Origin of the sequence: Proteus sp. G2673 (genome assembly GCF_009915125.1) — a bacterium.
Taxonomy (GTDB): Bacteria; Pseudomonadota; Gammaproteobacteria; order Enterobacterales; family Enterobacteriaceae; genus Proteus; species Proteus penneri.
Map to the genome: position 1 here is coordinate 1 of NZ_JAABLT010000024.1, position 56,980 is coordinate 56,980.

61 protein-coding genes (1 of these 61 cut by a window edge) are annotated in these 56,980 nt (G+C 39.9%); 28 read left to right on the forward strand and 33 right to left on the reverse strand.

What is annotated here, in order from left to right; translation table 11 throughout:
• The 5 genes from ftsY to GWI59_RS15090 all read left to right on the forward strand — a co-directional run.
• On the forward strand, window positions 1-1,087 hold a 1,087-nt coding region (gene ftsY, locus GWI59_RS15070), incomplete at its 5' end, for a signal recognition particle-docking protein FtsY (RefSeq protein WP_161725043.1).
• A 5-nt stretch (window positions 1,088-1,092) separates the two neighbouring features.
• Window positions 1,093-1,758, forward strand: coding sequence for a cell division ATP-binding protein FtsE (ftsE, locus tag GWI59_RS15075; protein ID WP_023583735.1), 666 nt, complete (start codon window positions 1,093-1,095; stop codon window positions 1,756-1,758).
• Window positions 1,751-2,728 carry a permease-like cell division protein FtsX gene (ftsX, locus tag GWI59_RS15080; protein ID WP_006535409.1) on the forward strand — a complete coding sequence of 326 codons (978 nt, stop codon included), beginning with the start codon at window positions 1,751-1,753 and terminating at the stop codon, window positions 2,726-2,728. The genes ftsE and ftsX overlap by 8 nt, the downstream gene beginning before the upstream one ends.
• Before the next feature lie 340 nt (window positions 2,729-3,068).
• Window positions 3,069-3,923, forward strand: a complete 855-nt coding sequence (rpoH, locus tag GWI59_RS15085; protein ID WP_072063808.1) for an RNA polymerase sigma factor RpoH — start codon at window positions 3,069-3,071, stop codon at window positions 3,921-3,923.
• Between the two features lie 94 nt (window positions 3,924-4,017).
• Window positions 4,018-5,163, forward strand: coding sequence for a glycerate kinase (locus GWI59_RS15090; protein WP_161725045.1), 1,146 nt, complete (start codon window positions 4,018-4,020; stop codon window positions 5,161-5,163).
• Here GWI59_RS15090 and panM read toward each other — a convergent pair.
• Window positions 5,145-5,552, reverse strand: a complete 408-nt coding sequence (panM, locus tag GWI59_RS15095; protein ID WP_109399378.1) for an aspartate 1-decarboxylase autocleavage activator PanM — start codon at window positions 5,550-5,552, stop codon at window positions 5,145-5,147. The genes GWI59_RS15090 and panM overlap by 19 nt on opposite strands.
• An 11-nt stretch (window positions 5,553-5,563) precedes the next feature.
• The gene (locus GWI59_RS15100) at window positions 5,564-6,751 is read right to left on the reverse strand and encodes an MFS transporter (protein WP_109399377.1); all 1,188 of its coding nucleotides are present in this window, start codon (window positions 6,749-6,751) and stop codon (window positions 5,564-5,566) included.
• A gap of 119 nt (window positions 6,752-6,870) precedes the next feature.
• On the opposite strand from GWI59_RS15100, the gene GWI59_RS15105 reads away from it, so the two are divergent.
• Window positions 6,871-7,338, forward strand: coding sequence for a MarR family winged helix-turn-helix transcriptional regulator (locus GWI59_RS15105; protein WP_109848399.1), 468 nt, complete (start codon window positions 6,871-6,873; stop codon window positions 7,336-7,338).
• A 53-nt stretch (window positions 7,339-7,391) separates the two neighbouring features.
• Here GWI59_RS15105 and GWI59_RS15110 read toward each other — a convergent pair whose 3' ends face one another.
• The 5 genes from GWI59_RS15110 to ugpB all read right to left on the reverse strand — a co-directional run bounded on the left by GWI59_RS15110 (window position 7,392) and on the right by ugpB (window position 12,842).
• On the reverse strand, window positions 7,392-8,144 hold the full coding sequence (locus GWI59_RS15110; protein ID WP_006535402.1) for a M48 family metallopeptidase: 753 nt from the start codon (window positions 8,142-8,144) through the stop codon (window positions 7,392-7,394).
• Window positions 8,145-8,638: 494 nt separating this feature from the next.
• The gene (locus GWI59_RS15115; protein ID WP_006535401.1) at window positions 8,639-9,739 is read right to left on the reverse strand and encodes a sn-glycerol-3-phosphate import ATP-binding protein UgpC; all 1,101 of its coding nucleotides are present in this window, start codon (window positions 9,737-9,739) and stop codon (window positions 8,639-8,641) included.
• 1 nt (window position 9,740) lies between these two features.
• Window positions 9,741-10,589: a sn-glycerol-3-phosphate ABC transporter permease UgpE gene (ugpE, locus tag GWI59_RS15120; protein ID WP_109848400.1), complete on the reverse strand. Its 849-nt coding sequence runs from the start codon at window positions 10,587-10,589 to the stop codon at window positions 9,741-9,743.
• Window positions 10,589-11,473, reverse strand: coding sequence for a sn-glycerol-3-phosphate ABC transporter permease UgpA (gene ugpA, locus GWI59_RS15125; RefSeq protein ID WP_006535398.1), 885 nt, complete (start codon window positions 11,471-11,473; stop codon window positions 10,589-10,591). Before ugpA ends, ugpE begins: the two co-directional genes overlap by 1 nt.
• A gap of 61 nt (window positions 11,474-11,534) precedes the next feature.
• Window positions 11,535-12,842, reverse strand: coding sequence for a sn-glycerol-3-phosphate ABC transporter substrate-binding protein UgpB (gene ugpB, locus GWI59_RS15130; RefSeq protein ID WP_161669211.1), 1,308 nt, complete (start codon window positions 12,840-12,842; stop codon window positions 11,535-11,537).
• A 174-nt stretch (window positions 12,843-13,016) separates the two neighbouring features.
• Between ugpB and GWI59_RS15135 the strand changes: the two genes are divergently transcribed.
• The gene (locus GWI59_RS15135) at window positions 13,017-13,751 is read left to right on the forward strand and encodes a glycerophosphoryl diester phosphodiesterase (RefSeq protein WP_161725047.1); all 735 of its coding nucleotides are present in this window, start codon (window positions 13,017-13,019) and stop codon (window positions 13,749-13,751) included.
• A 304-nt stretch (window positions 13,752-14,055) separates the two neighbouring features.
• The gene (locus GWI59_RS15140; RefSeq protein WP_161725049.1) at window positions 14,056-15,003 is read left to right on the forward strand and encodes a carbamate kinase family protein; all 948 of its coding nucleotides are present in this window, start codon (window positions 14,056-14,058) and stop codon (window positions 15,001-15,003) included.
• Between the two features lie 94 nt (window positions 15,004-15,097).
• Here the strand turns inward: GWI59_RS15140 and GWI59_RS15145 are convergent, their stop codons facing one another.
• Together GWI59_RS15145 and GWI59_RS15150 are read right to left on the reverse strand one after the other, a co-directional pair.
• On the reverse strand, window positions 15,098-16,288 hold the full coding sequence (locus tag GWI59_RS15145) for a cyanate transporter (RefSeq protein ID WP_109848402.1): 1,191 nt from the start codon (window positions 16,286-16,288) through the stop codon (window positions 15,098-15,100).
• Between the two features lie 118 nt (window positions 16,289-16,406).
• On the reverse strand, window positions 16,407-17,153 hold the full coding sequence (locus tag GWI59_RS15150) for a hypothetical protein (RefSeq protein ID WP_161725051.1): 747 nt from the start codon (window positions 17,151-17,153) through the stop codon (window positions 16,407-16,409).
• Between the two features lie 140 nt (window positions 17,154-17,293).
• Here GWI59_RS15150 and GWI59_RS15155 point away from each other — a divergent pair, with 140 nt between their 5' ends.
• Entirely contained in the window at window positions 17,294-17,800 is a 507-nt protein-coding gene (locus tag GWI59_RS15155; RefSeq protein WP_202608856.1) for an SMI1/KNR4 family protein, read from the forward strand.
• A gap of 94 nt (window positions 17,801-17,894) precedes the next feature.
• Here the strand turns inward: GWI59_RS15155 and GWI59_RS17730 are convergent, their stop codons facing one another.
• The 11 genes from GWI59_RS17730 to acuI all read right to left on the reverse strand — a co-directional run bounded on the left by GWI59_RS17730 (window position 17,895) and on the right by acuI (window position 27,238).
• Window positions 17,895-18,215, reverse strand: coding sequence for a DUF3307 domain-containing protein (locus GWI59_RS17730; RefSeq protein WP_161670775.1), 321 nt, complete (start codon window positions 18,213-18,215; stop codon window positions 17,895-17,897).
• Window position 18,216: 1 nt separating this feature from the next.
• Window positions 18,217-18,849, reverse strand: coding sequence for a hypothetical protein (locus GWI59_RS15165; RefSeq protein WP_109399368.1), 633 nt, complete (start codon window positions 18,847-18,849; stop codon window positions 18,217-18,219).
• Between the two features lie 236 nt (window positions 18,850-19,085).
• Window positions 19,086-19,382 (reverse strand): DNA-binding transcriptional regulator Fis, encoded by a 297-nt coding sequence (gene fis, locus GWI59_RS15170; protein ID WP_004245342.1) that lies wholly within the window; start codon window positions 19,380-19,382, stop codon window positions 19,086-19,088.
• 20 nt (window positions 19,383-19,402) lie between these two features.
• Window positions 19,403-20,374: a tRNA dihydrouridine synthase DusB gene (dusB, locus tag GWI59_RS15175; protein ID WP_072063792.1), complete on the reverse strand. Its 972-nt coding sequence runs from the start codon at window positions 20,372-20,374 to the stop codon at window positions 19,403-19,405.
• 321 nt (window positions 20,375-20,695) lie between these two features.
• Entirely contained in the window at window positions 20,696-21,577 is an 882-nt protein-coding gene (gene prmA / locus GWI59_RS15180; protein WP_006535384.1) for a 50S ribosomal protein L11 methyltransferase, read from the reverse strand.
• Between the two features lie 23 nt (window positions 21,578-21,600).
• Window positions 21,601-23,046 carry a sodium/pantothenate symporter gene (panF, locus tag GWI59_RS15185; protein WP_072063863.1) on the reverse strand — a complete coding sequence of 482 codons (1,446 nt, stop codon included), beginning with the start codon at window positions 23,044-23,046 and terminating at the stop codon, window positions 21,601-21,603.
• Entirely contained in the window at window positions 23,036-23,284 is a 249-nt protein-coding gene (locus GWI59_RS15190) for a YhdT family protein (protein WP_072063791.1), read from the reverse strand. The genes panF and GWI59_RS15190 overlap by 11 nt, the downstream gene beginning before the upstream one ends.
• Window positions 23,285-23,522: 238 nt before the next feature.
• On the reverse strand, window positions 23,523-24,872 hold the full coding sequence (gene accC, locus GWI59_RS15195; RefSeq protein ID WP_006535380.1) for an acetyl-CoA carboxylase biotin carboxylase subunit: 1,350 nt from the start codon (window positions 24,870-24,872) through the stop codon (window positions 23,523-23,525).
• A 12-nt stretch (window positions 24,873-24,884) separates the two neighbouring features.
• Entirely contained in the window at window positions 24,885-25,355 is a 471-nt protein-coding gene (accB, locus tag GWI59_RS15200; RefSeq protein ID WP_072063790.1) for an acetyl-CoA carboxylase biotin carboxyl carrier protein, read from the reverse strand.
• Window positions 25,356-25,388: 33 nt separating this feature from the next.
• Window positions 25,389-25,832: a type II 3-dehydroquinate dehydratase gene (gene aroQ / locus GWI59_RS15205; protein ID WP_006535378.1), complete on the reverse strand. Its 444-nt coding sequence runs from the start codon at window positions 25,830-25,832 to the stop codon at window positions 25,389-25,391.
• 431 nt (window positions 25,833-26,263) lie between these two features.
• Window positions 26,264-27,238, reverse strand: a complete 975-nt coding sequence (acuI, locus tag GWI59_RS15210) for an acrylyl-CoA reductase (NADPH) (RefSeq protein ID WP_115065067.1) — start codon at window positions 27,236-27,238, stop codon at window positions 26,264-26,266.
• 688 nt (window positions 27,239-27,926) lie between these two features.
• Between acuI and mreB the strand changes: the two genes are divergently transcribed.
• The 10 genes from mreB (at window position 27,927) to GWI59_RS15260 (ending at window position 39,717) form a co-directional block, all read left to right on the forward strand.
• Complete coding sequence (gene mreB / locus GWI59_RS15215) at window positions 27,927-28,970, forward strand: rod shape-determining protein MreB (protein ID WP_023582893.1); 1,044 nt, start codon at window positions 27,927-27,929, stop codon at window positions 28,968-28,970.
• Between the two features lie 91 nt (window positions 28,971-29,061).
• Window positions 29,062-30,105, forward strand: a complete 1,044-nt coding sequence (gene mreC / locus GWI59_RS15220; protein WP_006535375.1) for a rod shape-determining protein MreC — start codon at window positions 29,062-29,064, stop codon at window positions 30,103-30,105.
• A 5-nt stretch (window positions 30,106-30,110) separates the two neighbouring features.
• The gene (gene mreD, locus GWI59_RS15225) at window positions 30,111-30,599 is read left to right on the forward strand and encodes a rod shape-determining protein MreD (protein ID WP_006535374.1); all 489 of its coding nucleotides are present in this window, start codon (window positions 30,111-30,113) and stop codon (window positions 30,597-30,599) included.
• Window positions 30,600-30,651: 52 nt separating this feature from the next.
• On the forward strand, window positions 30,652-31,239 hold the full coding sequence (locus tag GWI59_RS15230) for a Maf family protein (RefSeq protein WP_072063788.1): 588 nt from the start codon (window positions 30,652-30,654) through the stop codon (window positions 31,237-31,239).
• Window positions 31,236-32,705 carry a ribonuclease G gene (rng, locus tag GWI59_RS15235; protein ID WP_072063787.1) on the forward strand — a complete coding sequence of 490 codons (1,470 nt, stop codon included), beginning with the start codon at window positions 31,236-31,238 and terminating at the stop codon, window positions 32,703-32,705. The genes GWI59_RS15230 and rng overlap by 4 nt, the downstream gene beginning before the upstream one ends.
• Before the next feature lie 45 nt (window positions 32,706-32,750).
• Window positions 32,751-36,551 (forward strand): AsmA2 domain-containing protein YhdP, encoded by a 3,801-nt coding sequence (gene yhdP, locus GWI59_RS15240; RefSeq protein WP_161725055.1) that lies wholly within the window; start codon window positions 32,751-32,753, stop codon window positions 36,549-36,551.
• Complete coding sequence (gene nit1, locus GWI59_RS15245) at window positions 36,548-37,408, forward strand: deaminated glutathione amidase (RefSeq protein ID WP_109399364.1); 861 nt, start codon at window positions 36,548-36,550, stop codon at window positions 37,406-37,408. The genes yhdP and nit1 overlap by 4 nt, the downstream gene beginning before the upstream one ends.
• Window positions 37,405-38,850 carry a metalloprotease TldD gene (tldD, locus tag GWI59_RS15250; RefSeq protein WP_161725057.1) on the forward strand — a complete coding sequence of 482 codons (1,446 nt, stop codon included), beginning with the start codon at window positions 37,405-37,407 and terminating at the stop codon, window positions 38,848-38,850. The genes nit1 and tldD overlap by 4 nt, the downstream gene beginning before the upstream one ends.
• Window positions 38,851-38,935: 85 nt before the next feature.
• Window positions 38,936-39,436 (forward strand): ribonuclease domain-containing protein, encoded by a 501-nt coding sequence (locus GWI59_RS15255; RefSeq protein WP_006535365.1) that lies wholly within the window; start codon window positions 38,936-38,938, stop codon window positions 39,434-39,436.
• Window positions 39,436-39,717, forward strand: coding sequence for a barstar family protein (locus tag GWI59_RS15260; protein ID WP_072063782.1), 282 nt, complete (start codon window positions 39,436-39,438; stop codon window positions 39,715-39,717). Before GWI59_RS15255 ends, GWI59_RS15260 begins: the two co-directional genes overlap by 1 nt.
• 72 nt (window positions 39,718-39,789) lie before the next feature.
• Here GWI59_RS15260 and yjgA read toward each other — a convergent pair whose 3' ends face one another.
• Window positions 39,790-40,350 carry a ribosome biogenesis factor YjgA gene (gene yjgA / locus GWI59_RS15265; RefSeq protein ID WP_072063781.1) on the reverse strand — a complete coding sequence of 187 codons (561 nt, stop codon included), beginning with the start codon at window positions 40,348-40,350 and terminating at the stop codon, window positions 39,790-39,792.
• A 186-nt stretch (window positions 40,351-40,536) separates the two neighbouring features.
• Here yjgA and pmbA point away from each other — a divergent pair, with 186 nt between their 5' ends.
• Complete coding sequence (gene pmbA / locus GWI59_RS15270) at window positions 40,537-41,865, forward strand: metalloprotease PmbA (protein ID WP_072063780.1); 1,329 nt, start codon at window positions 40,537-40,539, stop codon at window positions 41,863-41,865.
• A gap of 117 nt (window positions 41,866-41,982) precedes the next feature.
• On the opposite strand, the gene rnk is transcribed toward pmbA, so the two are convergent.
• The 12 genes from rnk to GWI59_RS15330 form a co-directional block, all read right to left on the reverse strand.
• Complete coding sequence (gene rnk / locus GWI59_RS15275) at window positions 41,983-42,393, reverse strand: nucleoside diphosphate kinase regulator (RefSeq protein ID WP_006535360.1); 411 nt, start codon at window positions 42,391-42,393, stop codon at window positions 41,983-41,985.
• 175 nt (window positions 42,394-42,568) lie between these two features.
• Window positions 42,569-42,841, reverse strand: a complete 273-nt coding sequence (npr, locus tag GWI59_RS15280; RefSeq protein ID WP_006535359.1) for a PTS phosphocarrier protein NPr — start codon at window positions 42,839-42,841, stop codon at window positions 42,569-42,571.
• Window positions 42,838-43,692: an RNase adapter RapZ gene (gene rapZ, locus GWI59_RS15285; protein WP_023582880.1), complete on the reverse strand. Its 855-nt coding sequence runs from the start codon at window positions 43,690-43,692 to the stop codon at window positions 42,838-42,840. The genes npr and rapZ overlap by 4 nt, the downstream gene beginning before the upstream one ends.
• A gap of 79 nt (window positions 43,693-43,771) precedes the next feature.
• The gene (gene ptsN, locus GWI59_RS15290) at window positions 43,772-44,239 is read right to left on the reverse strand and encodes a PTS IIA-like nitrogen regulatory protein PtsN (protein WP_072063779.1); all 468 of its coding nucleotides are present in this window, start codon (window positions 44,237-44,239) and stop codon (window positions 43,772-43,774) included.
• A 149-nt stretch (window positions 44,240-44,388) separates the two neighbouring features.
• Window positions 44,389-44,676 carry a ribosome hibernation promoting factor gene (hpf, locus tag GWI59_RS15295; protein WP_036913954.1) on the reverse strand — a complete coding sequence of 96 codons (288 nt, stop codon included), beginning with the start codon at window positions 44,674-44,676 and terminating at the stop codon, window positions 44,389-44,391.
• 23 nt (window positions 44,677-44,699) lie between these two features.
• On the reverse strand, window positions 44,700-46,181 hold the full coding sequence (gene rpoN, locus GWI59_RS15300; protein WP_161725059.1) for an RNA polymerase factor sigma-54: 1,482 nt from the start codon (window positions 46,179-46,181) through the stop codon (window positions 44,700-44,702).
• 59 nt (window positions 46,182-46,240) lie between these two features.
• Window positions 46,241-46,966, reverse strand: a complete 726-nt coding sequence (gene lptB / locus GWI59_RS15305; protein ID WP_006535352.1) for an LPS export ABC transporter ATP-binding protein — start codon at window positions 46,964-46,966, stop codon at window positions 46,241-46,243.
• A 6-nt stretch (window positions 46,967-46,972) separates the two neighbouring features.
• Entirely contained in the window at window positions 46,973-47,506 is a 534-nt protein-coding gene (gene lptA / locus GWI59_RS15310; protein WP_006535351.1) for a lipopolysaccharide ABC transporter substrate-binding protein LptA, read from the reverse strand.
• Window positions 47,487-48,065 carry an LPS export ABC transporter periplasmic protein LptC gene (gene lptC, locus GWI59_RS15315; RefSeq protein WP_006535350.1) on the reverse strand — a complete coding sequence of 193 codons (579 nt, stop codon included), beginning with the start codon at window positions 48,063-48,065 and terminating at the stop codon, window positions 47,487-47,489. Before lptC ends, lptA begins: the two co-directional genes overlap by 20 nt.
• 16 nt (window positions 48,066-48,081) lie before the next feature.
• Window positions 48,082-48,639, reverse strand: a complete 558-nt coding sequence (gene kdsC / locus GWI59_RS15320; RefSeq protein ID WP_109848406.1) for a 3-deoxy-manno-octulosonate-8-phosphatase KdsC — start codon at window positions 48,637-48,639, stop codon at window positions 48,082-48,084.
• A gap of 27 nt (window positions 48,640-48,666) precedes the next feature.
• Window positions 48,667-49,641, reverse strand: coding sequence for an arabinose-5-phosphate isomerase KdsD (gene kdsD, locus GWI59_RS15325; RefSeq protein ID WP_072063775.1), 975 nt, complete (start codon window positions 49,639-49,641; stop codon window positions 48,667-48,669).
• A gap of 18 nt (window positions 49,642-49,659) precedes the next feature.
• Window positions 49,660-50,640, reverse strand: a complete 981-nt coding sequence (locus tag GWI59_RS15330; protein ID WP_072063862.1) for a calcium/sodium antiporter — start codon at window positions 50,638-50,640, stop codon at window positions 49,660-49,662.
• Window positions 50,641-50,878: 238 nt separating this feature from the next.
• Between GWI59_RS15330 and mlaF the strand changes: the two genes are divergently transcribed.
• The 8 genes from mlaF to GWI59_RS15370 form a co-directional block, all read left to right on the forward strand.
• Window positions 50,879-51,691, forward strand: a complete 813-nt coding sequence (gene mlaF, locus GWI59_RS15335) for a phospholipid ABC transporter ATP-binding protein MlaF (RefSeq protein ID WP_006535345.1) — start codon at window positions 50,879-50,881, stop codon at window positions 51,689-51,691.
• Window positions 51,692-51,694: 3 nt separating this feature from the next.
• Window positions 51,695-52,474: a lipid asymmetry maintenance ABC transporter permease subunit MlaE gene (gene mlaE, locus GWI59_RS15340; protein ID WP_072063773.1), complete on the forward strand. Its 780-nt coding sequence runs from the start codon at window positions 51,695-51,697 to the stop codon at window positions 52,472-52,474.
• 3 nt (window positions 52,475-52,477) lie between these two features.
• The gene (gene mlaD / locus GWI59_RS15345; RefSeq protein WP_006535342.1) at window positions 52,478-53,014 is read left to right on the forward strand and encodes an outer membrane lipid asymmetry maintenance protein MlaD; all 537 of its coding nucleotides are present in this window, start codon (window positions 52,478-52,480) and stop codon (window positions 53,012-53,014) included.
• Between the two features lie 96 nt (window positions 53,015-53,110).
• Window positions 53,111-53,740 carry a phospholipid-binding protein MlaC gene (mlaC, locus tag GWI59_RS15350; protein WP_072063771.1) on the forward strand — a complete coding sequence of 210 codons (630 nt, stop codon included), beginning with the start codon at window positions 53,111-53,113 and terminating at the stop codon, window positions 53,738-53,740.
• A gap of 1 nt (window position 53,741) precedes the next feature.
• Complete coding sequence (gene mlaB / locus GWI59_RS15355) at window positions 53,742-54,035, forward strand: lipid asymmetry maintenance protein MlaB (RefSeq protein ID WP_072063770.1); 294 nt, start codon at window positions 53,742-53,744, stop codon at window positions 54,033-54,035.
• A 140-nt stretch (window positions 54,036-54,175) separates the two neighbouring features.
• Window positions 54,176-54,430: a BolA family iron metabolism protein IbaG gene (gene ibaG, locus GWI59_RS15360; RefSeq protein WP_006535338.1), complete on the forward strand. Its 255-nt coding sequence runs from the start codon at window positions 54,176-54,178 to the stop codon at window positions 54,428-54,430.
• A 48-nt stretch (window positions 54,431-54,478) separates the two neighbouring features.
• Window positions 54,479-55,741 (forward strand): UDP-N-acetylglucosamine 1-carboxyvinyltransferase, encoded by a 1,263-nt coding sequence (gene murA / locus GWI59_RS15365; protein WP_072063769.1) that lies wholly within the window; start codon window positions 54,479-54,481, stop codon window positions 55,739-55,741.
• A 182-nt stretch (window positions 55,742-55,923) separates the two neighbouring features.
• A protein-coding gene (locus tag GWI59_RS15370) for a DUF2157 domain-containing protein (protein WP_161669215.1) crosses the window boundary here: on the forward strand, window positions 55,924-56,980 show its 5' portion. It continues 5 nt past the right edge of the window; the window shows 1,057 of its 1,062 coding nt (coding positions 1-1,057); its start codon is at window positions 55,924-55,926; its stop codon lies beyond the right edge, outside the window.

A 56,980-nucleotide genomic window follows, 5' to 3' on the forward strand; every position in this document is an offset into this window, starting at 1 on the left:
GGAACGCGCAGAGCAGGAACGTCTGGCACAAGAAGCTGAAGCCCAACGCCTTGCGCAAGAAGAGGAAAACGAACGTCTCGCTATTGCGCAAGCAGAAGCTGAAGATATTGAAGCTTTACGTGAAGAAGTGCTAGCAGATAAAGTTGTTGAACAAGAAAAACCTAAGAAAGAAGGTTTCTTTAGTCGACTGAAAAAAGGTTTACTGAAAACTCGCCAGAATTTAGGTTTAGGATTTCTTGGCCTATTTCGTGGTAAGAAAATTGATGATGAGCTTTTTGAAGAGTTAGAAGAGCAACTCTTAATTGCTGATGTGGGAATGGAAACCACGACTAAAATCATCACCAGCCTGACCAAACACGCAACACATAAAGATCTTAAAGATGCTGAAGCCCTTTACGGCAAATTACGTGAAGAGATGGCCGAGATCTTAACGAAAGTTGATAAGCCATTAAATATTGAAGGTAAAAAACCTTTTGTTATTTTGATGGTCGGAGTTAATGGTGTGGGTAAAACAACTACAATCGGAAAATTAGCGCGACAATACCAAGCTGAGGGTAAATCTGTCATGTTAGCGGCAGGTGATACCTTCCGTGCTGCTGCTGTTGAACAGTTACAAGTTTGGGGAGAGCGCAATAATATTCCTGTTGTCGCACAACATACAGGCGCTGATCCTGCATCTGTGATTTTTGATGCAATTCAATCAGCACAGGCAAAAGGTGTCGATGTTCTTATTGCTGATACCGCAGGACGATTGCAGAATAAATCCCATTTAATGGAAGAGCTGAAAAAAATCGTTCGTGTTATGAAGAAATTAGACGAAGAAGCACCACATGAAGTGATGCTGACGTTAGATGCAAGTACCGGACAAAATGCAGTGAGCCAGGCTAAACTCTTTAATGAAACAGTTGGGCTAACTGGATTAACATTGACTAAACTCGATGGTACAGCAAAAGGAGGCGTTATCTTCTCCATTGCTGATCAGTTTAGTATTCCTATCCGCTATATCGGGGTAGGTGAAGGAATTGAAGATCTACGTCCGTTTAAGGCCGACGATTTTATTGAGGCTCTGTTTGCCCGCGAGGAGTAGTTTTAATGATCCGCTTCGAACACGTCAGCAAGGCTTATTTAGGTGGAAGACAAGCATTGCAGGGAGTTGATTTTCATCTTCGCCCTGGTGAAATGGCTTTTTTAACAGGTCACTCTGGTGCCGGTAAAAGTACATTGCTTAAATTAATTTGTGGAATAGAACGACCCAGTGATGGTGCTATTTGGTTTGCTGGTCATGATATCAGTAGACTAAAAAATAGTGAGATCCCTTTTCTGCGTCGTCAAATTGGGATGATCTTTCAAGATCACCACTTATTGATGGACAGAACGGTTTATGACAACGTTTCTCTTCCCCTGATTATTGCTGGCGCAAGTGAAGAAGATATTCGGCGCAGAGTTTCAGCTGCTTTAGATAAAGTAGGGCTTTTGGATAAAGCCAAAAATTATCCTATTCAACTCTCTGGTGGTGAACAACAACGTGTCGGTATTGCGCGCGCGGTTGTGAATAAACCGACTGTTTTACTCGCAGATGAACCAACAGGTAACCTTGATGGTGAGCTTTCAGAAGGCATTATGCGTCTTTTTGAAGAGTTCAATCGTGTTGGCGTAACCGTGTTAATGGCGACACACGATATGTCGCTGATAGAACGCAGAAATTATCGCATTCTTACATTAGGGCAAGGCAGAATGGTGGGAGGACAAAATGGCTAAAGCAAAAAGTTCCCGTAAATCAAAGCCAACGCCAAGTGCAAAAACCAAGGCGCTAAAAGGGGGAAGACGCGAACAGTGGCGTTATGCATGGCGTAACACGATGGCAGATTTTTTACGTCAGCCGCTCTCCTCTTTTTTAACGGTAATGGTTGTTGCTATTTCTCTCACCTTGCCTAGCATCTTTTATATTGTGTGGAAGAATGTTTCAACTGCGGCAGAACAATGGTATCCAACACCGCAGTTAACCGTTTATCTTGATAAATCTCTTGATGATTCATTAGCTGAAGCCACAATCAAGAAGATAGAAGCTTTAGATAAAGTTGAGAATGTTAACTATCTTTCACGACAAGATTCGCTAGTGGAATTTCGTTCTTGGTCTGGTTTTAGTAGTGCGTTAGATATGTTAGAAGAGAATCCATTACCTGCGGTTGCGATTGTGACACCAGTTATGGAGCCTAGTGATCAACAATTGATGGTGAATTTGCGTGATACAGTAGCGAAAATACCCGGTGTTGATGAAGTAAGAATGGATGATAGTTGGTTTACTCGGCTTTCAACGTTAACTTCATTAGTTGGGCAAATCGCTTTGGTCATTGGTACATTGATGGTTGTTGCCCTGTTGCTGGTAATTGGTAACAGTGTGCGCCTCAATATTTTCAGTCGACGCGATACCATTAATGTGATGAAGCTAATTGGTGCAACTGACGGTTTTATTATGCGTCCTTTCCTTAATTGGGGATTGATCCTTGGTTTTATTGGCGCCGTATTCGCCCTAATTTTTTCAGCTTTACTGGTATGGAAACTCTCAGATGTGGTGACTCAAGCCGCGACCGTGTTTGGAACGTCATTTTCCATCTCAGGATTAGGCTTTGATGAATCTATCATTCTTATTCTTGTTGCTATGATAATTGGCTGGCTGGCTGCATGGTTGACGACAATGCAACATTTGCGTCAATTCACACCCGAATAATATTTTAGCACCTTTTTCCCTTTTTATTACGGCAGGTTGCATTATTATCGCAACCTTGCCATGTTATCACACCACTATCTTTGGCATAATAATGTTCTACACTTAATCTATACTAATTAAGTTCTGTTTTTAATAGATGAATTTGTGGTTTGCTTGGTAAAGTACAAAGATATGTAAACATAGATGCGATATGAACCTTTAGTCTTTATGCTGGTCAAATTACGTTGTAAAACATAATATCTACCTCCGACTATGACCTGTTAAGTGCTATTATAAGGTTCTTCCTACTCGCCATACAGTATTAATATTAATTATCTATTTGATTTTCATGAGGATTTGAATGACAAAAGAAATGCAATCCTTAGCATTGGTTCCGCAAGGCAGCATTGAAGCGTATATACGTGCAGCCAATTCCTATCCGATGTTAACGGCAGAGGAAGAAAAGGAACTCGCTGAACGGCTGCATTACGAGGGTGATTTGGATGCAGCAAGAACGCTTATCCTTTCACATCTGCGCTTCGTTATTCATGTTGCTCGCAGCTATTCTGGCTATGGCCTACCCCAAGCCGATCTTATCCAAGAAGGTAATATTGGTCTGATGAAAGCGGTTCGCCGTTTTAACCCAGAAGTGGGTGTTCGACTAGTCTCTTTTGCCGTACATTGGATCAAAGCAGAAATTCATGAATATGTGCTACGTAACTGGCGTATCGTGAAAGTCGCGACCACTAAATCTCAACGTAAACTGTTTTTTAATCTGCGAAAAAATAAAAAGCGTTTAGGTTGGTTTAATCAAGATGAAGTGGAATTAGTCGCAAGAGAATTGGGCGTGTCAGAAAGTGATGTCCGAGAAATGGAATCACGAATGTCAGCACAAGATATGGCATTTGATATGACTGCTGATGATAGTGATGACTCACATCCTATTGCTCCAGTACTTTTCTTAGAAGATAAGTCTTCAGACTTTGCCGACGGCATTGAGGAAGATAACTGGGATAATCATGCAGCAGATAAACTGACGTCAGCAATTGAAACTCTTGATGAACGTAGCCAAGATATTATTCGTGCTCGTTGGCTAGATGATGATAACAAATCGACATTGCAAGATTTGGCGACAAAATATGGTGTATCTGCTGAGCGTGTTCGCCAATTAGAAAAAAATGCGATGAAAAAATTGCGTTTAGCGATTGAAGATTAATCACATTTCAGACCATGTACACGCTCTCATAAAGTAGAGTATGTTATAAAAGCGATATGAAAATATCGCTTTTTTATTGCCCGGAGAATATAACGTGAAAATAGTTATCGCCCCTGATTCATTTAAAGAAAGCTTAAGTGCGAAAGAAGTTGCAACAGCGATAAAACAGGGGTTTTCACGCTATTTACCAGATGCGCAATACTATTGCATTCCTATGGCTGATGGAGGAGAAGGTACAGTCACTTCATTGATTGATGCAACTCAAGGGCGATTATTTACTACGCCAGTTTGCTCACCTTTAGGTAAGCAAGTGACAGCAACGTGGGGCATCTTAGGCGATAACACCACTGCCGTGATTGAAATGGCACAAGCGTCTGGTCTTCATCTTATTCCGGTCTCTCAACGTGATCCCAATTTAACAACCAGCTATGGTACGGGTGAATTAATTAATGCCGCACTTGAGATGGGTGTTAAAAAAATCATTTTAGGATTAGGGGGAAGTGCCACCAATGACGCTGGTGCTGGCATGATGCAAGCACTTGGTCTTGGACTTAAAGATAAATTAGGCTCCTCTTTGCCTTTTGGTGGACAGGCATTAACACAGCTCCATTCTATTGATATCACAACGCTTAACCCTAAACTTAAGCAAGTTGAGATCGAAATTGCTTGTGATGTAACAAATCCGTTGTGTGGAGAAAAAGGGGCATCAGCTATTTTTGGTCCTCAAAAAGGCGCGACCAAAGATGATATTGCGCAACTTGATAAAGCCTTACGTCATTTTGGTACCTATCTGGAGAAAATGACGCAACGCAATCTTATTAATATTGCAGGAAGTGGTGCAGCGGGCGGGTTGGCACTACCGTTACTTGCCTTTACGCAAGCAACGCTTTCGCCGGGGGTTGAACTGGTTGCTAAAGCGGTTCAACTAGAAAAATATTTTATTGATGCTGATTTAGTTATCACTGGAGAAGGTCGAATGGATAGCCAATCGGCGCAAGGTAAAACACCGACAGGCGTTGCTAAATTGGCAAAAAAATACCACCTTCCTGTTATTGCGTTGGTCGGTGGTTATTTACCTGACTATGATGTGGTTCATCAGCAGGGTATTGATGCCGTTTTCTCTATTGTACCGGGCGTTTCTACACTGGATGATGCACTTCATAATGCGCAAAAGAATCTTAGTGAAACGGCTTACAACGTGGCTAGACTTTATACTACTTGTCAAATATTGAGAACATAGAGATCAGATTGTGGCGATGGGCTAAATTGATGGTGTACTAAAAAAGCGTGTGCAACATCATATCCATTTTCTTCTGCGGATAAGCTTATTGCCTGCCAATGGCAAATATCAGGATAGGCAGATAAACATTGTGTCAGTAAATAATGCCCAACACCGCGACGACGAGTTACTTCTCTGACCATAAAATCAGTAATAACCGCTTTTTTATCTGATAATTTAACCCAGCAAGCCGCTAATAATCGCTCATTAAATCTCGCCACAAAGAGTACATTCTCGTTGTTTATCTCATTTGTTAGAGCTGATTGATAACGTGGATCTTGCCAAATTTTGCCTAAATCAATACGGTCTTGTTCAGAGAGCTGTGCCAGTTTTTCAATGGTTAATTTCATTAGATATCCTGTTAGTTTGCAGTTTGTTTTTTTTCTTTTAATGAAGACATTAAGGTCTTAATGGTGAAACACAATGCCAAACTCGTTAAGATCACACAAGAATAAAAGACATGCTCATAGTTATTGTCAGTCACAAAATAGACCGAAATTATAGGGCCAGCCGCCATTCCACAATAACGAATAAAGTTATAAATCCCCATTGCAGTTGCCCTCATTGAGCCAAACTGACTTGCTAATAATGTAGTGTGCGTTGGCATGGTTAAGCCTAAAGAAAGCCCGTATAACACAGTTAAGCCAAGCATGACAGGTAATGAGATTTGCCAAAAGAGTGCAAATAACGTCAACATAGTCAGGTTGATACAAGAGGTAATAATCACACCATATTCAGCGCTAAATAGATGGCAAATTCTACGGTAAAGATAGCTACCTAAGACAAGTGCTATCGACATAGGCATATATAATCCACCTATTTCAGTGCTGTTAAGTTGATAGAGATGAAAGGCAATTAAGGGTAAGAAAACCAGTAGACAAAAATAGTTATAAAACACCATAAAACTCATGACAAATACAGATTTACCCTCAGGCGCTATAAGCACTTGTTGCATCGCTGATAAGCTTTTAAAGGTTTCCTTTTGCTCCGGACGTGTTTCAGGTAAATAAAAGAGATGTGTGATCAGTAATAGGATACCGATAACAGCCAAAAAAATAAAAATACCTTGATATTGATAATGTTGCGCTAAATATCCACCTAACAAAGGGCCACAAGCTGGTGCTAGTGCTAATAGCATTTGGTACGATCCCATTGCTTTTGCGCGATCGTTTCCTTGGTAAAGATCGCCAAGAATAGTTGCTGCAACTACGGGAATGGCTGCAATACCGATAGCTTGGATCACACGCCAAAAAATCAATAAGCCAATAGAGTCAGACCAAACACAACCCAATGCACCCACAATAGAAATGGCTAATCCACTGAGTAAAATTGGCTTTCTTCCCCATTTATCAATCAATGAACCATAAAATAGTTGCATAACAGCCATAGCAAAAGTAAATGCAGATACCGTCAGATTAACCAGTGATAACGTGGTATTAAATTGCTGCTGTATCAAGGGAAGTACAGGGGTATAAATATTTTGTGCTAAAGAGCCTAATAGTGCGCTAAAGCAAATGAGATAAAACAAACTGCGGATTGATAATTTCATTATATAGTCTCTCTTTATCTATTTTGTTTCCATGGAAACAAAATAGATAATAGCGACATTTTGATTGTTGTAAATACTTTTGGTACTATTTTTTAAAATATTTTTTCCAAGGAAACAAAATGACAAAAGAGAATGTAACAACACAAGACTTGTTAAAAGGGTTAAGTGATTTCTTGCATCTTAAAGATGAACATGTCAATGAGGAGCATAAAAAAGTATTAGAAGAGAAGGGGTTAGAGAATTATTCACTCACAGAATTGCATGTTATTCATTGTATTGGTGAGGAGAGCATGAGAAATCTAACGACTATCAGTGAATATATGGCAATGACTCGAGGAGCGGTCTCAAAAATTTGTAGTCGATTACAAAAAAAAGGTGCGATTGAAAAAATAAAATTGGCAGACAATCAAAAAGAGATCTTTTTTATTTTAACCGATCAAGGAGAGCTGCTTTTTCATGCACATGGGGTACTACATCAACAATCTCAAGCAAAATGGTCTGCATTGTTTGAACAATATGATCAGCAGGAAAGGCAAGCAATTAAACGTTTTTTTGCCGATGTTGTGGATCGTTTTCGTCATTCATAACCGATAAGCCTGAAAAGAAAACCCCCATATCATGAGATATAGGGGCGAGGTCATTATTTTTTATCTGCAGCGATGCGATTACGGATATTATCAGCACGCTCTTTTGATGGTGGGTGAGAATCAAACATACTTGAATCACCACCACCTAATTTAGCGAGCTTCTCAAAGCCTGTAACCAACCCTGCTGTATTAACGCCACGTTTTGTTAGCAGATCATAAGAGAAATTATCTGCTTCAGTTTCTTGATGTTGTGAGAATTGAGCATTAATTAATTTCTGACCCATTTCAGCTAATTGTGAGCTACTTAATTGTGCTGCAACGCCACCCGCTGATGCTGCTGCCGTACGTGCAGCAACTGTTGCGTGAGCAACTTGAATTGCTTTACGGGTATGGCCTAAAGCAACATGACCCATTTCATGACCTAAAACGCCCTCAACTTCGTTATCTGTCATCATGTCCATTAAACCACTATAAACACGAACACAACCGTTAGCCATAGCCCATGCGTTCACATCTTTAGTCATGTAAACTTTGTAATTTACCGGAGTGCCATTAACTTCATTACCTAACGCTTTAGCGATATTATTTAAACGTTTGGTGTAAGTGCTATTGGCTGGAGCGACTTTATTTTGCGCATCCATTTCTTTACATGCATCATTTGTTAGTGCTTTGATATCATCATCGCTTAATGTTGCAGCTTGGAAAAGTTGGGTTCCTGATTTAGTCAGCATATCGGTATTGAGGTTTTGACAACCTGAGAGTAGTGCTGCTGATACCATCACTGTAGCAAGTAATTTAATTTTCATTTTTTAATTAAGTCCTTTTCTGCTTGGCAGTTTATATAAGTGCAGATCAAATTCGAGCAGAAGAATAACAGTGCTTATCTATTGGCGCAATATAGGTATTTTATGAAAAAATATATCTCCATATATGTTTTTTTCTTTCCTTAGCAAAAATGTATTATTATTTCTTTCCTTAACATGAGTAAAAAATGGATTAATAAATTTAACTTGTTTAAAATTAAGATAATTAATTGGTAGGCTAAGTTTAAAAAGATAAGCTTTGTTGGTTAAATATTATATAAAACATTTAATTATACTTATTTTAAGTGTAAGTGATGTTGTTTTTTATTTATTTGGAATAATATCAAAAGAACACGGTATTTAGTACGGGTTTTTATTTGTTTAATTCTGACAAAGTTTATATTTTTGATATTTATTGCTTTGTTTTAAATAAATAGCGATGCTCAACACATCGCTATTCAGATTAAACTGAAAATGAAAAAAACGATATCAATATTTTATGAAACCATTAATTCACTGATGATCATAAAAGGGCGATTAATACGTTTTCCTGTTTGCTCATCAAAGAAATGTAGGTTTTCCGGATGAATAGTAAGACCTATTTTGTGACCAATATTCACACCATGATCGTTCGGCGCGCGAATAACAACAGGTTGTTTTTGTTTATCACAGGTTGTGGCATAAATTAAAACATCAGCACCTAATGCTTCAATAAATTCAACATCAACATGGAACATAGGATGCTGGTGGCTAATGAGTAAATGCTCAGGGCGTAAACCTAATTTAATCGCTTGATAAGGAAGGTGCTGAGATGAAACAGCAATGTGCCCATCAGCGACTTCAATTACACCATGATTAATGGAAGTTTCTAAAATATTCATTGCAGGAGAACCCATAAAGGTAGCCACAAACACCGAAGCTGGGCTTTCATAAATATCTAACGGTGTGCCTACTTGTTCTATATTTCCTTGATTTAGCACCACCAACTTATCGGCTAATGTCATAGCTTCAACTTGATCGTGTGTAACGTAGATCGACGTTGTGGAGAGTTTTCGTTGTAGCTTTTTTATCTCAAGGCGCATTTGTACACGTAATTTTGCATCAAGATTAGAGAGTGGCTCATCAAATAAAAAGACTTTAGGTTTACGGACAATGGCTCTGCCCATTGCCACACGTTGTCGTTGCCCACCTGATAGCTCTTTAGGTTTTCTATCAAGTAAATGGCTGATTTCCAGCATTTGAGCTGCATTTGTGACAAGTTCTTCAATCTTTGCTTTTGGTGTTTTTCGATTACGCAAGCCATATGCCATGTTGTTATAAACCGACATATGGGGATAAAGAGCGTAGTTTTGAAAAACCATGGCGATATCACGCTCACTGGGTTCGTGTTCATTAACACGCAAATTATCAATAAGTAAATCACCTTGTGTAATGGTTTCTAATCCCGCAATCATTCGCAGTAATGTCGATTTACCACAACCGCTAGGGCCGACTAATACCACCATTTCGCCTTGCTCAATAGAAAGATTTAATTTTGAAATGGCTTGATGACCATTTGGGTAACGCTTTTCTAAATCAGTGAGAGTGACGGTTGTCATGTTATTTCTCCGTATCAATAAAGCCTTTTACAAAGGCTCTTTGCATCAGAATGACGATAAAGACAGGAGGCAACATCGCAATTAATGTGGTTGCCATAATTTTATTCCATTCAATAACACCATCGGAAACCGCAACCATCTGTTTAATACCCATCACAATAGTGTAATAGTGGGTATCTGTCGTGATAAGCATTGGCCAAAGATATTGGTTCCAGCCATAAATAAATGTGATAACAAACAAGGCGGCTATATTGGTACGTGAAAGAGGAAGTAAGATGGTGAAAAAGAATCTTATCGGGCCTGCGCCATCAATTTTGGCTGCTTCAATAAGCTCCGGGGTAATAGTAAGAAAGAATTGTCGAAATAAAAAAGTAGCGGTAGCGCTGGCAATTAATGGAATGGTTAATCCTGCATAAGAGTTCAGCATATTAAGGTTAGTAACAACCTCAAATGTCGGCATAATACGAACTTCAACGGGCAGCATTAATGTAAAAAAGATGGTCCAAAAGGCAAGCATACGGCCTGGAAAGCGAAAGAATACAACCGCATAGGCTGATAAAATTGAAATGATTAATTTTCCGATAGTGATCACTAACGCCATGATTAATGAATTCAACAACATACTGTTAATTGAGATCGCACTATTTTGTGTTGTACCCACTTGTGACAATAGGGTTTTAAAAATACTGAAACCTTCAGTGCCGAACCAAAGCGGCGATCCTGTGGCAAATTCGGTATTTTGATGTGTTGTAGCGACAAGCGCTATCCATACAGGAAATGCGACAGAAAGAATGCCAACAATGAGGATCAAGTGGCAAAAAGCGTGAAATAAAGGTCTGCGTTCAACCATCAGTAAGCCACCTTTTTCTCAACATAACGAAATTGAATAATGGTTAATATCGCGACGATAAACATTAAAATAACGGATTGTGCAGCAGAGGAGCCTAAATCTAATCCCACAAAACCATCGTTATAGACCTTATAAACCAGTGTTGATGTACTACTGCCAGGGCCACCTTGTGTCATGGCATGGATAATCGCGAATGTATCAAAAAAGGCATAAGCAAAATTCACGACCAGTAAGAAAAAAGTGGTCGGTGAAATAAGCGGAAAGCTTATTGTTATAAAGCGTTTAATAGGTCCACTGCCATCAATAGCGGCTGCTTCTAATAGTGATTTAGGTACAGATTGCAAGGCTGCGAGGAAAAACAGAAAGTTATAACTCACTTGTTTCCATGTCGCCGTTAGAATCACCATCCACATAGCATGATGGGTATTCAGTACGGGATCCCAATTAATGCCTATCTGTTTTAATAATTGGCTTAATACACCAATCGTAGGATCAAGCATAAATAACCAAAGAAAACCCGCGATAACTGGCGCAATGGCATAGGGTGAAATTAAAATTGTGCGATAAAACAGTTTGCCTCGTAAAATTTGCTCGGCAATGCCGGCCAAAACAAGTGCAGATAACATAGAGAGAAAGACAACACTGGTGCTAAAAATCAATGTGGTGATTAAACTGTCAAAATAGTAACTATTGCTAAATAAACGCTGAAAGTTTTCGAGACCAACAAACTCGCTACTCAGGCCAAACGCATCTTCTAATTGAAATGACTGAAAGAAAGCTTGCCCAGCAGGCCAAATAAAAAAGATAAGTGTGATAGCTAGTTGAGGAAAAATCAGCGCTAGAGGTAACCATTTTTGTTTAAAATAAATGGATTGAGAAGCCATACAGTATCCAGTAAATCGATAAAAACAGAAGGCGAGCACTTGGCTCGCCTAATATAAATGATTATTGTTGAGTACGTTCAAAGCGGCGTAATTGCTCATTTCCACGTGTGACAGCATTATCCAATGCAGCTTGAGCACTCTGTTTTCCTGACCATACTTTTTCTAACTCTTCATCAACAATTTCGCGTGTTTGTAAGAAATTACCAAAGCGTAATCCTTTAGAGTTTGCAGTCGGTTCTGAGGTTGTCATTTGTAATATTGCGGTGTCAGCCCCTGGATTTTGCTGATAAAAGCCTTGTTGTTGCGTCAATGCGTAAGCGGCTTTAGTAACAGGAAGATAACCGGTAGCTTGGTGCCAATCAGCTTGTACTTCAGGGCTTGAAAGATAAGTGAAGAATTTCGCCACACCGTTATATTCCGCATCTGGACGCCCTGACATAACCCATAAAGACGCACCACCAATAATGGTGTTAGCGGGTTTTTGTACCAGCGTATCGTCATAAGGTAATTGGCTAACACCAATATCAATGCCTTTCATATTCTCTTTAATACCAGCAAAACCAGCGGATGATTCCATCACCATGGCGCACTCTTGAGTATAAAATAGAGGCATTGAATCGGATTGGCGCCCACCATATTTGAAAATACCTGATTTAGACCAATCTGCCATTTGTTGAATATGAGCCACGAAAGGGGCTTTATTAAATAGAAACGTCGTATCTAAGCCATCAAAACCATTATTTTTTGTCGCAATAGGTAAATTATTACGTGCCCCAAAGTTTTCTATTTGAGTCCATGATTGCCATGTGGTGGTAAATCCACATTTCACTCCAGAATCGAGCAGTTTCTGAGATACAGCTTCCATCTCTTTCCATGTTTTAGGCGGTTGCTCTATACCTGCTTTTTTAAATAGAACCTTGTTGTAATAAAGCACGGGGGTTGAGCTATTAAAGGGCAGTGACATCATTTTGCCATCGCTGGTGGTGTAATAGCCCGTCACAGTAGAGAGATAACTATTAGGATCAAAAGGCTCGTTAGTTTTTTCCATTAATTGATAAACCGGGAAAACGGCTTTTTTAGCGCCCATCATGCTGGCTGTACCGACTTCAAAGACTTGCACAATAGCAGGTTGGTTTTTAGCACGAAACGAGGCTACTGCACTGGTCATCGTTTCAGCATAAGTGCCTTTATAAACAGGCTTTATCTCATATTCAGATTGGCTTGCATTAAAATCAGAGGCGATTTGATTAACTTTCTGACCGAGCGCACCTCCCATTGCATGCCACCATTCAATTTGTGTTTTTGCGTGTGTAGGAGAAGTAAATAACGCCATTGCAACAGCAAGACCTGTTATTGATTTTATCGACATGCAGAATTTCCTTTTTAATCGAAAGTTAAAGGTGCAATCTAATCTGCGAATTACCCTAAATGTTGTTTATGACAAAGGGGTGACAATTAAATGAAGATATATTGATGGTATGACTGTCAAATTGCTGTCATAAATGGTTGTCATGATGTCGGCACAAATGAAAAGGAGAGAGAAATGAAGATAGCTGCTCACCGAGGTTTTTCTGGAAAAGCCCCTGAAAATACATTGGCTGCGTTTAAAATGGCAATTGATTTCGGGTGTGAATGGATTGAAACGGATGTGCAATTAACCGCGGATCATGTTCCTGTGCTTATTCATGATAAAACAGTTAATCGTTGCACAAATGGGCAAGGTGCTGTGCGTTTTCATACCTTAGATGATTTGCATCGTCTTGATGCAGGAAGTTGGTTTAGCTCACTCTATCAAGGTGAGAAAATTCCTTCTTTAAGACAAGGATTGCAATTAATTAAGCGTTCAGGAACAAAGCTTAATATTGAGTTGAAGACATGGCCTGATGATGATGTTGAGCGTTTATGTTTAGCGGTTTCTGATATGATAAAAAGTGCAGATATTCCGAATGAGCAAATTTTATTTTCTTCTTTTGATACGCATGCACTTACTGTTATGAAACGATTCCTGCCTTCTATTCACAGAGGCCAATTATGGGATGAGATCCCTGATAATGCGTTAGAAACACTAAAAGCGATTGATGGTTTTAGTGTGCATTGTAATTACAAGTATCTTACACAAGAACAAGCACAGTTATTAAAACAGGCAGGCTATGAAATTTATTGTTATACCCCGAATAATCCTGAAGAAGTGAAAGATTTTGAGCAATGGGGTGTTGATATGCTAATTACCGATATGCCGGATGTTTATCAACCGGATATTTATGATGTAGCAAAATGAAAAAGAACTAACCATCCCGCTTACTGTATTGAATAAGGTGTTATCGATATGTTTGATGACGCCTTTCCTCCTTTTCCTCCCGTATTTTAAGAGAAACGTTGAGTAATAGATGTTTTATTTACATTCTCTGCTATCATCCTGCGCAATTAATGAATAGATATTGTTTAACACGATAATGTTTATCTCATTAAAAATAAAAATGGGGAAAATGGTTAGCGATATGGCGGCCTTATTAACCCAACCTCTAAGAGTAGAGGTGAGTTATTTCTACTTTAATTGCCAATAATATCATTGAGAGTGAAACATGAAAGAACTCGTTGTTGTTGCCATTGGAGGCAACAGTATTATTAAAGACAATGCAAGCCAGTCTATCGCTCATCAAGAACAAGCAGTACAAGAGGTTGCAGCCCATATTAGTGACATGGTGGCTGAAGGGTATAATATCGTTTTAACTCATGGTAACGGGCCACAAGTAGGGCTTGATTTACGCCGTGCGGAAGTTGCACATGTACAAGAAGGTTTACCATTAACACCATTAGCCAACTGTGTCGCAGATACACAAGGAGGTATTGGTTATTTAATACAACAAGCGTTAACCAATAAGCTTCGTGTTCAACACAATAAACAAGCAATTACCCTTATTACACAAGTTGAAGTAGATAAAAACGATCCCAACTTTGTTTCTCCAACAAAACCTATTGGTGCATTTTTCTCTGAACAAGAGATGGCACAATTAAAGCAAGAAAATCCTCAATGGCATTTTGTTGAAGACTCTGGTCGTGGTTATCGTCGAGTTGTTGCCTCTCCTGTTCCACAGCATGTAATTGAATCTAATGCAATTAAATCATTGTCAGAATGTGGCTATGTTGTTATTGCTGTAGGAGGCGGTGGCATTCCGGTCATTAAAAATGAGCAAGGTAATTACCAAAGTGTTGATGCCGTTATTGATAAAGATCTGTCATCAACGTTACTGGCAAAAGAATTACATGCAGATATTCTGATTATTACAACAGGGGTTGAAAAAGTCTGTATTCATTTCGGCAAGCCAGAACAAAAAGCGTTAGGTGAAACCTCTGTGACAGAAATGACACAATATATGCATGAGGGACATTTTCCTCCAGGCAGTATGCTTCCTAAAATCGAAGCGAGTTTGTCATTTTTAGCTGCGGGTGGAAAAAGAGTGATTATCACAACGCCAGAAAAACTGGCTTCAGCCTTAAAAGGTGAAACAGGAACACATATCGTTGCTTAATCATCTTCATAAGTAGTGTTCGATTATTATCATTGTTCAGCGCCTTATTTGTAAAAAGTAAGGCGCTTATTTTATGTGTATATTTTTATGATGATTAAATAGAATGATTGGCGGGATAGGCTTTTGCGTAATGGCGAGGGTTTAATCGTGCAAATAATCCTATCGTAATAATCACTAAAATGGCATGAAATGCCCATGCATAAGTAAAGCTTCCATCAGGTTGGCGTAATAGCACAGCAACTAATGGGCCAAAAGCGGCAATAATAAAGCCACCACCTTGCATTAAGGCTGACAGAGCACCCGCTTGCGCTGGATCTGGAATATGATCAAGCGCGACAATCATCATCATGGAAAAACATCCTCCTAAGCCACAGCCTAAGAAAATACTCCAAAGATAAGGCGAACTCATGGGGATCGTCATGATTGCGGCAAAACCGATAAATTGGCTTATTAATGTTATTGTAAGCCAAAAACGCCTGTCGTGATTTTTAGCCGCTAAGAAAGGAATAATCAACGCGGCAGAAGCTTGAAAAAGGGAAAGGATAGCGACTAGAGAGCCACTTTGGGCGCTTGGCATTCCTAACGATTGATAGAAAGGTGCTAGCCATGTTACCACTGAAGCATATCCTGCATTAACACAACCAAACCCTAAGATAAGTAACCCTGTTCTAGGACGCCAGATTAAGGTATTGAGTGATATTTTATTGGCAGAGGTGGCGCTATTTTTAATAGAAAAAAGAATAGCAACAAATGCAAAACCAGCAGGAAGTGCAAACCATGCTAAAGCATTTTGCCAATGACCATCAGGGGCGGTAAGAATAGGGGAAAGTTGAGCACCTAGTGCGCCTCCTCCCATTAACATGGCGGAATATAGTCCCATCATGATAGGCGTTCGATTTCCAAACCATCCTTTAATAATGCCAGGAAATACCGCTTGAATATAAGCGACACTTAAACCGCAGAAGAGGGCGGTCAATAATAGCTGATTGCCATCAGAAACATAAGCTCGAGAAAATGAGCCAATAAGAAGCATCAACATTGCGACTAACAGTCCTTTACGTACTTGAATGTAAGACTGTAAGAAAGGAACGACTAATGCCCCTACTCCCATTAAAAGCATAGGTAATAGTGTGAGTAATGAGACTTGGCTATAACTCATTCCTGTTGAGGCAATAATATTGTCAATAACAGGGCCAGGGCCAGTTAAGAAGGGGCGTAAGTTTATCCCCACTAGAATAATAGTGAGGACAATCTGCCATGTTTTTTTTCGTGGTAAGGCAGTCATTGTCATTCCCTGATAAAAATAAATATTACCTACTTTATGGACAATGTTGATATAAACAGATGAGGGATTTTATATCAACATAAATATCATTAGGTATTTTAATTAATCATCACACTATTTAAGCGATGTATTTTAATTTCCACTGTTTAATCTGACTTTTGGGATTAATTAACACAAACTCATAATGTTCAAAATGAGAAAGTACCTTTTTAAATTCCAGAGTTGCTTTATCTAAATCCCACGATTTAGGGAAATAAAAGCCATCAAAAGAAATATTTTCTAATCTTGCAATAAATTGATGAGTAAATTCATCAAATCCCGCATAAGTCAGTGCAATTTTACCTGTCCAATCAATATTAAAAGTATTATTGGATTGGCGTTGGAAAGTGATTTGATGATTTTTACATGCATCATGACCTAATAAGTAAATACTGAAAGCGGGGACCTCTGCTCTTTCTTCATCCTCATCGGTATCACTATCGATTTGAGGGGCAATATCAACATTAAATTGATGATTAATAAAGTTATCAAAATCAAACGGTGTATTTCCTGTGCTGAGCAAAATACCTTGGTCGTCAGACCAATAAGTTGAGGAGAGTGTACAGCAGTGATAATTATCCCAAACGATTTGAGCTTGCCAGTGTGCAAGGCTGGTATATTCTTCCTCATCATTTAATTCATCTTCATCTATATCATCAAGATAATCCTCACCTTCACTTAAATAGTAACTGTTACTTCTAAGGTGCAGATCAAACCAAAGTTGACCGTGTTTATCTAATCGACCAGACCAGACAAACTCTTTGATTGCATGAGGTTTAGGATAAGCACTATCAATAAATGTAATGGTACGTACTGGTGTGGTCATGGTTTGTTTTCTTTTTAATATAGGTTTGTTTACTAGGGTAATAGAGTGATAACTATCAGCATGATTATGATAAAAGTGATACTCACTCTAAAATACCATACATTACACAGTGTAATAGAACTCAAATAAGTGAGATAGTGATGTTAACGGCATTAAATCAGCAACTACCTATTCCTTCTGCAATACATGAAAATGGAAAAGAAGAGAAATGGCCATTAATTGATAACAAATATGCCCTTCCCAACGATTATATTGCGTTTATCACCCAATATGGATCAGGTCAGATAGCTGATTTTATAACGTTATTTAATCCCTTTAGCAAAAATGAGTACATTAATTTTTTTCAGCAAAAAGAGTGGATACTTGAAGATTTCGATTCATTAATCAATGAAGATCCTGATTACTATCCTTTTGTTCTATATCCAAAATGTAATGGGCTTTTACCCATTGGTGTTACTGATAATGGTGATACGCTTTTTTGGGTTGTTTTATCAGAAAATAGTGAGCTTTGGACAATGGCTATTATTCCATCTAGAGGATCAGAGATAGAATTTATTGCAGAAAATCTGACTGGATTTTTAGAGGGAATATTATCAAAACGAATACGTTGCCAGTCGTTCCCTGAGGGATTCCCATTAGAAAAATGATATTTAGCCCAGAAGTTTGATGAGTTATTTTCCTATAGGGAGTTGAGTCACAAAATAGGAAGTAGCAAGTCCTATAAAGATAGATATGCTAAAGCTAATCAGTGTACCTAACATGAAATACTTGATCGGTAATAAACCATTTTAGAGAATTATCAGTATAAGATTTTGCGAGATCGAATAAATAATGAGTGATAGATATAATAAGGCTGTAAACCAAAATAGCATTGAAATTGACTTTTGCCATTACGATCAGAACGATAAATGTGATCCCACCTTGTAGTAATGAATGAAAGTAAAGCTCTTTAGATTTGTAGTGAAGTGAATTCCGCGCTTCTATCCAGCTTTTAGGTTGCAAATAAAAATCAAAAATAATATGAGCAAGGTAAAGAGAAATAAGAAGCGTGAAATTGTACATATCAATAAGCCTTGTTAATTAAATAATTAAAGTATTGAATATATTCATCTATTAACTGATAGTGGCTAGCGTTTAATAATCTAGTAATATTACTTCTCGATTTTTTTAATTCATCAGCAATAGCATAGTGAGATTTATCTTCATTAACCATATATTTAAGTAAAACTTGCGCTTGTGCTCGAGTTATTTCTTTAAGTTGTATATCTAAGTATTTAGTCACTAAAGTAATGTTTTTTTGAAATTCTTTATCTGATGCGGATATTGTTAATATTTCACTTTTCATCTTATCTAATCCTTCACCCGATAAGATAAAGGCCTCACCCGTTGATGTTCTAATATCATTACGTAATGAATTAATTTGACCGATACCAATACTTTGACGAGCACAGATGTCTAGTTCGGACGTTTTCAATGCTAATTGAATGACAATAGCAACTTTAATGGCATCACAAGCGTGTAAGCAAACAAGTTGGAAGGAGTCACCGCGATATCTGTCATATTTAAGTGGTAGTTGTTCTGAGAGTAATTGAACCGTCTGCTCCAAGGTATAGAGCATAACATCATAGTTTTCAGGTGTGATGTTTCTAGAGTTTATGATATCACCTGTAATTACACTTACGATGTCTTTATTCATTAGCTTGCTCTTATCATTTTGTGAGAGAAATAGAATGAGTATAGTGATCTTTTATTCAGTTATTTAATTGAAATACCAAAGAGAATGTTACTATATTTGGTAACATAGTAAAATGTTACCATATTTGGTAACTTAATAATTTATGTTATAGAGCAAGCGTGAAAAATAGGCAACAAAAAAGCCTTTTCTGGAAACCAGAAAAGGCTTTTTATAAAAATAGACCTAACTGACTAGGATCAGTTCATGCCGTATTTTTTCAGTTTCTTACGCAGTGTACCGCGGTTAATGCCCATCATTTGCGCTGCACGCGTTTGGTTGCCACGGGTGTACTGCATTACCATGTCCAACAATGGCTGTTCAACTTCAGCCAATACTAGCTCATATAAGTCATTAACATCTTGACCGTTTAATTGAGCAAAATAGTTCTTCAGTGCTTGTTTAACTGAGTCACGTAAAGGTTTTTGGGTCACCTGATCTTGTGAATTTACGGTGGCAACTGTTAGTACGTCTGAATTTACGCGTTGTTCGAACATAGTTCTGTCAGCTCTTTTATTTATTTACGCAAAAAATTTTCGAAATATGCTTCCAACGCCTCCAGCTGTTCGCTGGCATCCTCTATGGCGTTGAAGGAGCGCCGAAACTGGTCATCAGGGGCATGTTCCTTGAGATACCAAGAGACATGCTTGCGTGCAATGCGAGTTCCTTTGCCTTGACCGTAAAAGTCGTGCAACTCACGCACATGCTTTTGCATTATTTGTTGTACCTCTGCAATCGGCAGAGGGGGCAACAGTTCACCTGTGTCCAGATAGTGCTGGATTTCCCGAAAGATCCAGGGTCTTCCCTGAGCAGCGCGACCGATCATTAAAGCATCGGCTCCAGTGTAGTCTAATACTGCTCTGGCTTTTAGCGGGTCTGTTATGTCTCCATTCGCAATAATGGGAATAGAAACATTCTGCTTAACTGTCCGAATGCTGTCGTATTCGGCTTCCCCTTTGAACAAACACTCGCGTGTACGTCCATGAATAGTAAGAGCCTGAATACCACAACGTTCAGCCAATTTGGCAATCTCTACACAGTTACGTTCATCAGGTGACCAGCCAGTACGGATCTTGAGAGTAACAGGTACATCTACCGCGTTAACCACAGCAGAGAGGATCTCTGCGACAAGGTCAGGATGACGAAGTAGTGCTGAACCCGCTAGCTTTTTATTCACCTTTTTTGCAGGGCAACCCATATTAATGTCGATAATTTGAGCGCCACTATCTGCGTTTATTTTCGCAGCGGCCGCCATATCAACGGGATCACTTCCTGCAATTTGTACGGAGCGGATCCCCAATTCATCACTATGTACCATTCGTAACCGAGACTTGTCAGTCTGCCAAACCTGAGGATTGGAAGAAAGCATTTCAGAAACTGTCATACCCGCACCCATATCATAGCAAAGCGACCGAAAAGGTCGGTCTGTAACGCCAGCCATGGGAGCCGCGATAAGGCAATTTTTTAACTGATACTGTCCGATTCGCATAGATGAAAAGAGGGCCAAACTGTGACTGCAAGGGCGCGTATATTACGCATTTTTTGCCAGATATGAAAGGACAAAGTTTAACCAAATTGCGAAAAAAAGTTACTCATTTATACTTGATTTTTTATAAATTGATTATTTAATTAATAAAAACATAGTGTTATATGTTTTTAAAAAATTAAAATTTGATGATGTAGAATTGATAAACAAGTGGAACTAAGTGGAGTTTATCAGGCAAAAGTGTGATTAATGCCTGATAAACAATAATTAAGTAAAATTTTAACGTAATGAGATTATCTCATTTTGGTTAATATTTGTTCGGTGTTATTTTTTCACACCGGTAATACGGCACCACTCTTCTTTTTCGGCAACAGGATCTAAGTTAAATAGCCCTTCATAGGCAGCAGCTACACCTTCTGCTTGTGTCGCTAACACACCAGAAAGCCCTAGATGTCCACCTTGACGAGGCAATGTACTGATAACAGGTGCAAGTTCACGCAATGGGCCAGCTAAAATATTCGCGACCACAACATCTGCAGTGAGGTTATCAGGCTGGTCTTTTGCAAGATATAATGTGAGGGCGTCAGAAACGCCATTACGTTGCGCGTTATCACGACTTGCTTGGATAGCTTGAGGATCGATATCAATACCAATTGCTTTAGCTGCACCTAATTTTAAGGCTGCAATGGCTAAAATCCCAGAACCACAACCGAAGTCAATAACCGTTTTACCCGCTAAATCTAAACCATCAAGCCACTGAAGGCACAATGAGGTAGTAGGGTGGGTACCTGTACCAAATGCCAGACCAGGGTCTAGCATGACGTTTACAGCGTTAGGATCGGGTACTTCACGCCAGCTTGGGCAAATCCATAAACGTTCGCCAAAACGCATTGGATGGAAGTTATCCATCCATTCACGTTCCCAATCTTTATCTTCGAGTTGTTCAATTTTGTGTAGGAAGCCCTGACCGAGTAATGGCGTGTTTTCTAACATTGCCACAACGATTTTCATGTCAGTTTCTGCATCATATAAACCGATAACGTCAGTATCACCCCAAAGACGAGTTTCACCCGGTAAAGGTTCAAAAATAGGCGTATCGTGACTATCTTGGAAAGTCACTGAAACGGCACCGCTTTCAACTAATTCATCACCAATAGCTTCTGCATTAGCGGCGGTTGCATTAAGTCTTAATTGTATCCAAGGCATAATTTGTCTCTTTAAAAACGAATTCACTGTAATGATGCTGATTGAGGCAGAGTATGCTCTCCAAATCGATTAGCTACAAGAAACGCGGCTAAGCTTAATAACAGTGATGGAATAATAGGATGGAATCCGGCTATTTGGATATTAAATGTCGCTAAGGTGGCATAGAGCGTGGCACCTGTGATCATGCCAGCAATAGCACCATAACGGTTAGCTTTCTCCCAATAAAGCCCAAGAACTAGAGGCCATAAGAAAACGGCTTGTAGGCCACCAAAAGCGAGTAAGTTAAGCCAAATAATCATTGATGGTGGGTTCCATGCGGCAAACAGCAGTAGTACACCTAAAATCAAGGTTGAAAGGCTCGATAAACGAGAGATTCGTTTTTCATTAGTGATCGCATGCGGAGCGATATTGAGATAGAGATCTTTGACCAACGTTGCTGACGATTGTAACAGTTGCGCATTTATCGTCGACATAATGGCAGCCATAGGTGCCGCAAGGAAAATACCAGCTGCAATTGGCGGTAATACTTCAACCATCAATGTTGGAATAACTTGATCAGGAACAGTCAGATCAGGAATGATCGCTCGACCTAATGCACCAGCAAAGTGCATACCAAACATTAATAATGACATCACGATTGTGCCAATAATGATCCCTTTATGCATGGCTTTACTGTCTTTGTAAGAGATGCAACGTACCGCAGTATGTGGTAAGCCAATAACACCAAAACAGACTAGTACCCAGAATGATGCCATAAACGGGCCACTTAAAATCCCATCAGCCCCTTGAGGGGAGGTTAATGCAGGATCGATGGTATTGAGTTTTTGTATCGCAATATCTAATCCACCTGCTTTATAGATAATGGCAAACAGGAGAATAAATGTACCAAGCAGCATGACAAGGCCTTGTAAGGCATCGTTTAATACGCTAGCCCTAAATCCACCAATTGCGGTGTACAGCGCAATCGAGACTCCAAAAATAAGTAAGCCAAACTCATAAGGGATACCAGCTGCGGTTTCTAATAAACGTGCACCGCCGATAAATTGCACTGTCATGGCACCGATAAAAGCGACTAACAGGCTTAAACTGGCAAACCAGACGAGAAAACGGCTTTTATAACGCGCATAGAGCATGTCGTTTAAGGTAACGGCATTATAACGACGCGCTAAAATAGCAAATTTTTTCCCTAAGACCCCCAGAGAAAGCCAAATTGCAGGTAGTTGGATCATCGAAAGCAATACCCAACCAATACCATATTTATAGGCAGCACCCGGCCCACCGATAAAGGAGCTTGCACTAACATAAGTTGCAGTGATAGTCATGGCTAGCACGAAGCCACCCATTGAACGGTTACCCAGAAAATACTCGTTAAGAAACTCGCCTTTCTCGCGTTTGCGATAAGCATAAGCCGACAGCAGAAAGACCAGCAGAAGGTAGCCAATCAGTGGCACTATGACCTCAGTTTGCATCGTCATGCTCATCTCCTAACGGCATATCTTTGAAAAAATAGCGTACCATCAGATAGCACAGCAGAAAAAACAAAACAGGTAGGAATAAGCATGAAAGCTCAAACCAAAGCGGTAAACCAGTAATGCCTTGTGTGTTATCTGGTAAATAGGCGGTAATTAACCAACCCAACAAATATATAAAAGTTAAAATCAGGGCCCAAAGGGCTTCTTTGTGGGCCTGAACAAAACGTTTGTCCATCTGTTCTCCCAATCTTAATAGGGTTAAAAATGAATGGGAGGATTGTACGGGAAAGTGAGTATTGATTCAGTGAAAATTAATCACAAAGTTATAGGCTAGATTTGAGATGTATTTATCTTGTTGTTTTTAAACGTAAATAGGAATAAACGAGGTGCGGGTTTTTAATCAAAAGACGGATCATAGGCAATAAAAAAGGCATAGTGATTAGACTATGCCTTTTCTGGTTAAGTGAAGAAAATTACTTCTCAGCTAAACCTAAACGTTTTTCAAGGTAGTGAATATTTGTACCACCTTTTTGGAAATTCTCATCATTCATAATGAACTGGTGCAGTTCAATATTGGTTTTAATACCATCAATGATAAGTTCCGCCAACGCATTTTTCATACGAGAGATCGCGATTTCACGTGTTTCACCATACGTGATCAATTTACCAATCATTGAATCATAATGAGGTGGAACAGTATAACCTGCGTAAATATGCGATTCCCAACGTACGCCAAATCCACCTGGTGAGTGGAAGCGGGTAATCGTACCTGGGCTTGGCATGAAGGTTTTTGGATCTTCTGCGTTGATACGACATTCAATGGCATGACCATGAACGTTAATTTGATCTTGCGTTACTGATAAAGGTAAGCCAGATGCAATGCGTAACTGTTCTTTGATTAAGTCGATGCCTGTGATCATCTCTGTTACTGGATGTTCAACCTGAATACGGGTGTTCATCTCAATAAAGTAGAATTCACCATTTTCATACAGAAATTCGAATGTACCTGCACCACGATAGCCGATTTCAATACATGCGTTCGCACAGCGTTCGCCGATATTTTTACGGATTTCTGGGGTAATACCCGGTGCTGGTGCCTCTTCAACCACTTTTTGGTGACGACGTTGCATGGAGCAATCACGTTCAGCCAAATAGATTGCATTACCTTGACCATCAGCCATAACTTGAATTTCAACATGGCGTGGATTTTCAAGGTATTTTTCCATGTATACCATGTCGTTGCTAAATGCCGCTTTTGCTTCCGCTCGCGTCATTGTGATGGATTGTTCCAGCTCTTTTTCAGAACGAACAACACGCATACCGCGTCCACCACCGCCACCAGAAGCTTTGATGATAACTGGGTAGCCAATACGTTTAGCAATTTCAATATTTTTTGCAGTGTCGTTACCTAAAGGACCGTCTGATCCTGGTACACAAGGAACACCTGCTTTTTTCATCGCTTCAATAGCAGAAACTTTATCACCCATTAGGCGGATGGTTTCAGCTTTGGGGCCGACAAAAATAAAGCCTGAGCGTTCAACTTGCTCTGCGAAATCAGCATTTTCAGACAGGAAACCGTATCCTGGATGAATGGCTTGTGCGCCACTGATCTCAGCCGCTGCAATAATTGCAGGGATATTTAGGTAACTTTTTGCTGAAGCAGCGGGACCAATACAGATAGTCTCGTCTGCCAGCAGAACGTGTTTTAAATCACGGTCTGCTGTGGAGTGAACGGCAACTGCTTTGATCCCAAGCTCTTTACATGCTCTTAGGATACGCAGTGCTATCTCACCACGGTTGGCAATGAGGATTTTTTCTAGCATGGACCTGCCTCGTTATTCGATAACAAAGAGTGGAGCGTCAAACTCAACGTTGTCGCCATCTTGGCAAAGGATAGATTTAACAACACCCGCTTTGTCAGATTCAATCTGGTTCATCATTTTCATTGCTTCAACGATGCACAGAGTATCGCCTACATTGACTTGCTGACCGACTTCAACAAATTTCTTAGCTTCAGGGCTTGGTGAGCGATAGAACGTTCCGACCATTGGTGAACGAACAACATGACCGCTGATTTCTTGCGTTGGTGTAGCCGCTGGTGTTTCTGGCGCTACGGGCGCAACTGCATTTGCTAATGCAGGTTGAGGAGCCGCTGGTGCCGCAAAATATTGCTGAGGAGCCATTTGACCCTGAATACCAGAGTTACGACTAATACGTACTGACTCTTCACCTTCAGAGATTTCCAGTTCAGAAATGCCAGACTCTTCGACTAGCTCGATCAGTTTTTTAATTTTACGAATATCCATGAGTTGATTCCGTACTCTTTTTGATGTTTTTTATTAAGACAAACGGCTGACCGCTGCCTGTAAAGCAAACCGATAACCTTCTGCACCTAATCCACAGATTACGCCTGTTGCGATATCAGAGAGATATGAATGGTGGCGGAAAGGCTCCCGACTGTAGACATTGGACAGGTGAATTTCAATAAATGGAATATTCACCCCTAATAATGCATCACGCAGTGCAACACTGGTATGCGTGAAAGCTGCAGGGTTGATTAATATATAATCGACATTACCCCGAGCTGCATGAATTTTATTTATCAGCTCAAATTCAGCGTTAGACTGAAAATGACTGAGTTTCACATTTAATGCCTGAGCATCTGCTGACAAACTTTGAACGATATCATCCAGAGTTAAGTGTCCGTAGGTTTCCGGCTCTCTTGTTCCAAGCAGGTTTAGATTCGGACCATTCAGGAGCAAAATATGAAAATTTTCCGACATTATGCTTCTATCTCCGTCAATTCGTCAACGAAATGACAAAATAACCTGTGCTTTTCGTTTTGTCATCTTTTATTGTATCCAATGCTACGATACATATCACAAAGTCCGACATTATAGACATTTCACAGAAGATAACAGCAAAATACTGGTCTAATCAGGGAATGAAGGGTTTATTTTGATGAAAAGTTAAAAGTTTTTACAATATTGTAAACGTGAGAAAGCAAAATAAATAGGTGACTAAAAAATAATCATAACATCACGTTATTTATTGATGTCACTGGAAATCTGAGCTTCTTTGATGCTAGTCATCAATATATGTCATAAATGTGATTCAGATCACAATTTAACATCAGTTCGACACACAAAAGCGCTTATTCTGGCACTAATTAATGCGAATTAATGCCAAAAATAAGCAGACAAAAACGGGAGAATTAGAGTTTTACTAAGGTGCGGCCTGTCACTTGATTATCCATAATCATCTGAGCATAACGTGGAACTTCATCAAGTGTAATCTCTGTCATTGCTTGTTGATAGAACGTTTCTGGTAGTAATTTTAATAAACGTTGCCAAACTTGAGCGCGTTTTTCTGCTGGGAAATAAACAGAATCAACACCTTGTAAACGAACATTACGTAAAATAAAAGGCATGACGGTTGTTGGCAAAGAAAAACCACTCGCTAATCCACAAGCTGCCACTGTGCCGTTATAGTTTGTCTGTGACAAAATATTAGCAAGAATTTGCCCACCTACGGTATCAATTGCACCCGCCCAGCGTTGTTTATCTAAAGCTTTGCCCGCGGATTCAAACTCTTCGCGAGTGATAATATTTTTGGCACCAAGTTTGCGTAAATAGTCATGGTTGCTGGCTCTGCCACTTAATGCAGTAACTTGATAGCCTAATGCTGTTAGCAAACTAATGGCAGTACTTCCTACACCACCACTGGCTCCAGTGACTAAAATATCACCGCTTTCAGGTGTGATACCGCCTTGTTCTAAGGCCATCACACAAAGCATGGCAGTAAAACCCGCAGTTCCAATGATCATGGCATTTTTTAAAGAGAGTCCTTCTGGTACGACGGTTAACCAATCACCTTTTACACCAGCCTTTTGTGCAAGACCTCCCCAGTGATTTTCACCTACTCCCCAGCCAGTTAATAAGACATGTTGACCAATGTGGAAACGAGGATCTTCGGTGTGATGAACAATACCTGAAAAATCGATACCTGGTATCATTGGGAATTGACGCAGAATTTTTCCTTTTCCGGTGATAGCAAGCCCATCTTTATAGTTAAGTGTTGAGTAATGAATATCGACAATAACTTCATGAATAGGCAGCGTTTTTTCATCAATGCTTTGTATGCTGGCACTGAGTTTTTTGTCATTTTGTTCTACTAATAATGCTTTCATTTTGACCCCTCACCGATTTCTATTTGTGTCATGATAGGTGATTTTTTAGATTTCGTCGTGATTGTGGACAATATCTATTGTAATAATGAGACAAATAATCCTTTTTTAGTGTATAAACGGGGAGTTCTACGTTTGTTGAAGCAGAGATTATTCTGAGTTTTATATCTTGGTAATTAGATAACATCGTTAATGGGTTACGATTGGATAAAAATTAGCATTTCTCTTTATTGCTCGAAACAAAGATAATGTATTGCCTTAAAAGTATTCGAGGTGGGTACTTTGGTTGTTATCTCAGTCAACTTTGCCAATGAAATACCATTTAATATCAATAGAGTGATTGAGCTTATATAAATGAATAAATTTTATTTGAACTTGCAACGAGACTTTTGAGTCACAGTTTGGCAACGAAGTGAGATTTTTCTTTATTGATATGAACGTTGTTTGTATTGTTACATAAGTTAAATATGAACGGCGTAGGATCGAAATTATGCGTTAATCGTTCTAATTAGCCCCTTTTTATGCAGTTTTTTTCTGCTCCAATTGGGAAAAGTAACGTAGAATATTGTGCCTTTATGATTATTTACGTGTCCACTTTAATTTAAGTAGTGAATCGCGCCTTGTCGCTGCTTATTGTGGTTGATAGAGTAGACGGATTTTTCCGTCCCGGCTTGCAGGATTATCCTTTCGTATGTTTAAAAAATTTCGTGGCATGTTTTCCAACGATTTGTCTATTGACTTGGGTACCGCCAATACCCTTATTTATGTCAAAGGGCAGGGTATTGTTCTCGATGAACCCTCCGTTGTCGCTATTCGTCAAGATCGCGCTGGCACATCAAAAAGTGTTGCAGCTGTAGGGCATGAAGCGAAACAGATGTTAGGGCGTACACCCGGGAATATCGCTGCTATCCGTCCAATGAAAGACGGTGTGATTGCTGATTTTTATGTAACCGAAAAAATGCTTCAGCACTTCATAAAACAGGTTCATAACAATAGCTTTATGCGTCCAAGTCCTCGCGTATTAGTCTGTGTACCAGTAGGAGCCACTCAAGTAGAGCGCAGAGCTATTCGTGAATCAGCATTAAGTGCGGGGGCGCGTGAAGTGTTCTTAATTGAAGAACCTATGTCTGCGGCAATCGGTGCCGGTTTACCTGTTTCTGAAGCAACAGGTTCAATGGTTGTGGATATCGGTGGTGGTACAACAGAAGTTGCCGTAATTTCATTAAACGGTGTTGTTTACTCTTCTTCTGTTCGTATTGGTGGTGACCGTTTTGATGAAGCGATCATTAACTATGTGCGTCGTAACTACGGTTCACTGATTGGTGAAGCAACCGCAGAACGTATTAAACACGATATCGGTTCAGCTTATCCTTCTGACGAAGTCAATGAGATTGAAGTTCGTGGCCGTAACCTTGCAGAAGGTGTACCTCGTAGCTTTACATTAAACTCCAATGAAATCCTTGAAGCATTACAGGAGCCATTAACAGGTATCGTAAGTGCGGTCATGGTTGCATTAGAGCAATGTCCGCCAGAATTAGCCTCTGATATTTCAGAGCGCGGCATGGTGTTAACAGGCGGTGGTGCATTATTACGTAACTTAGACCGTTTATTAATGGAAGAAACAGGTATTCCTGTGATTGTTGCTGAAGATCCACTGACTTGTGTTGCTCGTGGTGGTGGTAAAGCATTAGAAATGATCGATATGCACGGTGGCGATCTGTTTAGCGAAGATTGAGACTAATTCTAACAAGGGAGAATGGATTCCCCCTTGGTGAGAATATTAACGCCTGTTCTTTTACTTCTCCGTGTGAGTGATCTTAGAGTTTATGAAGCCAATTTTTAGTCGGGGCCCTTCCCTGCAACTAAGATTAATAATCGCCGTGGTTGTCGCTATTTCTTTATTGATTGCTGATAACCGTATTGGTGCATTTTCTAAAGTCCGCCAGTATCTTGATACTGCTGTTAGTCCCTTCTATTTTCTTGCAAATGGCCCACGTCGTTTCCTTGATCAAATTTCAGAAACATTTGCCACACGTGAGCGTTTACAATTTGAGAATCAAGCGTTAAGAAAAGAGCTATTAGTTCGTAGCGGAGAAAGCCAATTACTAGAGCAATTTAAGCAAGAGAACGCCCGTTTACGAGAATTACTTGGTTCACCACTGCGCCAAAATGAACAAATGACAGTAACACAAGTACTGTCTGGTAATAGTACGCCGTATCGAGACCAAGTGGTTATTGATAAAGGAACCAACAATGGCGTCTATGAAGGGCAACCTGTTATTAGTGATAAAGGTGTTGTAGGACAAGTCATTGCCGTAAGTGAGCTTACGAGTCGTGTGCTATTAATATGTGACACTTCTCATGCATTACCTGTACAAGTTTTGCGTAACGATATTCGTGTTATAGCTTCTGGTGCGGGCTGTGCCGATGATTTATTGTTAGAAGCATTACCTGCCAATATTGATATCCGTGTAGGCGATGTTTTAGTGACATCAGGATTGGGGGGGCGTTTCCCTGAAGGATATCCTGTTGGTGTGGTATCTTCAGTTAAAGTAGATAATCAGCGAGCTTATTCCGTGATCAATGTTCGACCTTCAGCAGAGCTACAACGTTTACGCTATTTGCTTTTGTTATGGAATACATCAGATAAAACGGGAGAGCCTCCTCTGCCTTCAGAGGTTTATCACGCGGCGAATGAGCGTTTAATGCAACTGATGCCTCAAGTTTTACCTAATTATGAACAAGCAGGGCCTCCGCTTCCTCGTTCTATGTCTCAAGAGCCGTTAAGTAATACAGCTGAAGAAACTAACGGAACTGTGACGCCAGCGACAAATACGCCAGCCAATACCAATAATACAAGAAGTAGGTAGACACGATGAATCCATATCAAAGTCGTGGGCGTTGGGTTGTTTGGCTCTCTTTTCTTGTCGCATTAGTTTTACAAATTATGCCGTGGCCAGAACAGTTGGAAGTCTATCGACCTATTTGGCCCATGTTATTTCTTATTTATTGGGTAACAGCTATTCCTCACCGTGTCAGTGTCGGAACCGCATTTGTTTTGGGGATGATTATAGATTTAGTCCAAGGAACTACCTTGGGAGTCAATGCATTGGCCTATACTTTAGTGAGTTATGTCATCGCCTTTAAATATCAGCTTTTTTGTAATCTAGCGTTATGGCAACAAGCCTTAGTGGTGATGTTAAGTATTGTCGTTGTCGATCTTGCTGTATTTTGGGCGGAATTTTTACTTTCACCAGTGACTTTTCACCCTCAAGTATTCTGGAATAGTCCAGTCAGTGGTATTCTTTGGCCATGGCTTTATTTTTTGCTTCGCAAAATCCGTCACCAGTTTTTAGTTCACTAATTTATTGGATCATGGCGGTCTCTTTTGCGTTACCGTCATGAGGACATTATCTGTGACCACGCTTTACCTTGCTTCCAGCTCACCAAGAAGACGTGAACTTCTCGCGTTATTAGATGTTGAATTTAGTATTATCACGCCAGCAATTGATGAAATTTGGCAACAAGGTGAAAAACCAGAAGAGTATGTTCTTCGTTTGGCAAAAGAAAAATCACAAGAAGGTGTAAGACAAGCACCTTATGATTATCCCGTTTTGGGCTCTGATACTATTGTGGTTCATGATGGTCATATTCTTGAGAAACCTCGGGATAAATCCCATGCTGCGCAAATCCTACGTTCATTATCAGGCGCAACACATCAAGTGATGACAGCAATTGCTATCTCTAATAGAACACATACCTTGAGTCAATTAGTCGTCACACATGTCACTTTTAGAGAGATGACAGAGAGTGAAATTAGCGCGTATATTGAGTCAGGGGAGCCAATGGATAAAGCTGGCGCTTACGGTATTCAAGGAAAAGGAGGCCGTTTTGTTCAACGGATTGAGGGAAGTTATCATGCTGTTGTCGGATTACCTCTTGTTGAAACCGAAGCCTTGATAACTCAATTTTCGTCTCTAGCTAATGAGAAGGATATTTCATGACAGCAGAGTTATTAGTGAATGTGACGCCATCTGAAACTCGAGTTGCTTATATTCGTGGAGGCATACTTCAAGAAATTCATGTCGAAAGAGAAGCGAAACGAGGTATCGTCGGAAACATCTACAAAGGTCGGGTAAGTCGCGTATTACCCGGGATGCAAGCTGCATTTATTGACATCGGGCTAGATAAAGCCGCTTTTCTACATGCTTCTGATATTATGCCTCACACGGAATGTATCGCAGGTGAAGAGCAGAAAAAGTTTAATGTTCGTGATATTGCGCAACTGGTGCATCAAGGACAAGACTTAATTGTACAAGTGGTTAAAGATCCTTTAGGAACAAAAGGCGCTCGCCTGACCACGGATATTACATTACCTTCTCGCTATTTAGTCTTTATGCCTGGTGCATCTCATGTCGGTGTTTCTCAACGAATTGATAGCGAAGAAGAGCGCGAGCGTTTAAAGCAACTCGTTGAAGAGTATTGCGATGAAAATGGGGGGTTTATTATTCGTACAGCCGCCGAAGGTGTTGGCGAGCATGAAATTAAGCAAGATGCCGCTTTTCTTAAACGCTTGTGGAATAAAATTATTGAGCGTAAGAAAAGAAATAAAACCCGCATTCAAATTTATGGTGAATTAGCTTTAGCGCAGCGTATTTTACGAGATTTTGCTGGCTCTGAATTAGATAGCATACGTGTTGATTCTAAATTAACTTATAATCAACTACAGGAATTTATTGGTGAATACATTCCTGAATTAACCGCTAAACTTGAATTGCACCAAGGGAATCAGCCTATTTTCGATCTCTATGGCGTTGAAAATGAAATTCAACGGGCTTTAGAGCGTAAAGTTGAATTAAAGTCAGGCGGTTACCTCATTATCGATCAAACAGAAGCAATGACGACGATTGATATTAATACGGGAGCTTTTGTTGGTCATCGAAATTTAGAAGAAACCATTTTTAATACTAATATTGAAGCAAGCCAAGCCATTGCTCGTCAATTACGGTTACGTAATTTAGGCGGTATCATTATTATTGACTTTATTGATATGAATAATGATGAACATAAACGCAGAGTATTGGCGTCACTTGAACAAGCGCTAAGTAAAGATAGAGTGAAAACAACGATTAATGGTTTTTCTCAACTTGGCTTAGTGGAAATGACGCGTAAAAGAACGCGGGAAAGCCTCGAGCATGTTCTTTGTGATGATTGCCCAACTTGCCAAGGGCGAGGTACGGTAAAATCAGTTGAAACGGTTTGTTATGAAATCTTGCGTGAAATAGTACGTGTACATAAAACAATTGATGCAGATCGCTTCTTAGTTTATGCCTCTTCAGCAGTTGCAGAAGCCTTAAAAGGCGATGAGTCGCATGCATTAGCTGAGGTTGAAATTTTTGTTGGTAAACAAGTGAAAGTGCAAACTGAGCTACTTTATAGTCAGGAGCAATTTGATGTGGTGATGATGTAATGGATTCGCCTTCCTAATGAATATGATGGCAGAAAGGAGACAAAAATGAAGCGGCTGCCTAAATACCTGTTAGTGATAACAGTTTTTTGCCTCATCGTTTTTGCCTTGGTGTTAAGCGGGTTTCGCTATTTTCTGCCTCGTTTAGATAATTATCGCCCTGAAATAGAAACGTATTTAACAAAACAACTTAATAGCCCTGTTTCAATAACGAAAATTAATGGGGAATGGCAGAATTTTGGCCCTGATATTCAAGTAAAAGGGCTTAATATTAAGAATAAAGATGTCAACGTTAGCGCAGAAAAAGTGACTTTTTCTTTTGATGTGTGGCGTTCATTATTGACCCTCCGTCCCCATTTTCGTGAGCTGACCTTTGATCAATTAGATGTCAATTACCAACGTCCTATTTTTACTGGGCAAAGTGGCGATATTACACTAACTGCACCTGATGATATTTCTTCGCTTTTTCTTGAACAATTCGATCACTTTAAGCTAGTCAAAAGCCGTTTTATTTTTCTAACGCCTTCAGGTGATACCAGTACATTACATATTCCTGAGTTGATGTGGCTGAATCAAAAAAAACGCCACCGTGCTCAAGGTGAAGTTACCCTTGATACACCGATTAATCACTATGGTGGTTTAAAAGTTCGCCTCGACCTCTATACCACGAATGAAGGCTTAATTGATAATGGTAAGGTGTTTCTTACCGCTGATAATATTGATATTTCACCTTGGCTTAGCCAATGGGTAAAAAATAATAGTGGTTTAGGTGAAGCCAAAGCCAGTTTGTCTAATTGGATTGAAATTACTCAAGGGCGTATTACTGGCAGTCAGTTGCAAATTCATCAAGGTGAAATGGACTGGCGTAGTGAAGGCACTTCACATGTATTAAATGTTGAAGACTTAATATTACGTATGAGAAGGCAAGAAAATGGTTGGCTTGCGGATGTTCCTTATACTCGAAAAATTACCATGGATGGTGAAGAGTGGCCTGATGGTTATTTAGCGGTTCTTTATCAACCAAAAGAAAAACAGCATGATGAAGCATGGCGTATTCGTGCCAAAAATATTGAGTTAGATAGGTTATATGCTGTATTGCCACTGTTCTCTTTTTTAACACCGGATTTTGTTCGTCAATGGCAGTATCGCCAATTTTCTGGTGTGGTTAATGATTTTGCCTTAGATCTCACACCGGAAAACTTTGAGCAAAGTGCAATTAATCTTTCTTGGAAAAATGTGAGTTGGAAACGTTGGCAAGAGATCCCATCAGTGCAACATTTCAGCGGACAATTAAAAGGGAGCATGCAAAGTGGTGAACTTAACTTTGCCCTAGCGGATAGTGAAATAGACACCGGTAAATTGTTTAAAGCCCCCCTGAATATTGAAAAAGGGAAAGGTACGATTTATTGGACTCATTCTGGAGATGACTTATCTCTTTGGAGTGAAGGATTAGATATCCAAGCCACATCAGCGTGGGTAGCGGGTGATTTTCGTTATGAGAAACAAGGTGAGGATCAGCGGCTTTCTATACTCTCAGGTGTAAGAGTGACCAATGCGGGAGATACATGGCGTTATCTGCCAGAAGAGTATGTTGGTAAAGCGTTAACACAATATCTCTCGGATGCAATTATTGCGGGTAATATCGACAATGGAACCTTTATTTTCCATGGTGATCCTGCCGATTTTCCTTTTGATAACCACAAAGGGTGGTTCCAAGTTTATGCCCCTGTTAAACAGGCTACGTTTAAATTTGATAGTGAATGGCCCGCATTATTTGATCTCGATATTAATCTAGATTTTAAAAATGATGGGTTATGGATGTCTTCTGCTCAAGCGAAAGTGGGTAAAGCAACAGCGACAAATTTAAGTGCAGTCATTGAAAGTTATCGACAAGAAAAGATCTTAATTAATGCGGATATTCAAGCCACAGGCGATGAGCTGAAAGAGTATTTTTTAGATTCTCAAATGGCGAGTATTGGTCATACGCTTGAAGAACTGAATGTGGCAGGAAAAATTAATGGTACATTGAAACTTGATATCCCATTTGATGGCGGTGAGGTTGTGGCTTCAGGTGATATTAATTTGAAAGATAATGATGTCACTTTGAATTTTATGGATACTACGTTAAAAGGTGTGAGTGGACAGTTTCGTTACCATAATGACAAACTTGAGAGCGATATATTAACGGCTAATTGGTTTGGGCAGCCTCTCGCTTTCTCATTTACCAGTCACAATGATACAGATAATTATCAGGTTGATGTTGACTTAAAAGGCCAATGGGATATTCAAAAAATCCAAGGATTACCTAGCGATATTCAACAGAAATTTAGTGGTGTATTTCCATGGAATGGCAACGTTAATGTTAAGATCCCCGAAAAAGGTGATGTTGATTATCAAGTTGATTTAACCGGAAATATCAATGCATTAAGTAGCAAGTTAACAGCACCTGAAACACAAGATTTAAAAAAATCACCGCCTATTGTTATTTCTGCAAGCGGCAATAGTGAAATGTTAACTGTGAATGCAAATGCTGAAAAACAGTGGAAACTTAATAGCCAATGGGGATTAGGTAAACAGCTTCGTTTATTGCAGGGTAACCTCGTTTCTTCTAGCCTTAAATTACCAGAGTTAAGTTCACAACAACGCTTAACCATAGCGCTTAAAGGATTAGAGGGTGATAAATGGTTGCCAACATTAACCGCATTTTCATCATTAACCCCTTCTGACAATGCAATAAGTTTCCCTGATAATGTGCATATCAGTTTGCCTGATTTAAATTTTGCAGGGCAAAAATGGAATAATCCTCAAACTGAAATTATGCGCGTTAAAGAAGGTGTAAAATTTGCATTTTCAGGAAGTGAACTACGAGGTGATGTATTTATTCCTGAAGTATCAACACCTTGGAAAATAAATATTAATTATCTTTATTTTAATGGTACTTCTATAGTTCAAGAAGAGAAGCCATTAAAAATGGCTAATGTTTCTGATCCCAATATCTCGAAGTTTTCAGTGAAAGATATTCCTTCTATTGATTTTGAATGTCAGGAATGTTGGGTTAATGGTCTGCTTTTAGGAAAAATTGAAGGTTCGTTAAAACAAAATCAGGGAGCTTTATTTTTAACTGACGGTAAATTAGAAAATAGCAGCGGCGAATTGTCGGTTAATGGAGTGTGGTCTGAAGATAAGAAGGGCAATAATACAACAAAATTAATAGGAAAATTAAAAGCCGGAGAAATTGACGAAATGGCGGCCTATTTTGGTTACATTATCCCGATTATTCAGTCCCCACTTGCCGCTGAGTTCTCATTACAATGGCGTAATACACCGTGGAACTTTGAATTGGCTACTTTGCAAGGTGATATTAAATCAACGTTGGGTAAAGGACGTATAGAAAAAGTCAATGTAGGACAAGCGGGTAAATTACTACGATTGGTGAGTTTTGATGCACTTTTACGCAAATTACAGTTTGATTTTAGAGATACTTTCAGTGAGCATTTTGAATATGATTCGATTAAAAGTGAAATTACGATTAATCAAGGTATTATGAATGCAGAGAGTGTACGTGTTGATGGTGTTATTGCTGATATAGCGATAAGTGGGAAAGTGGATTTACTTGAACGAAGCATGGATCTACAAGTTGTTGTCACCCCTGAGATTTCAGCTACAGTCGGTGTTGCCACGGCTTTTGCAATAAACCCAATTGCAGGCGCCGCAGTGTTTGCGGCATCAAAGGTTCTGGGGCCACTTTGGAGTAAGATTTCAGTTATCCGTTATCATGTGACCGGAACTATGGAACAACCCAAAATTGACGAAGTACTGCGTCAGCTTAAGGAGAATCAGGCGTTATGAAAAAAGTTAATGTCGCACTTTTGCAACTTTGTAGCGGAAAAAACACAAAAAATAATCTGGCGCAAATCGAGCAACAGATTAAGCAATTACCCGATTCAGTGAAGCTGGTATTAACACCTGAAAATGCGTTACTTTTTTCAAACTCTAAAGATTACCATAAACACGCTGAAATTCAGGGTGATGGGCCGTTACAAAATGCGATTGCAAAAATGGCTCAGCGTTACAAAGTGTGGATCTTAGTCGGTTCTATGCCTTTAGTTAGTCGAGATGCTCCAGATCAAATTACCAGCAGTAGTTTGGTGTTTGATGATGAGGGGGTTATTCGTGCTCGTTATGACAAAATTCATATGTTTGATGTCAGTATTGATGACGAGCAAGGCGAATATAACGAATCTTCTATTTATCAACGTGGTGAGCGGCTAACAGTCGTTGATACTCCCGTTGGGAAATTAGGTTTAACAATCTGTTATGACTTACGCTTCCCTGGTATTTTCCAAGCATTAAGAGAAAAAGGAGCAGAGATAATCTCTGTACCAGCAGCATTTACCCGTTTAACAGGGAAAGCGCACTGGGAGCCTTTATTACGCGCTCGCGCGATTGAGAATCAGTGTATTATCTTAGCGCCTGCACAAGTGGGTACACATGATACGCGCCGGACTTGGGGCCATACCATGGCGATTGATGGTTGGGGTAAAGTGTTGAAGAAGAACCCTGATGCGGTCAGTGCGTTAACGCTCAATGTTGGTGTTGATAGTTTACACGGTATGCGTGAACAGATCCGGGTCGTGAAACATAACCGTTTTCGCCCGAAACTGACCCACTTAATCAAAAAAGTTAAGGATAAAGAAGAATTATGAGTTTAGCTGTTGTCAGCGAAAGTCTGTTGGAAGCAAACAAACTTAGTTTAGATGATTTAGCATCAACACTAGAGCAGCTTGCACAGCGTCAAATTGATTATGGTGATCTTTATTTTCAGTCAAGTTATCACGAGGCTTGGATACTTGATGATCAGATTATTAAAGATGGCTCTTACAATATTGATCAAGGTGTTGGCGTTAGAGCAATTTACGGTGAAAAAACCGGTTTTGCTTATGCCGATCAACTCACGCTTAATGCACTGAATCAAAGTGCGCATGCTGCGCGAAGCATTGTTCAGGCTAAGGGTAATGGTCGTATCCATACTTTAGGTGCTATTCAACATTCTCCGCTGTACAGCTTAAACGATCCTCTGCAAAGCCTCTCTCGTGAAGAGAAAATTGCGTTACTGCATGAGGTAGATAAAGTCGCTCGCGCTGAAGATAAACGCGTTAAACAAGTGAATGCGTCATTAACGGGTGTTTATGAACATGTGCTGGTGGCTGCAACTGATGGTACTTTAGCAGCCGATGTGCGTCCTTTAGTTCGTCTTTCAGTTAGTGTGCTGGTGGAAGAAGATGGCAAACGTGAACGTGGTGCAAGTGGCGGTGGTGGTCGTTTTGGTTATGACTACTTCTTGATGAAAGCTGATGGTGAAAGCCACGCTGTGACTTATGCGCGTGAAGCGGTACGGATGGCATTAGTCAATTTATCAGCAATTGCTGCACCGGCTGGAACAATGCCTGTGGTACTAGGCGCAGGATGGCCAGGTGTGTTATTACATGAAGCGGTGGGTCATGGTTTAGAAGGTGATTTTAATCGTCGTGAAACCTCTGTTTTTTCGGGGCGCCTTGGTGAAAAAGTGACTTCTGAGCTTTGTACCATAGTTGATGATGGCTCAATTGAAGGTCGTCGAGGCTCTGTTGCTATTGATGATGAAGGTGTCCCGGGTCAATACAATGTGTTAATCGAAAACGGCATCTTAAAAGGTTATATGCAAGATAAGATGAATGCTCGTTTAATGGGGGTTGCGCCGACAGGAAATGGTCGTCGTGAGTCTTATGCGCATCTTCCTATGCCTCGTATGACCAATACTTACATGTTAGCGGGTAAATCGTCACCAGAAGAGATTATTGCGAGCGTTGATCGTGGTATTTACGCACCAAACTTTGGTGGCGGTCAGGTTGATATCACATCAGGTAAATTTGTTTTCTCAACTTCAGAAGCTTATTTAATCGAGAATGGAAAAATAACGAAACCAATTAAAGGGGCAACACTGATTGGTTCAGGTATTGAAGCCATGCAACAGGTTTCTATGGTAGGTAATGATCTTGCGTTAGATAAAGGGGTTGGTGTTTGTGGTAAAGAAGGGCAAAGCCTCCCTGTTGGTGTAGGGCAACCTACCTTGAAGCTTGATAAGATCACCGTAGGTGGTACAGCTTAATTTTTTTATAGTGATTTATATGTATTCATTAAACTCCATCTTTTGATGGAGTTTTTTATCTCAGCAACAGTAAAGGTGCTAATTTATGGGTAAACGTTTATTACCAGTTATTATTGTTATTGCTGTTTTATTTGGTGTTCTTTATAAAGGTTTACTTCCAGAAACGACAGTATCGTCCTCTTCAACGTCCGTTTCTGTTCCAACATCATCGAGCAATAACAGCAATAAATCAGCGCAAATCCCACTCTCTATTGATGAAAAAACACAAGCTAATGCTGTGGCTAATTATTTACAACGTCATCAACAGTTACCGAGTTTTTATCTCACTAAAAGACAGGCAAGAGAACAAGGCTGGAATGCGAAAGAAGGCAATTTATGTGAGGTTTTGCCAGGAAGAGCAATTGGGGGCGATCGTTTTATGAATCGTGAAAAACAGCTACCAGAAGAAGCGGGACGCCAGTGGTATGAAGCTGACGTGAATTATCATTGTGGTCATCGTGGTAGTGATAGATTGCTCTATTCAAATGATGGGCTGATTTATCTCACTACCGATCATTATCGTACAATGACAAAGGTTGCCCCTTAATGAAACAAGTTGTTTTTGATTTTAAGATGCTGGCAGATAGAGACGCCTTTTATCGGGATTTTGCATTGCAATTTCAGCTAGATGAGCATTTTGGTAATAACTTAGATGCATTATGGGATGTGTTAATGGGAGAAATTGAATTGCCAGTCAGTATTGTTTTTAAGCATTTTCCTCATTATTCTCGTGATTTTCAACCTTTGGTGGAATTGATGCAAGAAGCACAAAATGAGCTTGGTAAAGACGTATTGAGCTTTCATTGTGAGCATAAAATACAAAAGTAATTCAGAGTAGAATTAAGCCCTGAAAATCGCAGTGAGGCTGAGTTTACACTGCGTTTTCAGGATACTCAGGTTTTATGCTGATTCCGATAAATCTTTTAGATATTGAAACAATAAGCGGAATGATTTCGGTGGCTTATTGGCTTCTTTTTCTTTTTTTGCATTACGGATCAGTGTGCGTAATTGTTGGCGATCAGCCATTGGATAAAGCGCAACAACTTCTTCAATCACTTCATTGCCACCTTCGATAAGGCGAATTCGCAGATCTTCAAGTTTATGTAACACTAAGATCTGTTGATTGTGGCGGTTTTTTAGTTTATCGAGCGCTTGGCGGATTGGTTCTTCATCCACATTGCGCAGTAGCTTTCCAATATATTGAATTTGGCGACGGCGTGCTTCACGTTGTACTTTTTGTGCTAGTTGAATAGAAGATAATAATTTTTCATCTAATGGCACACGTTCTAGTTCTTGAGCACTTAATTCAACTAATTCAGTACCCAGTTTTTTGAGTGCTTCAGCGTCACGTTTAATTTCGCTTTTGCTAACCCAGATGATTTCGTCCTCTTCTTCCTCTTCTGACGATGTATCGTCGAATTCAGGATTGAGGTAATGCCACTCTTCAGGCTGCTTTGCCATAATAAAATTCCTGTTGCAGAGTAAGCCGGGAGTGTGATTTGGTGAATGACCAAAAGCCCGACGGGTGATAACATTCATATATCTTCTATTGTAACTGGGAAAATCGCTTGTTGACCACCTGTCAATTGATTTACTTTGCTAAAAATAAGTAAAAAGTGATGTTCTCCTTAGGAAAAATGGTTTTCAATGAATAATTCAGATCAGGTAAAACAGCTTGAAGACGCCGTCTCTCTCGCATTAGAGCTGGCATCAAAACAGTGTGATGGTGCTGAAGTCGCTATTAATAAATCAACGGGGATTAGTGTCAGTACACGTTACGGTGAAGTTGAAAATGTGGAATTTAACAGTGATGGCGCGTTAGGCATTACGGTTTATCAACAACAACGTAAAGGCAGTGCTTCTTCTACCGATTTAAGTCCTGATGCGATTAAACGCGCTGTACAAGCCGCTGTGGATATTGCACGATACACTTCAGCTGATCCATATGCAGGGCCTGCGGATCAAGATTTATTAGCGTTTGATGCGCCTTTCCTTGATCTTTACCATCCTGCCGAAATTACGGCAGATAAAGCGATTGAATTAGCATCAAGAGCAGAAAAAGCCGCGTTAGACAGTGATAGTCGTATTATTAATACTGAAGGAGGCAGCTTTAATAGCCACAGTGGGACCCGTGTATTTGGTAATAGCCTGGGTTTATTAAAAAGCTATTCATCTTCACGCTATTCTATGTCGAGTTGTGTTATTGCCCGTGATGGTGAAGATATGGAGCGCGACTATGCTTACACCATTAGTCGTCGTTTTGATGATCTTGAATCACCTGAGTGGGTAGGTCAAGAGTGCGCCCGTCGTACTTTATCACGCCTTGCACCTCGTAAACTCCCAACCATGAAAGCCCCTGTTATTTTTGCTGCTGATGTTGCGACAGGTATTTTTGGTCATTTAGTTGCAGCAATTAGCGGTAGCATGATTTACCGTGAATCTTCTTGCCTACTCGATAGTTTGGGCAAACAAATTTTTCCTCAATGGCTCAATATTCAAGAGCGTCCTCACTTAATGAGAGGTTTGGCATCAACACCATTTGATAGCGAAGGTGTGCGCACAACTGATGCTGACATTATTAAAGATGGCGTATTACAAGAGTGGTTATTAACTACCTATTCAGCAAGAAAGTTAGGTTTAAAAAGCAATGGCCATGCTGGTGGTATTCATAACTGGTATATCCCAGGACAAGGCCTATCATTTGATGCACTGCTAAAAGAGATGGGAACCGGGCTAGTTGTTACAGAATTGATGGGGCAAGGCGTCAGTACCGTGACGGGTGATTATTCTCGTGGAGCAAGCGGTTTTTGGGTTGAGAATGGTGAAATTCAGTATCCTGTTAGTGAAGTGACTATTGCTGGTAATTTAAAAGAGATGTGGGCAAACATTGCTACTATGGGTGATGATATTGAGATGCGCAGTAATGTTCAGTGTGGATCGTTGTTATTACCAGAAATGAGTATTGCCGGTGAGTAAATTTTAGATACTTATCGCAACCTTTAATCTCAGCCCGCAATGGGCTGAGATATCGCGTTTATCAGTGTGCTTTTCAATTTGAGAAGATAAAAATAAGACGCGAACCTTCAGCTCTGCTTAACGGTGTAATTCACCCGCAGCTTCAGGTTGGTATAGAATTTCTAATACTTTAACCTTAGTTTCAAGGCCATTAGGCAGCTTCCAACTGATCTCGTCATCAATTGCTAAACCCAGTAGTGCAGCACCCATTGGGGCCATGACTGAAAGTTCAGTGGCGCTATCTTTTAATGAAGCGGGATACACTAAAGTACGAGTACGCTCTTCATTATTTTTTAAGTCCATAAAGCGGACTTTGCTGTTCATTGTGACAATATTAGCAGGGATATCAGCTGGTGTAACAATGTCAGCACGATCTAATTCTTCATTCAATGCTTCAGCAATCGGGCTATCTGCAAATGCCGGTTGCTCTAGCAATGAATCTAAACGTTCAGCATCAAGTTCGTTGATGATAATTGTTGGCTTTGTCATACCATACTCCAATTTATTCCAATGCAAAACAACACCCCCACGGGTGAGGTGGGGGTGTTGTTAAACTCATATAAGAGATAATAGGCGGTTCTGTATAAAAAAGAAAGAGACAGTGATCACAGTCTCTTTCTGGTTATTTAGTTAAGAAATGCTAATCTATTGTTTTCTATTATGATTATTCTTCATCAAACCCTGATTCAAATAATGCGATAATAGCATCAATAGCTTCATTTTCATCACTACCAGTCACTTCTATATCAATTTGACTGCCTTGCTCTGAATCTAACATTAGCATAGCAATCACACTATCCGCTTGAGCTTCAACCCCTTCGTTGTTACGTAAAATGACGGTTGATTGAAATGTTTTGACTAAATCAAATAATTTCATTGCAGGTCTTGCATGCATACCGAGCCGATTTTTAATCGCAACTTGTCGATATTGGGTCATTTGCGTTTTTCTAGCGTTCTGTGACGTGATTGTACGTTTTTCCCTCTAGAGCGGAAATAATCGGCGAGTTGCTCAGCAACATAAACTGAACGGTGTTTACCCCCCGTACAACCAATTGCAACTGTCAAATAACTACGATTATTGGTTTCTAACATCGGCAACCAAAGTTCAAGATAGCTTCTAGTTTGATAAATAAAGTTATGAACTTCAGTGTGTCTATCTAAAAATGCCGCAACAGGGCGATCAAGACCTGTCATTGGGCGCAGTTTAGGGTCCCAATGTGGATTGGGTAAGAATCGCACATCAAAAACATAATCCGCATCAATAGGAATACCATGTTTAAAACCAAAGGATTCAAAGACCATTGTCAGCTCACGTTCACGTTTACCTAATAAACGAGTCCGCAGCATTTCTGCAAGCTCATGAACTGACATCTCAGAGGTGTCAATGATGAGATCAGCACGTGATCGCAATGGCTCAAGCAGATCACTTTCGGTATCAATTGCCATTTCTAATGAAAGGTTTTTGGTCGAAAGTGGGTGCAAGCGTCGTGTATCACTATAACGACGAATTAAAGTATTTCTATCTGCGTCTAAAAATAAGAGTTGTGGAGAATATTCAGCGGGTAAACTTTCTAGCGCTTTTTCGAAGATCTCCGGCGACTCAGGCATATTTCGGACATCAATACTGACTGCGGCAGCAGAAGCATCACGTTCAGCCAGTGTTTTTGCGAGCTCCGGTAAAAGATCAACAGGTAAGTTATCAACACAATAAAATCCCATGTCTTCAAGCGCACGCAAAGCGACTGACTTACCTGAACCAGAGCGTCCGCTGACTATCATCAGCACCATGAGGTAGCTCCCCTATAATTTCCCAGTGATGAATATCATTCCACTGTATGCTATTCGCGTCCCATTAAACCCATAGGGGTTATTCTGTGATAATCTGATAAAGCTCTTCATCACTTTGTGCGGAGCGTAGTCGGCGACATAAATTTTTGTCCGCCAACTGTTTTGCAATTAAAGACAGTGTGTGTAAATGTTCCTTACATTGTGTCGCAGGAACGAGTAATGCGAACAACAAGTCGACAGGTTGATTATCAATAGCGTCGAAGGCAATAGGTTCGCTTAGGTGAAGAAACACACCAACTACTTTTTCTGTTTCATCACTTTCAATACGTCCATGAGGGATTGCTAAACCACCCCCAATCCCTGTTGTACCGACTTTTTCACGCGTCAGTAAGGCTTCAAATATCAGCGTTTCGGGTAAATTAAGTGCTTTTGCCGCATTTTCACTGATAATTTCTAACGCGCGCTTTTTACTCGTGCAATGTACATCATTATGTGTACATGACAGAGAAAGTACGTCGCTAATATTCATCTTTGTATCGTTGTTCATTGTCTTATTCACTTAGACCAGCAAACCAGATGCCACAAAGTGACATCTGGTTTTTCGTTACTGATATTGATTAGGCGTTGGTTTAAACCGAGTCATAAACAACGCAGTAACTTCGCCGATTGTATCCCCATTTTACAATGGGAAATGAATTAATGTTGTCTCAGTTTATCTTTGTGTTTGGTTAATTGACGAGCCAGCTTATCCATTAATCCATCAATTGCTGCGTACATATCTTCTGCTTCTGCAGAGGCATGTAATTCACCGCCATTAACTTGAATGGTCGCTTCCGCGATTTTATTCACTTTCTCGACTTTCAGGATAACCTGAACGTTATTAATTTTGTCAAAGAACTGAGGTAATTTCGCGCTTTTTGCTTTGACGGTATCACGCAGAGCATCAGTTAATTCAATATTATGACCAGTGATTTGAAGTTCCATAGTGTCTTCCTTCTCAATTATGCTCAAACCAACTCTTTACGTTGATTTGAAGGCGGGATGGATAATGACTCTCTATACTTCGCAACAGTGCGTCGAGCAACTTGTATACCAAGTTCTGCGAGCATATTAGCCAGTTTACTATCACTAAGTGGTTTCGCTGGATTTTCTGCTGCGATGAGTTTCTTCACTAAAGCCCTGATTGCTGTTGAAGAGGCTTCGCCTCCGCTATCAGTATTCACATGGCTAGAGAAAAAATACTTCAATTCGAAAATTCCTCTCGGGCAATGCAAAAATTTTTGCGTTGTCACTCGAGAAATGGTGGATTCGTGCATTTCAACCTGTTCAGCAATATCTGCTAACACAAGAGGCTTCATATGCTCTTCACCCAATTCGAAAAATGCCTGCTGTGTGTCAACAATGCAATGAGCGACTTTTAATAATGTCTCATTACGGCTTTCTAAACTTTTTATCAGCCATTTGGCTTCTTGTAAATTGTCACGAATAAATTTTCCATCGCTTTCATTTTGAGTCGATTGACCCAATGCTGCATAAGTCTCATTTATTCGTAGGCGAGGAATGCTATCTGTATTTAACTCAACTTGCCAGCGTTCACCTGATTTTTTTACCAGTATATCTGGGATAACATACTCTGACTCGCCTGTATCAATACTTAATCCAGGTTTAGGATCAAGTGATTGAATGATCTCAATAACAGATTTAAGTGTCTCTTCGCGTAACTTCGTTTGACGCATCAATTGACGAAAATCACGGTTGCCTAGCAATTCTAAATATTGGCTAATGACTAACTGCGTTTCTTTAAGATAGGGTGTTTCTGTTGAAAAAGCGGATAGCTGAATCAAAAGACACTCTTTTAAATCGCGTGCAGCAACACCAATAGGATCAAAGCGTTGAATACGTTTTAATACGGCTTCAACTTCATCAAGCTCTATCTCATCATCGCCCATTCCAAGCAGGATGTCATCTGTTGTAACAGTTAAATATCCTGTTTCATCAACTGCATCGATAATACTTATGGCAATTGCTCTGTCTGTTTCTGTAAACGGAGTGAGATCCGCCTGCCATGTTAGATAATCTTGTAATGAGGCTGTTGTTTCACCTTGATACAGTGGCAGCTCATCATCCATATAGTCATTACTGGTACCAGAAGGCGTGCCCGCAGTGTAGATTTCTTCCCATTGAGTGTCTAATGGGAGATCGTCAGGCATCTCTTTTTGTTCTAAAGCGTCCAGCGTGTCAAACTCTTCAACGTCGTTTTCAGTTGTTGTTTCTGTTGTAGAGTCAGATTGATTTTCTGTATGAGAGGTATCATCTGAAACGGGATCTTGTTGATCGTCGTCTTGTTCGAGAAGAGGGTTAGATTCAAGCGCTTGCTGAATTTCTTGTTGTAATTCAAGCGTCGAAAGTTGCAACAAACGAATAGCCTGTTGTAGCTGTGGCGTCATTGCCAGTTGCTGACTAAGACGAAGTTGCAAACTTTGTTTCATAATAATGCGATGAGTCCTTTGCTGTTGTCATCCATGACAGAGTAAAAGTGAATCAAAGATTACAGGCGGAAGCCTTCACCTAAGTAAACACGTTTAACTTGCTCATTTTCAAGAATTTCTTCGGGTGAACCATGAGCGATAAGGTGACCTTGGCTGACGATGTAAGCACGTTCACACACATCTAATGTTTCACGAACATTATGGTCAGTAATCAGTACACCTAATCCATAATCACGTAGATGCTGGATAATTTTTTTAATATCTAATACCGAAATAGGGTCAACACCCGCAAAAGGTTCATCTAATAAAATGAATTTAGGGTTTGCGGCCAATGCTCGTGCGATTTCAACGCGGCGACGTTCACCCCCCGATAATGATTGTCCTAAGCTGTTACGTAAATGGCTGACATTAAACTCTTCTAGCAGTTCTTCTGCGCGATCTTTTCGTTCTTCAGGCGTTAAATCATGGCGGATTTCTAAGATCCCCATAATGTTGTCATAAACGCTTAAGCGTCTAAAAATAGACGCCTCTTGAGGAAGATAGCCAATGCCTTTACGTGCTCGTTCATGTAACGGTAACAGCGTAATGTCTTCATCATCAATTGTAATACTACCAGCATCACGAGCGACAATGCCAACAACCATATAGAATGTGGTTGTTTTACCTGCACCATTTGGTCCAAGTAAGCCGACAATTTCACCTGAATTAACGTTCAGGCTTACATCACCGACAACGGTGCGCCCTTTGTATGCTTTCGCTAAATTTTCAGCTTTTAACAGCGCCATAAAGTGTTACTTACCTTTGTTGTTAACACCAGGGCCTTTCTCTTGCAACTGGGAAGGCAGTAAAACAGTAGTCACTTGTTTACCTTTACCGCTAAAAGCTTCCATTTGCTGAGTTGGGACGAGATAAGTGATCTTATCACCGGTGATATTACTGTCTAATTGTTCAAGATAGGCTTTACCCGTTAAGGTCATTAACTCTTTATCCATTTCATAGGTCATCTTGTCGCCACGACCTTTGATTGGTTTGCCATCATCTTGTAACTGATAAAAAGTTACGGGATTACCAAATGCTTCTATAACGATTTTTTTGGAGTCACCACCTGGGCGTGTGACAACAACTTTATCAGCACGAATGTCGATAGATCCTTGTTTGATCACAACATTTTGTGTAAAGGTTGTGACGTTCTTTTCTAGATCAAGCGATTGTTTCTCTGAGTTCACAACAATAGGTTGTTGTGTGTCATCTTTAAGCGCCATCGCAGGTACACTTATCGCTAAAAGTGTGCCGATAATCAGTGTATTACGGATTTTTTGATTCATTAGGGATCTCATAATAGGTGTTTACCTTTTCAATCAGCTCTGCACGTTTCTCGCGCAGATTGCCTCGCATTTTTAAGCCGACTGATTTCAGTCCGACGCCGATAATAGTCACTTCATCATCAGAGGAAACATCCTGTGTGTCCAAATTTGCGATAGCGTTATCTGTGCTTATTCTCTGTAGTTGAGAGTCATCCGTTAAGCTATCAATTTGAACATCGCCATAAAGATAGAGCATTTTACTGTTTGTTAGCTTGGCTTTATTGGCGCGTACGGTCCATGTTGCATCCCCTGTCGGTGAATAGGTGGTTAAGACAGGGTTAGTAAACCACGTAAACTTTTGCTGAGCATAATTTTTGACATCATCAGCAACAAGTTTATATCCAAGTATACCCGTTGGCTCGTAAACAAAAGATATCGATGATTTGGATTGATAGGTTGGCTGACCATCTTCAACAATCGCACCATCACCGAGTTCAGTGTTATTAGTGTAGTTCCAGCCAATCAGCCCAAGGGCGATAATGGCAAGAATTAAGGTAAACCAGGATTTTAATTTATTCATTCTGTGTCGTTATACGTTAAATCGAAAGACCTTTAGCGTCTTCAAGCCGACCTTGCGCTAAAAGGATTAAATCACACAATTCTCGTACTGCACCACGACCACCCGCAATGCGAGTTACATAATTAGCACGAGGTGTAAGTAATGGATGAGCATCAGCTACGGCGACAGAAAGTCCCACTTTTTCCATTACAGGTAAATCAATCAGGTCGTCACCAATATAGGCTGTTTGTTCAGGTTCAAGGTTTAGTGTATCTAACAGTTGTTGATACGCCAAAAGCTTATTATGCTGACCTTGGTAAAGATATGTAATGCCAAGGGTTTTAGCACGATCTTCTAACAGTTTAGATTGACGACCTGTAATGATAGCAACCTCAATGCCTGATGTAAGCAAACAACGGATGCCATATCCATCACGGACATTAAAGGCTTTTAATTCTTCGCCATTATTACCCATGTAAATAAGTCCGTCAGACATCACACCATCAACATCACAAATCAGCAATTGGATTTTTTCTGCTTTTTTGATGATTTGCTGACTTACCGCACCATAACAAGTTTCTATCATTGTATTCATTTTTATCCTTCGAACGTTATGAATATCTTATACAACACCCGCTTGTAATAAATCATGCATATGTAAAACACCTAACAGGATATCACTATCTTGTTCTGTGACTAATAGCGAGGTGATATGTTTTGCTTGCATTAAATTTAGTGCTTCAACGGCTAAACAATCAGGGCGAATACGAATACCGCCTTTTGTCATCACATCTGAGATTTTGGCATTGTTCAGATCTATCCCTAAGTCAAATATTCTCCGTAAATCACCGTCAGTAAAGATACCGTTGATCTGCATGCTATCATCGCAAATAACGGTCATACCTAATTTTTTACGGGTTATTTCGACAAGTGCTTCACGTAAAGTGGCATCTTTAGTGACACGTGGAATATCTTCCTCTTTATTCATTAAATCACTGACATGAAGGAGTAATTTACGGCCTAATGCACCACCAGGATGAGAAAGGGCAAAATCTTCAGCGGTAAAACCACGAGCACGTAAAAGAGCGATCGCTAGCGCATCCCCCATTACCAAGGTTGCTGTTGTACTGGTTGTTGGTGCAAGACCTAAAGGACAAGCTTCTTTAGGGACTTTGATACAAAGATGAATATCAGACGCTTTCCCCATTGTACTTTGAGGCGTGCGTGTCATACAAATCAGTGTTATCTGTTTACGTTTCAGTACCGGAATAAGTGCGAGGATCTCACTGGCTTCACCTGAGTTTGAAATCGCTAGAACGATATCTTTTTCTGTTACCATACCTAAGTCGCCATGGCTTGCTTCACCGGGGTGAACAAAAAAAGAAGGTGTTCCTGTGCTAGCGAATGTTGCGGCAATCTTATGTCCAATATGACCAGATTTACCCATTCCCATGACAATAACTCGACCTTGGCAGTGAAAAATTTTTTCACAGGCAAGAGTGAAATCATCATTAATGTATTGTTCTAGTTCAGCTAATCCATCACGTTCAATATGAAGAACCTTTTTTCCTGCTTGCTGAAAATCAAACTCGGTCATTTTTTTGTACCATTTATTTTAGGTTAAGAGAGAATGTGCGACGCACAACACCGTAATATAAATAATAAAGCAAACTAATAAGAATATCCCTTTTCCGCGGTTGAGGCGTTGCTTTCGCCCTAATGAAAAGAGAGAAAACAGTAAACTGGCCACACCAAGTACAGCAAAACTAAAATAAAAAGTGTTGATATTAAATGTGCTTGGTGAAAGTAATGCTGGCATTCCTAAAACAAATGTCAGGTTGAAAATATTAGCACCTATAATATTCCCTAAGGCTAATTCATTTTCACGTCTGAGTGCGGCCACGATAGTCGTTGCTAATTCAGGTAAACTTGTACCAATGGATAGCAAGGTTAAACCAACAAAAAAGCCACTAAAATGATACTGTTGCATTAGAATAAAGACATTGTCTAATATCATTTGAGTTGCAACTGGAATAATCAGTAACGCAATAACAACCCAAAAAAGGGCAACAGAATTACGGGGATTTGTCTGTAATTCAAAACGCGTTAAGGTTTCTAAAGGTAACACGTGGCGCTCTTGTGTTAGTGTTTTATGCATTGTTTTTATCATGAGAAAAATGGATGCAAAACCAATAAAAAAGAGCAGAGTGCCTTCTCTAAGCCCTAGCTCTCCGCTAGAAACAATAATGCCAACGAGCATGATGACGATAATCATCAATGGAAGCTCTTTTTTTAGCACTGCGGACTGAATGCTCATGGGGTAAATCATTGCGCCAATACCCGCGATAAGGAGAAGATTGGTGAGTGTAGAGCCAATAGCTGTCCCGATAGCGATATCAGGTAAATTATGAACTGCGGCATCCGTTGAAATAAAAAGCTCAGGTAGTGAAGTCCCTGTACCAACAATTAAGATACCGATAACAGCGGGGGGGATTTTTAACGATTGCGCAAAAACACTCGCACCATAAACTAATCGGTCTGATGCATAAACGAGTAACATCAACCCAAGAATTAAAAGAGACAAAGTAATCAACATGCCATCAGTTTTCCAACAATGAGCGAATAAAGAAAAAACCAATAAGACAGGGCTGATAAAAAACATATTGTCAAAAGGTTTTGCTAATTAACCATATTTTGACTAGCCAAGCACGAAAAGTAAAATTAACCGTGCAATAAATTGCTAAATAGTGGTGATTTCTTTGTAACATAGTGAATGACCTGCCAAAATAGTGTAAAAATTCGTTTATGCAGACAGGCTTGAGGATGTTTTATTCATGAACGCACAATCTGACAATTTAATTGAAGTGCGCAATATGAACTTCACTCGCGGTAGCAGAAAGATCTTCTCTGAGATCAATCTTGTGGTACCGAGGGGAAAAGTGACTGCAATTATGGGCCCTTCAGGGATTGGTAAAACAACCTTGTTACGCCTAATGGGAGGACAAATCCTTCCAGATAGTGGTGAAATTTGGTTTGATGGCGACAATATTCCTGCGCTATCACGTTCTGCGTTGTATCAAGCAAGAAAGAAAATGAGTATGCTTTTTCAGTCCGGTGCCCTTTTTACCGACATGAATGTGTTTGAAAATGTAGCCTTTCCGCTAAGAGAGCATACAAATTTACCTGAAGCATTGATCCGTACAACGGTGATGATGAAACTTGAAGCCGTGGGGTTACGTGGGGCGGCAAACTTAATGCCTTCTGAATTATCAGGCGGTATGGCGAGAAGAGCCGCATTAGCAAGGGCTATTGCGCTTGATCCTGAACTGATTATGTTTGATGAACCTTTTGTTGGGCAAGATCCTATCACAATGGGGGTGCTTGTTAAGTTAATTGATGAGTTAAACCATGCGCTGGGTGTGACTTGTGTTGTGGTTTCCCATGATGTACCCGAAGTGTTAAGTATCGCAGATTACGCCTATATTGTTGCGGAACAGAAAGTTATTGCTCAAGGTAGTGCACAAGAATTACAGGATAATCCAAATAGGCAAGTAAGACAGTTTTTAGATGGGATCGCTGATGGCCCTGTACCTTTCCGTTTTCCTGCGGGAGATTATCAGGACGACCTATTAGGACGAGGAAATTAGTACGTGATAAATTTATTATCTCGCATTGGCACTAGAGCGTTGGCGATTTTTGCAACCTTCGGTAGAGCCGGCATTATGCTCTTTAGAGCATTAGTTGGTAAGCCTGAATTTCGTAAACAGTGGCCTCTTTTACTGAAGCAATTGTATAACGTTGGTGTTCAATCCTTATTAATTATCATGGTGTCTGGCCTATTTATTGGCATGGTGTTGGGATTACAAGGCTATCTTGTTTTAACAACCTTTAGTGCTGAAGCTAGTCTAGGTATGATGGTCGCACTTTCATTGTTAAGAGAATTAGGCCCAGTTGTCACGGCACTATTATTTGCGGGTCGTGCGGGTTCAGCCTTAACCGCTGAAATCGGTTTAATGAAAGCCACAGAGCAAATTTCTAGTTTAGAAATGATGGCTGTCGATCCTTTAAGACGTGTTGTTGCCCCCCGTTTTTGGGCTGGTCTTATTAGTATGCCATTGCTTTCACTTATTTTTGTTGCCATCGGTATTTGGGGTGGTGCCATTGTTGGTGTGGATTGGAAAGGGATCGATGAAGGCTTTTTCTGGGCATCGATGCAAGGTGCCGTTGAATGGCGACTTGATCTAGTGAATTGCTTTATTAAAAGTGTTGTTTTTGCCATCACCGTCACTTGGATAGCGCTTTTTAACGGGTATGACGCAATCCCAACATCAGAAGGGATTAGCAGAGCAACAACACGTACTGTTGTTCATTCTTCGTTAGCCGTATTGGGTTTAGATTTTGTGCTAACCGCACTGATGTTTGGGAACTAAGTCATGCAAAGTAAAAAAATTGAAGTTTGGGTTGGTCTATTTGTTCTGATTGCGTTAGCCGCTGTGATTTTCTTATGCCTAAAAGTGGCTGATATTAAAGAAATGGGTAATCAACCAACTTATCGCGTTTATGCCAGCTTTGGTAATATTGGTGGGTTAAAAGAACGTTCCCCAGTTAAGATTGGTGGTGTGGTGATTGGTCGCGTTTCTTCTATCACCTTAAAAGAAGAAGATGAAGGGAACTATCGCCCAGAAGTTGCTCTCGATATTCTGAGCATTTATGACCATATTCCAGAAAGTAGCTCATTGTCTATTCGTACATCTGGTTTATTAGGTGAGCAGTTCCTTGCATTGAATTTAGGCTTTTATGATGAAGCATTAGATTCTACTTTGTTAAAAGATGGGGGACGGATCACAAATACCAATTCAGCAATGGTGTTGGAAGATCTTATTGGTCAATTCCTTTATAAAACGGGTGATGGTGATAATTCAGCAAAATCTGAATCTGAACCGACTGAAGAACATCCAGCATTACCTTAATCATTAATTTCTATACGATGCACTTATACATTTAGCTAGATTTAGCGTAATAAATGCATCGTATTATTGAAACCCTATTTGAGGAGACGCGAACGTATGTTTAAACGCTTATTGATGGTCGCACTATTAGTGATAACGCCTTTTGCAATGGCAGTAGACAAAACCAATCCTTACGCATTAATGGAAGATGCAGCGCAAAAGACCTTTAGTAAATTAAAAAATGAACAGCCTGAAATTCGTAAAAATCCTGAAGTTTTACGCCAAATTGTTCAGCAAGAATTACTGCCTTATGTACATATTAAATATGCAGGGGCATTAGTGCTAGGGCCACATTATCGTAATGCAACACCAGCGCAACGTGATGCTTATTTCACTGCATTTGAAGCATATCTTGCTCAAGTTTATGGCCAAGCATTAGCGATGTATGAAGGTCAAGAGTACCGTATTGAGCCTGCAAAACCGTTCGCAGATAAAACAAATCTCACTATTCGCGTTACTATTATCGATACAAATGGTCGCCCACCTGTTCGCCTCGATTTCCAATGGCGTAAAAACAGTAAGACAGGTGAATGGCAAGCTTATGATATGATTGCTGAAGGTGTCAGCATGATCACAACAAAACAGAATGAGTGGTCAGATATTTTAAATTCTAAAGGTGTTGATGGTTTAACAAAACAGTTAGAAATCAGTGCTAAAACACCAATCACTCTGGATGAGAAAAAATAACATGTCAGCTTCGTTAAATTGGGAAAAAAAAGAGGATGTCCTCTATTTCCAAGGAACGCTAGATCGTGAAACGTTATTGTCTGTTTGGCAACAACGTAAAGCATTATTAGCTGATATTAATATCATTGATATTTCTGCTTTAGGGCATATTGATTCAACAGGATTGGCACTTTTTGTTCATTTAAAAGCAGAAATGGAAGAGCGAAATCGTCAATTTATTATTCAAGGTGTAAGTGAGCGTTTTCAAACCTTAATTACACTCTATGATCTTGATGAAATTATGAATATTGCCTAATACAGATTTTGAGTAAAGGTATTAAAAAGCCCCCTTCGTGATACTTTTATCATTAAGGGGGTTTTTGATGGTTTAAGAGTAGGGCGGATTCCATTAGGATAGACGACTGATTATTATTTTAACGTTGAGATTAAGCAATTATGGATACAAATGAAATCAAACAAGTATTAATGGACAGCCTGTCTTTAGATGAAGTCATCGTCAATGGTGATGGTAGTCATTTTCAAGTTGTCGTTGTCGGCGCAATGTTTGAGGGAATGAGCAGAGTCAAACAACAACAAACCATTTATGCCCCTTTGATGGAATATATTGCAGATAACCGTATTCACGCTTTGTCTATTAAAGCCTACACACCTGAAGAGTGGAAGAGGGATCGTAAACTTAACGGGCTTTGATTCAGTAGGTATACAGCGTACAGCAAAATAAAAAAGAGAGTTCTACAGATGGATAAATTTAGAGTACAAGGACCAACCTGTTTATCAGGTGAGGTCAATATTTCAGGCGCAAAAAATGCTGCACTGCCAATCCTGTTCGCTGCGATCCTTGCCGAAGAGCCAGTAGAATTAACGAATGTTCCTAAATTAAAAGATATCGATACAACGATTAAGTTGCTTAATCGCTTAGGAACTAATGTTGAACGTAATGGCTCTGTTTTCGTTGATGCTCGTAATATCAATGAATTTTGTGCACCTTACGAGCTGGTTAAAACCATGCGTGCTTCTATTTGGGCGTTAGGGCCGTTAGTCGCACGCTTTGGTCAAGGTCAGGTTTCTTTACCCGGTGGTTGTGCCATTGGCGCTCGTCCTGTTGATCTTCATATTACAGGTTTAGAGCAATTAGGTGCTGAGATCACTCTGGATGAAGGTTATGTGAAAGCACGTGTTGATGGGCGTTTAAAAGGCGCGCATATTGTCATGGATAAAGTGAGTGTGGGCGCCACTATCACTATTATGACTGCGGCAGTATTAGCGGAAGGCAAAACTATCATCGAGAATGCGGCAAGAGAGCCTGAAATTGAAGATACCGCCAACTTCCTTAATACATTAGGTGCTAAAATCAGCGGTGCAGGTACTGATAGCATTACGATTGAAGGCGTAGAACGCCTTGGTGGTGGCACTTATCAAATCCTACCGGATCGTATTGAAACAGGGACTTTCTTAGTTGCTGCTGCGATTTCTCGTGGTCATGTTGTTTGTCGTAATGCGAAACCAGACACATTAGATGCTGTATTGGCAAAATTACGTGAAGCAGGCGCGGATATTGAAGTAGGTGAAGATTGGATAAGCCTTGATATGCATGGTAAACGCCCTAAAGCGGTAACCTTGCGTACTGCGCCACATCCGGGTTTTCCAACCGATATGCAAGCACAATTTAGCCTTTTAAACTTAGTAGCTGAAGGTGCTGGGATGATCACTGAAACCATTTTTGAAAATCGTTTTATGCACATTCCTGAGTTAATTCGCATGGGCGCTCACGCTGAAATCGAAAGTAATACTGTGTTATGCCATGGTGTTGAAAAACTTTCAGGTGCACAAGTGATGGCAACGGATTTACGTGCTTCTGCAAGTTTAGTCCTTGCGGGGTGTATTGCTGAAGGCACAACCATTGTTGATCGTATCTATCATATCGATCGTGGGTATGAAAATATTGAAGCTAAATTACAAGGATTAGGGGCGAAAATAGAACGTTTACGCGCTAATGACTAATCTATTTTAGTTACCCTTTTTAGCGATTTAAAACCATAGCGCATTGTTGTGCTGTGGTTTTTTTTGCGCATTATTTCAATAGAATAGGATAATTCATAAGGCATTTCTTTCGTGGCAAGATACAGTAAGAAAAATAGACCTGTTTTAGAAAAATTTCTATGAGCTAAAAGGAAGAAATGAATATGCAGGTAACAAGGAAACAAGAGCGCCTAGTTCGTCAAGCACTGGATGAATGGCAACAATCTGGTGAGATTTCAGAACAACAACATCGGCAGTTAGGAAGTACATTGCACCGAATTCCTTTTGATTGGAAACGGCTGAGTCGTTATGCATTCTGGATAGCGATGGTGTGTTTGATTATTGCAGCTGGTAGCATTTTTAGTGATAGTGCATTAATTTATTATCTCATTGAAATTTTTAGTGTTTCTGAAATTATGCGTGTGGTATCTCCTGCACTTATTGCTTCAGCACTCTATTTTTGGGGATTTAAACGTCAGCGAAGAGAAACACAGTGGCATTACAGTACTGAGTTTATTCTCTTTTTAGGTGTGATGTTTACCGCTATTTTTCTTTGGCAACTAGGAGAGTTACTGGATACCGGTAGTGGTCATATTGCTCCTCTCTTTCTAATTGGTTGTGTCATTTATGGTGCAATTGGATTTATCAGTCGCTCTTCGTTGGTGTGGTTATTCTTCTTATTGATGTTAGGAAATTGGTTTGGTGCTGAAACAGGATATGTCTCTGGTTGGGGCGCTTATTGGTTAGGAATGAACTATCCTATCCGCTTTGTTTTCTTTGGCGCGGTATTATTAGCAGGTTGTTATTTTCTACAAAATGTATTGGTACAGCGCCGTTTATTTACCATGACAAAAATAATGGGGCTCACTTATCTGTTTATTGCGTTATGGATAATGTCTATTTTCGGCAATTACGATCCTGATACATGGTATTACACATCAAGTATAAAATTGTTACCTTGGGCACTGTTATTTGCTGTTGTTTCAGTTATCTGTATTTATATTAGCCTGAAAACAGATGACGGTATGTTAAGAGGATTCGGTCTAACATTCCTTGGTATTAACCTTTATACCCGATTCTTTGAATATTTCTGGGATAGTTTACATAGTGCGATTTTCTTCTTTATTTTGGCTATTTCACTGATTTTAATTGGACGGAAAGCCGAAAAAATTTGGCATGCTGTTGAACATAATGCACTCGCGAGTAAACCGAATAAAAATG

What these genes read in the sequence shown, in the direction of transcription:
- mreC (WP_006535375.1), top strand. Translation starts at nt 29,062, where the DNA reads ATGAAGCCAATTTTTAGTCGGGGCCCTTCCCTGCAACTAAGATTAATA.
- GWI59_RS15105 (WP_109848399.1), top strand. Translation starts at nt 6,871, where the DNA reads ATGACAAAAGAGAATGTAACAACACAAGACTTGTTAAAAGGGTTAAGT.
- kdsD (WP_072063775.1), bottom strand. Translation starts at nt 49,641, where the DNA reads ATGACCGAGTTTGATTTTCAGCAAGCAGGAAAAAAGGTTCTTCATATT.
- rng (WP_072063787.1), top strand. Translation starts at nt 31,236, where the DNA reads ATGACAGCAGAGTTATTAGTGAATGTGACGCCATCTGAAACTCGAGTT.
- ptsN (WP_072063779.1), bottom strand. Translation starts at nt 44,239, where the DNA reads ATGAACAACGATACAAAGATGAATATTAGCGACGTACTTTCTCTGTCA.
- yjgA (WP_072063781.1), bottom strand. Translation starts at nt 40,350, where the DNA reads ATGGCAAAGCAGCCTGAAGAGTGGCATTACCTCAATCCTGAATTCGAC.
- GWI59_RS15155 (WP_202608856.1), top strand. Translation starts at nt 17,294, where the DNA reads ATGTTAACGGCATTAAATCAGCAACTACCTATTCCTTCTGCAATACAT.
- GWI59_RS15165 (WP_109399368.1), bottom strand. Translation starts at nt 18,849, where the DNA reads ATGAATAAAGACATCGTAAGTGTAATTACAGGTGATATCATAAACTCT.
- lptB (WP_006535352.1), bottom strand. Translation starts at nt 46,966, where the DNA reads ATGGCGCTGTTAAAAGCTGAAAATTTAGCGAAAGCATACAAAGGGCGC.
- GWI59_RS15110 (WP_006535402.1), bottom strand. Translation starts at nt 8,144, where the DNA reads ATGAAAATTAAATTACTTGCTACAGTGATGGTATCAGCAGCACTACTC.
- GWI59_RS15190 (WP_072063791.1), bottom strand. Translation starts at nt 23,284, where the DNA reads ATGGACAAACGTTTTGTTCAGGCCCACAAAGAAGCCCTTTGGGCCCTG.
- rpoN (WP_161725059.1), bottom strand. Translation starts at nt 46,181, where the DNA reads ATGAAACAAAGTTTGCAACTTCGTCTTAGTCAGCAACTGGCAATGACG.
- npr (WP_006535359.1), bottom strand. Translation starts at nt 42,841, where the DNA reads ATGACCCAATATCGACAAGTTGCGATTAAAAATCGGCTCGGTATGCAT.
- panF (WP_072063863.1), bottom strand. Translation starts at nt 23,046, where the DNA reads ATGCAAACTGAGGTCATAGTGCCACTGATTGGCTACCTTCTGCTGGTC.
- fis (WP_004245342.1), bottom strand. Translation starts at nt 19,382, where the DNA reads ATGTTCGAACAACGCGTAAATTCAGACGTACTAACAGTTGCCACCGTA.
- tldD (WP_161725057.1), top strand. Translation starts at nt 37,405, where the DNA reads ATGAGTTTAGCTGTTGTCAGCGAAAGTCTGTTGGAAGCAAACAAACTT.
- GWI59_RS17730 (WP_161670775.1), bottom strand. Translation starts at nt 18,215, where the DNA reads ATGTACAATTTCACGCTTCTTATTTCTCTTTACCTTGCTCATATTATT.
- yhdP (WP_161725055.1), top strand. Translation starts at nt 32,751, where the DNA reads ATGAAGCGGCTGCCTAAATACCTGTTAGTGATAACAGTTTTTTGCCTC.
- lptA (WP_006535351.1), bottom strand. Translation starts at nt 47,506, where the DNA reads ATGAATCAAAAAATCCGTAATACACTGATTATCGGCACACTTTTAGCG.
- kdsC (WP_109848406.1), bottom strand. Translation starts at nt 48,639, where the DNA reads ATGAATACAATGATAGAAACTTGTTATGGTGCGGTAAGTCAGCAAATC.
- mlaF (WP_006535345.1), top strand. Translation starts at nt 50,879, where the DNA reads ATGAACGCACAATCTGACAATTTAATTGAAGTGCGCAATATGAACTTC.
- ugpA (WP_006535398.1), bottom strand. Translation starts at nt 11,473, where the DNA reads ATGGCTTCTCAATCCATTTATTTTAAACAAAAATGGTTACCTCTAGCG.
- ftsX (WP_006535409.1), top strand. Translation starts at nt 1,751, where the DNA reads ATGGCTAAAGCAAAAAGTTCCCGTAAATCAAAGCCAACGCCAAGTGCA.
- GWI59_RS15135 (WP_161725047.1), top strand. Translation starts at nt 13,017, where the DNA reads ATGAAGATAGCTGCTCACCGAGGTTTTTCTGGAAAAGCCCCTGAAAAT.
- mreD (WP_006535374.1), top strand. Translation starts at nt 30,111, where the DNA reads ATGAATCCATATCAAAGTCGTGGGCGTTGGGTTGTTTGGCTCTCTTTT.
- panM (WP_109399378.1), bottom strand. Translation starts at nt 5,552, where the DNA reads ATGAAATTAACCATTGAAAAACTGGCACAGCTCTCTGAACAAGACCGT.
- murA (WP_072063769.1), top strand. Translation starts at nt 54,479, where the DNA reads ATGGATAAATTTAGAGTACAAGGACCAACCTGTTTATCAGGTGAGGTC.
- GWI59_RS15330 (WP_072063862.1), bottom strand. Translation starts at nt 50,640, where the DNA reads ATGTTGATTACTTTGTCTCTTTTAATTCTTGGGTTGATGTTACTCGTT.
- accB (WP_072063790.1), bottom strand. Translation starts at nt 25,355, where the DNA reads ATGGATATTCGTAAAATTAAAAAACTGATCGAGCTAGTCGAAGAGTCT.
- dusB (WP_072063792.1), bottom strand. Translation starts at nt 20,374, where the DNA reads ATGCGAATCGGACAGTATCAGTTAAAAAATTGCCTTATCGCGGCTCCC.
- pmbA (WP_072063780.1), top strand. Translation starts at nt 40,537, where the DNA reads ATGAATAATTCAGATCAGGTAAAACAGCTTGAAGACGCCGTCTCTCTC.
- GWI59_RS15100 (WP_109399377.1), bottom strand. Translation starts at nt 6,751, where the DNA reads ATGAAATTATCAATCCGCAGTTTGTTTTATCTCATTTGCTTTAGCGCA.
- lptC (WP_006535350.1), bottom strand. Translation starts at nt 48,065, where the DNA reads ATGAATAAATTAAAATCCTGGTTTACCTTAATTCTTGCCATTATCGCC.
- GWI59_RS15260 (WP_072063782.1), top strand. Translation starts at nt 39,436, where the DNA reads ATGAAACAAGTTGTTTTTGATTTTAAGATGCTGGCAGATAGAGACGCC.
- GWI59_RS15145 (WP_109848402.1), bottom strand. Translation starts at nt 16,288, where the DNA reads ATGACTGCCTTACCACGAAAAAAAACATGGCAGATTGTCCTCACTATT.
- nit1 (WP_109399364.1), top strand. Translation starts at nt 36,548, where the DNA reads ATGAAAAAAGTTAATGTCGCACTTTTGCAACTTTGTAGCGGAAAAAAC.
- aroQ (WP_006535378.1), bottom strand. Translation starts at nt 25,832, where the DNA reads ATGTCGGAAAATTTTCATATTTTGCTCCTGAATGGTCCGAATCTAAAC.
- acuI (WP_115065067.1), bottom strand. Translation starts at nt 27,238, where the DNA reads ATGAAAGCATTATTAGTAGAACAAAATGACAAAAAACTCAGTGCCAGC.
- ibaG (WP_006535338.1), top strand. Translation starts at nt 54,176, where the DNA reads ATGGATACAAATGAAATCAAACAAGTATTAATGGACAGCCTGTCTTTA.
- mreB (WP_023582893.1), top strand. Translation starts at nt 27,927, where the DNA reads ATGTTTAAAAAATTTCGTGGCATGTTTTCCAACGATTTGTCTATTGAC.
- rnk (WP_006535360.1), bottom strand. Translation starts at nt 42,393, where the DNA reads ATGACAAAGCCAACAATTATCATCAACGAACTTGATGCTGAACGTTTA.
- hpf (WP_036913954.1), bottom strand. Translation starts at nt 44,676, where the DNA reads ATGGAACTTCAAATCACTGGTCATAATATTGAATTAACTGATGCTCTG.
- ftsE (WP_023583735.1), top strand. Translation starts at nt 1,093, where the DNA reads ATGATCCGCTTCGAACACGTCAGCAAGGCTTATTTAGGTGGAAGACAA.
- mlaD (WP_006535342.1), top strand. Translation starts at nt 52,478, where the DNA reads ATGCAAAGTAAAAAAATTGAAGTTTGGGTTGGTCTATTTGTTCTGATT.
- ugpE (WP_109848400.1), bottom strand. Translation starts at nt 10,589, where the DNA reads ATGGTTGAACGCAGACCTTTATTTCACGCTTTTTGCCACTTGATCCTC.
- rpoH (WP_072063808.1), top strand. Translation starts at nt 3,069, where the DNA reads ATGACAAAAGAAATGCAATCCTTAGCATTGGTTCCGCAAGGCAGCATT.
- GWI59_RS15255 (WP_006535365.1), top strand. Translation starts at nt 38,936, where the DNA reads ATGGGTAAACGTTTATTACCAGTTATTATTGTTATTGCTGTTTTATTT.
- mlaC (WP_072063771.1), top strand. Translation starts at nt 53,111, where the DNA reads ATGTTTAAACGCTTATTGATGGTCGCACTATTAGTGATAACGCCTTTT.
- GWI59_RS15150 (WP_161725051.1), bottom strand. Translation starts at nt 17,153, where the DNA reads ATGACCACACCAGTACGTACCATTACATTTATTGATAGTGCTTATCCT.
- prmA (WP_006535384.1), bottom strand. Translation starts at nt 21,577, where the DNA reads ATGCCTTGGATACAATTAAGACTTAATGCAACCGCCGCTAATGCAGAA.
- rapZ (WP_023582880.1), bottom strand. Translation starts at nt 43,692, where the DNA reads ATGGTGCTGATGATAGTCAGCGGACGCTCTGGTTCAGGTAAGTCAGTC.
- GWI59_RS15115 (WP_006535401.1), bottom strand. Translation starts at nt 9,739, where the DNA reads ATGACAACCGTCACTCTCACTGATTTAGAAAAGCGTTACCCAAATGGT.
- accC (WP_006535380.1), bottom strand. Translation starts at nt 24,872, where the DNA reads ATGCTAGAAAAAATCCTCATTGCCAACCGTGGTGAGATAGCACTGCGT.
- mlaB (WP_072063770.1), top strand. Translation starts at nt 53,742, where the DNA reads ATGTCAGCTTCGTTAAATTGGGAAAAAAAAGAGGATGTCCTCTATTTC.
- ugpB (WP_161669211.1), bottom strand. Translation starts at nt 12,842, where the DNA reads ATGTCGATAAAATCAATAACAGGTCTTGCTGTTGCAATGGCGTTATTT.
- GWI59_RS15140 (WP_161725049.1), top strand. Translation starts at nt 14,056, where the DNA reads ATGAAAGAACTCGTTGTTGTTGCCATTGGAGGCAACAGTATTATTAAA.